We start from the raw sequence: 57,671 nt of genomic DNA, 5'->3' as shown, positions 1-57,671 counted from the left end.
CGGCGTCGGTCTCCAGGTCGAGGTCGAGCGCCAGGTGCACGACGACGTCGACACCGCGCAGCTTCTCCGCGATGGCCGGGTCGCGGACGTCCAGGATGTGCCACTGGGCCCGCGCGCACTCGCCGCGCCGCTCGTCGATGGCCACGACCTGCTTGATCTGCTCGGACGCGGCGAGGCGCTCGGTGAGCTGCGCGCCCACGCCCGCTGCCGCGCCGGTGACGGCGACGACGGGCCCGCGCGGGGCCGCGGGCGACGAGCCGTCGCGCGAGGGCGCCACCGCGGCGGACGGCGGCTCGCCCGCCGGTGCGGAGTCCTGCTCCCGCGCGGAGTCCTGCGCTCGCACGGAGTCCTGCCCTCCGTCGGGGCCGGGCGGGGTCGGGTCGGAAGGGTTTCGCGCTGCGCGAACCTGTGGATCTGGGGAACTCACCGGGCGTCTCCAGCGGTTGTCTTCAGTATGTGCGCGAACTGACGCGTACGTACCAGGTGGCATCCATCCTGCCGCAGCCCCCGAGGCGGCGAAGCACCGAGGCCCGATCCGGCCGGGGTGTCTACGCTGGGTGGTGTTGTCGGGCAATCGCCACCGGATCCAGGATCCGGTGGCCCAACGAGCCGAGGAATCCCGTGAGTGACACCCCATTCGGATTCGGCCTTCCGCCGGAGGAGCCGGAGAACGGCGACGAGGGCAAGAAGAAGGACACCCCCGGAGGGGGACAGGGTTCCGGTGGCCCTGCCAACCCGTTCGGTTTCGGGGCGATGGGCGCCGGAGGCGCCGGTGACAATCCCTTCGCCGCCATGTTCGGGTCGATGAACCCGGGCGACCTGGGCGCCGCCTTCCAGCAGCTCGGCCAGATGCTGTCGTACGAGGGCGGCCCGGTGAACTGGGACATGGCCAAGGACATCGCCCGCCAGACCGTCTCCCAGGGCACGGCGGACGGCACCAAGGACGCGAGCGTCGGCCCCGCCGAGCGCTCCGCCGTCGAGGAGGCCGTACGCCTCGCGGACCTGTGGCTGGACGACGCGACGTCCCTGCCGTCCGGCGCGGGCAGCGCCGTGGCCTGGAGCCGCGCCGAGTGGGTCGAGGCGACCCTGCCCGCGTGGAAGGAGCTCGTCGACCCGGTCGCCGAGCGCGTCGGCCTGGCGATGGGCGACGTCCTGCCCGCGGAGATGCAGGCCATGGCGGGCCCGCTGATCGGCATGATGCGCTCCATGGGCGGCGCGATGTTCGGCCAGCAGATCGGCCAGGCCGTCGGCGTCCTCGCGGGCGAGGTCGTCGGCTCCACGGACATCGGCCTGCCCCTGGGCCCCGCGGGGAAGGCGGCGCTGCTTCCGGTGAACATGACGGCCTTCGGCAAGGACCTGGGCGTCCCCATGGAGGAGGTGCGCCTGTATCTGGCGCTGCGCGAGGCCGCCCACCAGCGGCTCTTCGCCCACGTGCCGTGGCTGCGCTCGCATCTGTTCGGCGCCGTCGAGGGGTACGCGCGCGGGATCAAGGTCGACACCTCCAAGCTGGAGGACGTCGTCGGCCAGTTCGACCCGCAGAACCCCGAGCAGCTCCAGGAGGCGCTCCAGCAGGGCATGTTCCAGCCGGAGGACACGGCCGAGCAGAAGGCCGCCCTCGCCCGCCTGGAGACCGCTCTGGCGCTCGTGGAGGGCTGGGTGGACGCGGTCGTGCACGCGGCGGCGAAGCCCCGTCTGTCGTCCGCCGACGCACTGCGTGAGACGCTGCGCAGGCGCCGTGCCACCGGCGGACCCGCCGAGCAGACCTTCGCCACGCTCATCGGCCTGGAGCTGCGTCCGCGCAGGCTGCGGGACGCCTCGCGCCTGTGGGCCTCGCTCACGGACGCGCGCGGGGTGGACGGCAGGGACGGCCTGTGGGCCCACCCGGACATGCTGCCGACGGCGTCGGACCTGGACGACCCGGACGGCTTCGTGCACCGCGAGCACCTGGACTTCTCCGAGCTGGACAAGATGCTCGGCGAGGCGGCGGACTCCGGCTCCGGTTCCGCGAAGCCGGACCTCACCAAGGGCGACACCCCGGACCTGTCCAAGGGCGACGACGACCGTACGGACGGCGACGGCAAGGGCGACGACGGCAAGTGACCCTGCACGATGACGCGGTCCTCGTACTGAAGGGCTACGAGAACCAGCCCGAGCTGCGCCAGTACTACCTGGACCACCTGTACGCCCACGCCGAGGACGGCCTCTGGAAGGCGTGCACGGCGGGCCATGTGACCGCGAGCGCCCTGGTCGTCGACCCCACGCGCGGACGTGTCCTGCTCACGCTGCACAGGAAGCTGCGGATGTGGCTCCAGATGGGCGGCCACTGCGAGCCGGGCGACACGACGCTGGCCGCGGCGGCGCTGCGGGAGGCCACGGAGGAGTCGGGCGTGCCCGGCCTGACGCTCCTCGCGGGCGGCCCCGTCCGCTTGGACCGGCACCCGATCCCGGGACCGTGCACCCAGCACCTCGACGTGCAGTACGCGGCGCTCGCCCCGGCGGACGCGGTCGAGGCGATCAGCGACGAGTCACTTGACCTGCGCTGGTTCCCGTACGACGAGGTGGCGGCCGTGGCGGACCGGTCGGTCGTACGCCTCGTAGAGGCGACGAGGGCACGCCTGTAACTGGCGTGGGCCCCTGAAAGGGGCGCGGGGAACTGCGCGACCAGCCACAACCGGCCCGCAGTTCCCCGCGACCTGCTCCTGTCCCCGTCCCCGTCCCCGGGAGAAACACTCAGGTCCAGACGTTGCCCTGGTTCTGCCCGCGGGCGCCCTGCTGGCCCATGCCGAACTGGGCACGGGCGCCCTGGCCGACGGTGGCGTGCTGCGGCGGCAGCATCTCGCTGGGCTGGACGAGGGCGTAGCCCTGCCCCATGAAGCTCAGCTCCCAGCCCTCGCCGGTGTTGCCGCGGCGCCGCCACACGCCCGACGAGTGCGTCTGGGCCTGCATCTGCACCCGCAGCCCGTTGGACCAGGCGACGACCGCGTCGGCGTCGGCGTTGACGTACCGGTCCGGGGTGACCTGGAGCATCAGCGGCTGCCCCGACGTCATCAGGGCGACCTTGCCGCGGCCGGTGATGTTGAGCTGGTACTTGCCGGAGCCGGAGATGCCGTACTGGCTGTCCACGGCGATGACCTGGTGGGTCAGGGACGAGTCCATGGCGAGGACGTAGGAGCTGTCCACCGTCAGACCGTCCTGGTCCACGTCCACCAGGTGGATGTACTGCGCGAGGTTCGCGAAGTAGACGGTGCCCTGGCCGTGGCAGCGCATCAGGTCCAGGCCCTCGCCGGTGTACGCGCGGGCGTGCTGCTGGCCCCCGCTCTGGAACTCGGCGTCGAACTCGATGAGCCCCTGGTAGGCGACCATGGCGCCCTTGCGGGCGAGCACGTCGTCATGGCCTTCGAGGGCAACCCGAAGGAGCTGCGGGTTCTGGACGGTGTAGCGCTCCTGGGTCTGTTGCTCGGTGTGCGCGAAAAGCGAGCTCTGCATGGTGTGTTGCTCCCCCTCAGCTCCGGATCCGGAGGCGGTCGGTGCTGTCCTCACTGGGCTGTACGACGACGATGCCCTCTCCGGAGAAGCCCATCTGGTAGGCCTCGCCGCTGCCGCGCCCGATCAGGGAGCCCGCCCTGAAGCTGCGCTTGCCCTTCACCTTCAGGTTCGGCGACCAGGCGATCAGCGCGTCCGGGTCCACGTACGTCTCGTCCTCGCCGCGGCCGCAGTCGACGACGATTGGCGTTCCGCGCGAGGTGAGCGCCACCCAGCCCTGGCCGGAAACCTTGATGTTCCACAGGCCCTGTCCTGCGAATTTGGCGAGGCCCTTGACCCGCTCGACGCCCCACTGGAGGCCCGCGTCGAAAGCGAGCAGGTTGGTGCCGTTCACCGAGAGCGAGTCGCCCGCCAGGTTGATGACGACGACGTCGGCTCCGTAGTCGGCGAGGTAGAGCAGGCCGTCTCCGGAGCACTTCATCAGCGGGGCGCCCTCACCGGTGATCCAGTCACGGGCGATCTGCCGGACGGCGGGCGGGTTCGGCTCGTACTGCACGAAGCCTTCGTAGGCGACCATCGATCCCACGCGCGCGAGGAGGTCGTTCCCCGTCTGCATGGCGACCTTGACCATGTGGTGGCCGTGGTTCTCCATACGAGCGGCGACGGTTGCCGGGGCAAAGCCCGCGAGCTGCTGGTTCATGACGGGCTCCCTCAGACCTCGAACGGCTGGACGACGATGAAATTGCCGGGCGCGCCGCGGAACTGGAGGTTCACGCTCTCCCCCGTGGAGCCCGCGGAGGCGTTGCCGCGCAGCCTGACCTGGCTGGACACGATCGCCTGTGCGGCCGCCGACCAGGCGACCACGGCGTGGCAGTCCGCGAAGGTCGTCGGCGTGACCGGCAGCACGACGGGCATGCCGTGGGTCTTGACCACGACCGTGCCGGTCCCCTGGAACTGCATGACGAACAGCGCGCCACCGGGAATCCCGTGGCCCTCGATGCGGCGCACCTCGTGCTGCAGCGTCTCGTCGAAGGCGAGGACGTTCTCCGCGGAGACACAGATCGCGTCCCCCTGGAGCTCGATGGGGTGCAGGTGCGTGCCCTCTTCCGCGAGGAAGACCTGGCCGCGGCCCGAGCAGCGCATGAGCTGCATCTCCTGGCCCGTCGCGTTGCCGACGACGCGGCCCTGGAAGCCCGCGCCCTTGTAACCGAACTCGACCTTGCCCTGGTACAGGACCATGCTGCCCTGGCGGGCGAGGACCGGGTGGCCGCCGACGCCGAGGTCGACGCGGACCAGCTTCTCGTTCTGCTGCGTCCAGCGCTGTCCGGTCGCCGCCTCGCGGTACTTCTGGAGCGCGGCGGCCACACCGGCCCCCTGCGGTGCGCCCTGCGGGACCCCACCGGCGGCACCCGCGGCGAACGGGGCCTGGCCGGGGATCTGCGCCTGGGGCTGCTGGCCGTAGCCGGGCGGGGCCGGAGCCGCGGGCTGCTGGCCGTAGGGCTGCCCCGGGGCTCCTGGCGGCTGGCCGTAGCCGGGCGGCAGGGGGGCGGACGGCTGCGGTTGGTCGTAGCCGGGCGGGGTCGACGCGGCGGCCTGCTGGCCGTACCCGGGCGGCAGGGGTGCGGACGGCTGCCGGCCGTAGCCGGGGGGCGGCGGGGCCTGGCCGAACGGGGGCTGTTGTCCGGGCCGGCCGTGCGGCTGGCCCTGGGGCTGCGCACCCGGCTGGCCGTACGGCGGCGCCTGCGGGGGCACCGCGGCGCCGCCCTGCTGGTTCAGCGGCGCGACGATGGTCTGCGCGGCGTGCACCGACGGGTCGGGGGCCGGGGCGGGTGGCGGGTTGGCGCCCGCGGGGGGCGCGAAGTGCTGGGCGGGCGCGGGGGTGGGGTCCGGTGCGGGGGCCGGGTTCGGTGTCGCGGGGGCCGCGGGCGCGGCGAACGCGGGCGGGGCCGTGGCACCGGCGGGCGGGGCGAAGCCGGGGGCGGCCTGCGGCGGCGCGGCGGCGGGCTCCTCCTCGGCGACCTCACCGCCGAAGTTCTTGATCAGCGCGTCGAGGCCGCCGTCGAAGCCCTGGCCGATGGCGGCGAAGCGCCACACGTCCTTCAGATAGAAGTCACCGAGCATCAGGGCGCGCTCGGTGGAGAACTCCGATCCGGTGAACGAGTACCGGGCGACTTCCTCGCCGCCGGCCACGAGCCGGATGTACCCGGAGCTGATCTGCGACATCTGCCCGGCGCCGTCGATCGCCGCGGAGAACGACAGCTTCTGGATCCGCGGCGGGATCCGGTCGAGGGTGACGCGGAAGGACTCGGTGTCACCGGCCTGGGCGCCCAGGAGCTGAAGCGACTCCTCCGGAGACTTCGGCTGGTTGAAGAAGATGAAGTAACGGTCGTCCGAGAGCCGCTCGTCCGCGTCGAGACCGAAGCAACTGATGTCGAAGGTCACCCCGGGGGCAGCGATGTGCACGCCTACGTACAGATCGGTCCCCGCGGTGAGGTCACTGATCCTGGCCTTGTGGCCGCGTTGGAATTCCCTGGCCATACGTAACGACCGTCCCCCATCCCGAATGTGAATGCGTCGCGCCAGGCTAACCGCTCCGTCCGACGACGGACGAGGTCGGTACAGAGCCGGTACACAACCCCTTCACCGGGTGGTGTCCGCTCCCCGACACGGGTGGCTTCCACGCCGCGTCACCGGGTGACCGCTACTCCTCCCGGGCGGCGGGCAGATGCGGCAGCCGGTCCGCGGCGGCCACCCCTTCGAGGTAGCCACGGGCCCGCTCGGTACGCGGATACGCCTCGAGGAGGCGCCAGAAACGCGGCCCGTGCCCGGGAACCAGGAGGTGCGCGAGCTCATGGAGCAGGACGTAGTCCACCACGTACTCGGGCATGCCCTGCAGCCGGTGCGAGAGCCGGATGCTGCCTTCCGACGGTGTGCACGAGCCCCATCTGGTGTTCTGGTTCGTGACCCAGCGAACGGACGTCGGCCGCGCCCGGGCCTCGAAGAACTGCTCGGACAGCCGCTCGGCCCGCTCCGCGAGTTCGCTGTCGCCAAGGACCCGTTTGCTTTCCTGTGCCGCGAGCTTGTCAAGCATGACGGACACCCAGCGCTGCTCCTCCGCCTCGGACATGCGGGCGGGGATGAGGACAACGGTCCGGTTGCCCTCCCGATAGGCCGAGACCGTTCTGCGGCGGCGGGCGCTCCTTCGCACCTCGACCGCGCCTGCCGCCGCGCGTGCTGTGGGCGGGCTGGTCGCGCTGCGCTGCGGGCTTCCGGCGCGGTGCAGTGGGTCGGCGGGCACGCCTTGACGTTACCCGCTGGGCGTAGGGGAAGTCCCGCCTACGGGACGGTTCGGTCGCGATCCACTCCCCGTGCGCTTGATTAGTACGACAAGTACTCATCGCCTGTGGACAACCGGACGCACGTCCTGGCCCGGCCGGGCATTCTGGCATTCGAGCGGGACCGAGTGGCATCGATCGAGTCCGAGCGGCTGAGCAGTGCCGTGGGGGCATCGAGCGACACCGAGCAGCACCCAGCGACACCGAGTGCCACCGAGCGACACCGCCCAGCACGGACCGGGACACGAAAACGGGGGACCCACCATGCATCCGATCCTCAAGCCCGCACTGCGTCGCGGCTGGCGCGATCTGAACACCGTGCAGCTCGGCGTGACCCGGACCCACGCCCGGGTCCTCGGCCCGGTGGACACGGCGACGGGCAGTTTCCTCACGCTCCTCGACGGCACCCGCGGGCTGCCCCTCCTTCGCGAGGAGGGACAGCGGATGGGTCTGCCGGACGGCCACGTGGACCGGCTCCTGCACCGCCTCGCCCGGGCCGGACTCCTGGACGACGCGACGGGAGGCGGCCCGGCGGCCGACGCCCTGCGCTCGCGCACCGAAGTGATGGACCGGCTGCGCCCCGACCTCGCCGCGCTGTCGGTCGTCACCCCGGCTCCGAACCAGGGCATCCGCAAGCTGGCCGCACGCCGCGTCACACGAGTGCGTGTGCAGGGCGCGGGCCGGGTGGGGGCGGTCGTCGCCTCGGTCCTGTCCGGTGCGGGCATCGGCCAGGTCGATGTGATGGACGGCGGCTGTGTCGAGCCGTGGGACATCGCTCCGGGCGGACTGCCGCCCGAGTCCGTCGGTCAGCGCAGGGACGCCGCGGCCAGAGCAGTGGTGCGGCAGGCGGCCCCGGGCCGCCCACCGCGTCACCCCGGCGGCCGGGGTGACGGTGAGCGCCCGCTGTCGCTGGTCGTCCTCGCCCCGCGCGACGGCCTGGACGCCTTCGCCCCCGCCCCCGGGGTGGCCGAGCCCCTGATCACCGCGGGCACGCCGCATCTGTACGCGGGTGTGATCGAGGGCACAGGCGTGGTCGGCCCCCTGGTCCTGCCAGGTGTCTCCGCCTGCGCCGGCTGTCTCGCCCTTGCCCGCGCCGACGAGGACGCGGCCTGGCCTCGGATGCTGGCCCAGTGGCGTTCGGGTCATCGCCGCCAGGTGCCCGCCTGTGACCTGGCGCTCGCGACGGCGGTCGCCGGGCTTGCCGCCGCCCATGCCCTGGCCTTTCTGGACGGAGCGGATCCGGCGCCGGCGGGCGTGCGCTGGGAGGCCTCGACGCCCGGTTTCGACTGGCGTCGGCAGCGGACGCGGGCCCACCGGTCGTGCCCCTGTGGGGCAAGTGAGCAAGTTAAGGGGGAGCAGACCTCCGTGGATCGAGAGCCGCACGAGACAATGGCCCGGTAACCGCCTGAACGGGCGCGGCTGTCTGGGTTTTGGAGGGGCGCATGTCTGATCTTCCCCGGAAGGCGGTTACCCGTACCGCCAAACTGGCCGCGCTGCCACTCGGCTTCGCCGGCCGCGCGACCTGGGGGCTCGGCAAACGGATCGGCGGCAAGTCCGCGGAGATCGTCGGTCGTGAACTGCAACAGCGCACGGCGGAGCAGTTGTTCAAGGTGCTCGGCGAGTTGAAGGGCGGCGCCATGAAGTTCGGGCAGGCGCTGTCCGTCTTCGAGTCGGCCCTGCCGGAGGAGGTCGCCGGGCCCTACCGCGCGGCGCTCACGAAACTCCAGGAAGCCGCGCCGCCGATGCCGACGCGCACCGTGCACGGGGTCCTGGAGGAGCACCTTGGCACGGACTGGCGGGAGCAGTTCCTGGAATTCGAGGACAAGCCCGCGGCCGCCGCGTCGATCGGCCAGGTGCACCGGGCGGTGTGGCGGGACGGGCGCGATGTCGCGGTGAAGGTCCAGTATCCGGGCGCGGGCGAGGCACTGCTTTCGGATCTGAGCCAGTTGAGCCGCTTCGCCCGGGTCCTCGGGCCACTGATTCCGGGCATGGACATCAAGCCGCTCATCACCGAGTTGCGCGACCGGGTCTCCGAGGAGCTGGACTACGCCCTGGAGGCGCAGGCCCAGCGGGCCCACGCCGAGGAGTTCGCGGACGACCCGGACGTGGTGGTGCCGGACGTGGTGCATCAGTGCGAGCAGATCCTGGTGACGGAGTGGATCGACGGGGTGCCGCTGTCCGAGGTGATCACGGAGGGGACCCAGGAGCAGCGGGACCGCGCGGGACAGCTCCTGACCCGTTTCCTCTTCTCGGGCCCGGCCCGGACCGGCCTGCTGCACGCCGACCCGCATCCGGGCAACTTCCGTCTGCTGCCCGGCGAGAAGGGCGAATGGCGGCTCGGTGTCCTGGACTTCGGCACGGTGGACCGGTTGCCCGGCGGGTTGCCGTCGACGATCGGCGATTCGTTGCGGATGACCGTCGAGGGTGAGGCGGACGCGGTCTACGACATGTTGTGCGCGGAGGGCTTCGTCAAGGAGACGGTCGATCTGGAGCCGGAGGCCGTCATGGACTATCTGCTGCCGATCATCGAGCCGGCGGTGGCGGAAGAGTTCACCTTCACGCGCGGCTGGATGCGCAGTCAGGCGGCCCGTATCGCCGACCCCCGCTCCCCCGCCCATCAACTGGGCAAGCGGCTGAACCTACCGCCCTCGTACCTCCTGATCCACCGGGTGACGCTCAGCACCATCGGTGTCCTGTGTCAGCTCGGCGCGACGGTGCGGATGCGGGACGAGCTGGAGGAGTGGCTGCCGGGTTTTGTGGCGCAGGAGCCGGAGGAGGCGGCGGCCGAGGCGTGACGGTGGGTGCCCGCGCGAGGGGGCCGGTTCACCACCAACTGGAGTCGAGCCGGCCCTCGATCGAGCGGATGTTGTCGCGGGCGCAGACGTCGCAGAAGTAGTGCCGGACGCCGTTCTCCACGGAGCAGGTCCAGGTCGGGGGCCATCCGTCGGCGACCGCGCCGCAGCGTGAGCACACGGCACTCCCGGTGCCACGAGCGCGGGCGCTGCTCTCGGTGTCACGAGTGCCGGTGCTGCTTTCGGCGTCACGGGGGCGGGCGTTGCTCCCGGCGTCACGAGCGCTGGCGCTGCTCTCGGTGTTGTCACGAGTGCGGGCAGTGCTCTCGGTGTTCTCGGCGTCCGCAGGTTCAGGAGGCTGCTGGTCCACCCGGCGACCTTATCCCTGCCACCGGGGTATCGGTGGCCACAACGCACCGCGGGGGCCGGTCCGTTCGGACCGGCCCCCGCTGACTGTTTCCTGTTACTGCATGACCGCCACGGCGAGTTACTGCATGACCGCCATGGCGAGCGCGCGCCGGGCACGCAGGGACGCGCGCTCCGCGCGGCGCTGCATGCGGCGTGCCGCGATCAGGCGGGCGGCCGGACGGTGCTCGTCGGCCTCACGCAGGCGTTCGTGCATATGCGCACGAGCCAGGGCTTCTGGGATGAGTTGCATTTCGCGGGTCCTGTTCTGGCGTGAGCCGGTCACGCCGGTGGTGAAGAAGTCTGGGGTCGCGGAGCGGCTGGGCTCGCTGGCTGGTGCTTTCATCGTGGCCTGCTTCTTGGGGTCGTGCGTCAGGGGGCGATCGATCGTTCCGGCGGTACTCATGCCACGACCGGGTTCTTCCGCGGGCGGCCACGCGGCCGCTTGCGGGCTACGACCACGCCCTGGACGAACAGCTCGCCGCCCCAGACGCCCCACGGCTCACGCCGCTCCTTGGCGCCGGCCAGGCAGGCCTCCATCAGCGGGCAGGTACGGCAGAGGGACTTCGCGTACTCGACGTCCGCGGGCGACTCGGCGAAGAAGACCTCCGGGTCGTAGGCACGGCAGGGGACGGGTACGCCGAGGTTCTCGATGGCGTCGTCGAGCGCGGTGAGCGCCGTGAGGGGAGTCAAGGTCGGGTCCTCCGTGGGAACGGGCGGCGGGAGAGTGTCTGAAGGCGGTACGGACGGGGCGTGCGCTTCGAGTTGCACGGTGGTGTTTTCCTCGTCTGGTCGTGCCGGCCGGGTCGGCCGGTTGGCGGCTGGTACCGGGTCTTGCTCGGCCCCTTCGCTCCGTCTCCCCGTTTCGGGGAAAACAGAAGGGCCGCGGATCCCGGGTGGGGTTCCGCGGCCCTGAAGGCGCCGGTCTGATCGAGGATCAGACTGGATCACTCCAGGGTTCGAGCCCACGGAAGGCCCACATCGTGTGGTGCTGCGTCGTCTGCTTCCGGAATCCGGCACCGGCTGCCGCGAAGGCATAGACCTGCGCCTGTGCCGTCGCCACTGCTTCCGGTGCCTTGGTCGGTCGCTCATTGCCCTCACGGATCTGGAGACCCGAGACAGGCAGGGAGGCGGACGCCGGGCGCACGGCGGCATTGCCGACAGACAGAGCGGCGTTGCCGAAGGACAGACCGGTGCCCTGGTCCGAGAGGCCGAGCAGGCAGGAAGCGACGACCGAGCGATCGGTCATTTTCACGGTGCTGATGAAGCTCTCGTTGTTGCTGATCACTGGAATCGCCTCCTCTCGGCGTCTAAGGGGGTCGGCCGGGGCCGACCCTGCGGACTGACAAGTACAGCACGGGACCAGGGCTTCGGAGAAGCCGCCGTTCCCGTGCTTAAGAACCTATGGGGATTGCTGGCGCCTGCGCAAACTATTTTTTCGACGAGTTTGAATCAGTTCGCTTGGCCGCCCGTCGCAAGCTCCTGACCTGCACACATGGAGAGGACATCGGCTCCGAACCGGTTCAGCTTGCGCGCGCCGACGCCGGGGATGCGGGCCAGCTCGCCCTCGTCCTCGGGCACGGCTTCCGCGATGGCGATCAAGGTTTTGTCCGTGAAGACGCAGAACGGGGGCTGGCCGAGGGCCCGGGCCTGTTCCGACCGCCACTCGATGAGCCGTTCGTAGAGCCCTTCGTCCATGTCCGACGGGCAGTCCTCGCACCGCATGAGCTTCATCTCACCCGCCTCGGTGAGGGTGCGGCCGCAAACGCGGCACCGGGCCGGGGAGCGGGCGCCGCGGCGGTGGCCACGGGCGGCACCCCGGTCGCTCACGCCGCCGGTGCCCCGCTCGATGCCTCCGGCGCCGCCCTCCGTGCGCGCACCCGCCGCCGTGCCCGAGCCCGGGCGCAGGCCGTCGAGGAAGCGGCTGGCGCGGCGGCCCGCCCTGCCTCCCGGGGACCGGGACAGGGCCCAGGACAGGAAGAGGTGGGCGCGGGCGCGGGTCACACCGACATAGAGGAGCCTGCGCTCCTCCTCGACCTGTTCATCGGTCCTGGCGTACGTGATCGGCATCATGCCCTCGGCCAGACCGACCAGGAAGACGGCGTCCCACTCCAGGCCCTTGGCGGCGTGCAGGGAGGCGAGGGTGACGCCCTGGACGGTGGGCGCGTGCTGGGCGGCGGCGCGCTCGTCCAGCTCGGCCACGAGGTCGGCGAGCGTGGCCTCGGGACTGGCACCGGCGAAGTCCTCGGCGAGGCGCACCAGGGCGGCCAGGGACTCCCAGCGGTCCCGGACCGCGCCGGAGCCCGCGGGCGGCGTGGTCGTCCAGCCCTTGGTGGAGAGGACGGCCCGCACCTGCGAGGGCAGGTCGACCACGTCGTCCAGGAGGGCGTCGTTGCCGCCGAACCGGGCGGCACCGCGCAGGGCGGCGCCCGCCTCGCGGACCTCGGTGCGCTCGAAGAAGCGCTCGGCGCCGCGTAGCTGGTAGGGGATGCCTGCGTCGGCGAGGGCCTGTTCGTAGATCTCCGACTGCGAGTTGGTGCGGAACAGGACCGCCATGTCGCTTGCCGGGACGCCGTCGGACAGGAGGGCGCGGATGCGGCGGGCGGCGCCTTCGGCTTCGGCGGGCTCGTCCGCGTACTCCGTGTACACCGGGTCGGGGCCGGGGTCGCGCTGGGAGACCAGGGCGAGGCGGTGGTCGGCGGCGCGGCCGCGCGCCTGGGCGAGCAGGCCGTTGGCGAGGTGGACGACCTGGGGCGTCGAGCGGTAGTCACGGACGAGCTTCACGACCGTGGCGCCGGGGTGGTGGGTGCGGAAGTTCAGCAGGTGGTCGGGGGTGGCGCCGGTGAAGGAGTAGATGGTCTGGCTGGCGTCGCCCACGACGCACAGGCTGTCGCGGTCGCCGAGCCACAGCTCCAGGAGGCGCTGCTGGAGCGGGCTCACGTCCTGGTACTCGTCGACCACGAAGTGCTGGTACTGCGAGCGGACCTGCTCCGCGATGTCGTGGCGGTCCTGGAGGATGCCGACGGCCAGGAGCAGGACGTCCTCGAAGTCGATGACGGTGCGGTCGCGCTTGATGTCCTCGTACGCCGCGTACAACTGGGAGATCTCGGCGGCGGCGCGGGGGATGTCGCGGCCGGCCTTGGCCGCCGCCGCGGCGTAGTCAGCGGGGACGGTCTGGGTGACCTTGGACCACTCGATCTCGCCGGTGACGTCCCGCAGCTCGTTCCGGTCGAGGCGGATGCGGCAGGCCGCGGCGGCCTCCGCGACCAGTTGGATCTTGCGCTCCACCAGGCGGGGCAGTTGCCCGCCGACGGCCTTGGGCCAGAAGTACTGGAGCTGACGCAGGGCCGCGGAGTGGAACGTGCGTGCCTGGACGCCGGTGGCGCCGAGCTGGCGCAGGCGGCCGCGCATCTCCCCGGCCGCGCGGTTGGTGAAGGTGACGGCGAGCACGCTGGTGGGCTGGAGGATTCCCGCGCGCACCCCATAGGCGATGCGGTGGGTGATGGCGCGGGTCTTGCCCGTACCCGCGCCCGCGAGCACGCACACCGGTCCGTGCAGGGCGGTGGCGACCTCGCGCTGCTCCGGGTCGAGCCCGTCGAGCACCGCGTCGGCGGTGTCCGGGACCCGCGGGAAGAGGGTGGAGTGCGTTGCTGCTGTCACCCCGCCATGCTGCCAGGTCCAGCGGGGCGGGTGAGCCGCGTTGTCCACAGGCGGGCGCCCGCAGTCGTATTAATGCGGGAATGGTGGCGGGGTCCCGTACGTTCTGAGTCAGTGCGACGACGCACCCCCTGAGCCGTAGAGGAGCACGAGAGACATGCCGGGCACTGTGACGATGTACAGCACCACGTGGTGCGGCTACTGCCGTCGGCTGAAGAGCCAGATGGACCGCGAGGGCATCGCGTACGACGAGATCAACATCGAGCACGACCCGGAGTCCGCGGCTTTCGTCGAGAAGGCGAACGGCGGCAACCAGACGGTTCCCACGGTCCGCGTGGTGCCCGCCACGGGCGGCGACGAGGTCGTCATGACGAACCCCAGCCTCGCCCAGGTCAAGCAGGCGCTCGCGGTCTGACGACCCTGGCCGCGGCCCGGTGCGGGCCGCGGCGGGAGCGGGTCAGCCGACGGTGCCGGGCTTCGGCAGGGGCTGCCCGTACCAGAGCTCGATGAGGCGGGCCGCGATCGAGATGCCGTAGGGAGGCAGGATCTCCCCGGACTCGAACGCGGCCCGCAGGTCGTCCCGGGAGAACCAGCGGGCCTCGTGGATCTCCTCGCCGTCGACGTTGATCTGTGACGAGGTGGCGCGGGCCATGAAGCCCAGCATCAGGCTGGACGGGAACGGCCAGGGCTGGCTCGCGACGTACTCCACGTCGCCGACCGTGACGCCCGCCTCCTCCCAGACCTCGCGGCGCACGGACTGCTCGATCGACTCGCCGGGCTCGACGAAGCCCGCGAGGGTCGAGAAGCGGCCCTCGGGCCAGTGGACCTGGCGGCCGAGGAGCGCGCGGTCCTCGTCGTCCGTCACCAGCATGATCACGGCCGGGTCGGTGCGCGGGTAGTGCTCACCGCCGCAGGCCTGGCAGCGGCGGATGTGGCCCGCCGCCGCGATGACGGTGCGCTCGCCGCAGCGCGAGCAGAAGCGGTGCATGCGCTGCCAGTTCTCCAGGGCCACGGCGTGCACCATCAGGCCCGCGTCGCGCGGGGACAGGAGCAGGCCCGCCTCCCGCAGTCCCGCGGCCCGCGCGGAGGCGTCCATGCGGCCGGGCAGCGAGTCCTTCTGGAGCGCGAAATAGCTCACGCCGTCGTCGTCGGTCCCCAGGAAGTAGCGGTGGGCTTCGGTGAGGGGGGCCTCGAACGTCGGCGTCATCACGAGCTCGGTGCGCCCGTCGGGCGTCTCGTCGATGAGCACCTGGCCGCCGGAGACCACGAACACCCGTGTCGAGGGGTGGCTCCACGCGGCCGCGAGCCAGGCCTCGTCGAGGCGGTGGTGGGCCGCGCGGTCGATGCCGCTGGGCACGGTGAGCGAGATGGGACGGTCAGTGGCGCGATCGGTCCAGGTGGTCACTGGTACTTCCAACTCCCCCGGTGGAATGGGTGGTTCAGCGAGCGGGTCCTGTGCTGCGGCGGACGGGGCTGTTCGGTGTGCGTCGGGCGGGCTGCGAGGTGCCTCGGGCGGGTGGCGGGTTTCGACGGGCGAGTGACGGCGGCCGGTGCCGGACTCAGTGCGCGCCGTCCCAGTGCGATGCCAGGTCGCCCCACAGGTAGGCGCTGGTTTCGACGCCCTTGAGGAGCAGGTCGAGCTCGACCTTCTCGTTCGGTGCGTGCCAGCCGTCCGACGGGATGGAGATGCCGAGGAAGAGCACCGGCGCCCCGAGGACGTCCTGGAGGTCGGCCGCAGGACCCGAGCCGCCCTCGCGCGTGAAGCGGATGTCCTGCTCGAAGGCGCGGCCCATGGCGCGGGCCACGGACTGCAGGGCCGGGTGGTCGAGGGGCGTCAGACAGGGCCTTGTGGCCCCGCTGAAGGTGATCGTGTGCCGGATCCCCGCGGGCAGTTGCTCGGCGACCCACGCGCGGACGGCCTTCTCGACCCGGTCCGGGTCCTGCCCTGCGACCAGTCGGAACGACAGCTTCAGGAGTGCGCTCGACGGGATGATCGTCTTGCCGCCCGCGCCCTGGTAGCCGCCGCCGATGCCGTTGACCTCGGCGGTGGGGCGGGCCCAGATGCGCTCGAGGGTGGTGTGCCCGGCTTCTCCGTAGGGGGCGTGCGACTTGGCCGTACGCAGCCACTCGGCCTCGTCGAAGGGCAGCTCGGCGAAGAGCTGCCGCTCACGCTCGGTCAGCTCCACGATGCCTTCGTAGAAGCCCGGCACCGCCACGCGCGCGTGCTCGTCGTGCAGGGCCGCGACGAGGCGGGCCGCCGCGGTCGCCGGGTTGGGCACCGCACCGCCGAAGGAGCCGGAGTGGATGTCCTGGTCCGGACCGAACAGCTCGATCTCGCACTCGGCGAGACCGCGCATGCCCGTGCACACCGTGGGGGTGTCCTTGGACCACATGCCGGTGTCGGAGACGATCACCGCGTCGGCGGCGACGCGCTCCCTGCGCTGCTCGACGAGCGCGCGGAAGTTCGGGGAGCCGGACTCCTCCTCGCCCTCGATGAGCAGCTTCAGGTTCACGGCGGGCGCGGTGCGGCCGGTGGCGGCGAGGTGGGCGCGCACTCCGAGGGTGTGGAAGAAGACCTGGCCCTTGTCGTCGGCGGCCCCGCGCGCGTAGAGGCGGTTCCCGCGGACGACGGGCTCGAAGGGGTCGGTGTCCCAACCGTCCTCCAGGGCGGCAGGCTGCACGTCGTGGTGGCCGTAGACCAGCACGGTGGGCGCGTCCGGGTCCCCGGACGGCCACTCGGCGAAGACCGCGGGGGCGCCCGCGGTCTCCCACACCTCCGCCGTCGGGAAACCGGTCTCCAGGAGGCGCCCGGCGAGCCAGTCGGCGCTGCGGCGCACATCGGCGGCGTGGTCGGGCTGCGCCGACACGGACGGGATGCGCAGCCACTCGGCGAGGTCGTCGAGGAACGCGGCGCGGTGGTCGTCGATGTACGCGCGCACGGCGCCGACGGCACCGGCGCCGTTCACGTCGCCGGCGGCACGAACGGCACGGTCGGCGTTGACGGCACTGTCAGCGCTGGGGACGGGCTTGCTCATGGTCACGAGCCTATCGGCCCGTGGGAGCGGTCCGGCCGGTCGCCCGGCCGGCCTCCTGCCCGCCGGGCGCCACGGGGCCCTTGCTGCCGGGCCCCACGCCGCCGGAGCCCTCGTACGGGTGGTGCTCGTCACGTCCGCCGAGCAGGATCCGCTCGAGCTCCGCACGGCCCGGCAGGTTCGTGGGGCGTACGGTCTCGCCACTGCGTACGTAGAGGAACGTCGCCCGCACCGATTCCGGCGGGATGCCGTGCTGCTCGGCCCAGGCCAGGCGGTAGACGGCGAGCTGGAGGGGGTCGGCGTTCTGGGTGTGGCCCGTCTTCCAGTCGACGATCTCGTACGTGGTGTCGTCGCCGTCGCCGTCCTTGTAGACGGCGTCCATCCGGCCGCGGATGACGCGGCCCGCGATGGCGAGCTGGAAGGGCAGCTCGACGCGGTGGGGCGTGCGGTGGGCGTACTCGGTGCGTTCGAAGGCTTCCTTGAGTGCTTCCAGGTCGCGCTCGTCGGCGATCTCCGCCTCCCCAGGGCCGCCGCCGGGCAGCTCGTCCGGGTCGAGCATGGGCAGCCGCAGCTCCTCGAAACGTGCCTCGATCCAGGCGTGGAAGCGGGTGCCGCGGCGGGCCGCGGGCTGCGGCGGGCGAGGCATGGGGCGCGCGAGGTCCTGGGCGAAACCGTCCGGATCACGGGCCAGGTGCAGGAGCTGCGAGGCGGTGAGCGTGGCGGGCAGCGGAACGTCGTGCACGCTCTCGCGGGCCCGTAGGAGCTCGCCGGTGAGCGCGTCCAGGTCACGGTCCCAGGAGGAGAGGGTGCGGGTCTCCTCCGGAGTCAGGTGCGGGACCTGGTGCGGCACGCGCGCGTGCGGGGCTGTTTTCCGCGGAGGCTCTCGCGGGGGCTCTTCGGAGAGGGCCGATCCGTGTGCGGGGTGGGGCGGTGCGGGGCGCTGTTGCGACCAGGAGTCCCACTCCAGGGGATCGGTGGGGTCCGCGTCCTCCGGGGGCGCAGCGGCTTCCGCGGCCGTCCCGTGGTCCGCGGGCTCGGCCGGGTCGTCGTACGGCGGAGCGTCCGCGGCCGGGTGGGCCTCCTCGTGGGAGCGGGCGCCGTCGGCCGCGGGCCGGTTCAGATGGGCGAGCACGGTGTCCGCGGCGGCCCGGCGGCGGGCCAGTGAGTCGGCGTCGAGCGGGAGCGGCCAGGCGTGGTCGGCCGTCTTCTCGTGCAGCGCCGGGTTCTCCTCGTCCTCCTCCGGCTCGTCCGCCCAGGCCTCGATCTCGCCGTGCCCGGCGGCGCAGTGGTCGTACAGCTTCCGGAGGAAGTCGGACGGGCCGCGGGGCTTCTTCTGGCTGGGGCCCCACCAGTGCCCGGAGCCGAGCAGGAGGCTTCGGGGGCGGGTGAACGTCACGTACCCGAGGCGGAGCTCTTCGGTGTGCTGGTGGTCCTTCATGTCGGCGTGGAAGGCCTTCATGCCCTTGGCGTCCCAGGCGCCGATGTCGGGGAGCGTGTCGGCGTCGCCGCGCAGGGCGTGCGGGACGACCTTGGCCTGGGCCGTCCACTTCTCGCGGCCCTGCGTGCTCGGGAACGTGCCGGTGACCAGGCCCGGCACGGCGACGACGTCCCATTCAAGGCCCTTGGACTTGTGGGCGGTGAGGACCTTGACGGTGTTCTCGCCGCCGGGCAGGGCGTTGTCGAGGCCCTTCTCGTACTGCGCCGCGGTGCGCAGGAAGCCGAGGAAGGCGAGCAGCGAGGCCGAGGGCTCGTTGGCGGCGAAGGACGCGGCGACGTCCAGGAAGTTGGACAGGGTCTCGCGGCGGCGTGCGGCCAGGGCGTGCGGGGACGCGGACAGCTCGACTTCGAGGCCGGTGACGGCGAGCACGCGGTGCAGGACGTCCATCAGCGGGTCGGCCAGGGAGCGGCGCAGGTCGCGCAGCTCGGCGGCGAGGCGCGCGAACCGCACCCGGGCCTCCGGCGAGAACGGCAGACCGTCGTCCTCGGAGGACTCGACCGGCGTCTCCAGGAACGTGTCAAGGGCGTCCGCGAGCGAGGTCACCTCGGCCGGATCGACGCCCTCCACTGCCTCGGCGAGCCGCCGGTCGGCTTCCTCAGGGGTCCCGGGGGCGCCGGGCCCGCTGCGGCTGTGGCGTACGAGCAGGCGGGCGCGGCGGCCCAGGAGGGCGAGGTCGCGGGCGCCGATGCGCCAGCGCGGCCCGGTGAGGAGGCGCACCAGGGAGGCGTTGGCGCCGGGGTCCTGGAGCACCTCGCAGACGGCGACGAGGTCGGCGACCTCGGGGAGGTGCAGAAGTCCGGAGAGGCCGACGACCTCGACCGGGACGTCCCGTGCGACGAGGGCGCCCTGGATCTCGGCGAAGTCGCCTGCGGTGCGGCACAGGACGGCGATCTCTCCGGGGGCCGTGCCGGTGGCGACGAGGTGGGCGAGGGAGTCGGCGATCCACTCGATCTCCTCGCCGTGGGTGCGCAGCAGGGCGCAGCGCACCGTCCCGTCGCGCTCGGCTCCCGGAGCGGGGCGCAGCGCCTCCACGCCCGCGTGCAGGGCCCGCAGCGGCTCCGCGAGGCTGTTGGCGAGGTCCAGGAGGCGGCCGCCGCTGCGGCGGTTCTCGCTCAGGGCGTATCGCGTGGCGGGGCGGCCGTCGGCGTGGGCGAAGTGCTCGGGGAAGTCGTCGAGGTTGGCGACGGAGGCGCCGCGCCAGCCGTAGATCGCCTGGCAGGGGTCGCCGACGGCGGTCACGGGGTGGCCGGTGCCGCCGCCGAAAAGACCGGCGAGGAGGACGCGCTGGGCCACCGAGGTGTCCTGATACTCGTCGAGCAGGACGACGCGGAACTCCTCGCGCAGGATCCGGCCGACGTCCGCGCGGGTGCGGGCGAGGGTCGCGGAGTGGGCGATCTGGTCGCCGAAGTCGAGGAGGTCGCGGGCGCGCTTGGCCGTGCGGTACCGGTCGACGAGTTCGGCGAGCTGGAGCCTGGCGGCGGCCGTCTCGGGGACTCTGCGCAGGTCGGCGTTGGTGAGCTTGGCGCCGGCCAGGGTGCGCAGCAGGCCGGTGTCGTACGCCCGGAGCCGGTCGGGGGCCACCAGGTGCTCGGCGAGCTCGCCGTCGAGGGCGAGGAGGTCGCTGACGAGGTCGGGGAAGGAACGGGTCAGGGCGGGATACGGGCCCGGGGCCTCGCGCAGCACGCGGGCGGCGAGCTGGAAGCGGGTGGCGTCGGCGAGGAGCCGGGACGTGGGCTCCAGGCCGATGCGCAGGCCGTGGTCGGTGAGGAGGCGGCCAGCGAACGCGTGGTACGTGGAGATGACCGGCTCGCCGGGGGCGTCGGCGGGGTCCGCCGCGTCGGGGTCGGTGACGCCCGCCCTGATCAGCGCCTGGCGGACGCGGTCGGCGAGCTCACCCGCCGCCTTGTTCGTGAACGTGAGGCCGAGGACCTGCTCCGGGGCGACCTGGCCGGTGCCGACGAGCCACACCACACGGGCGGCCATCACCGTCGTCTTCCCCGAGCCCGCACCGGCCACGATCACCTGCGGGGCGGGCGGCGCCGTGATGCAGGCCGTCTGCTCCGGGGTGAAGGGGATGCCGAGGAGCTCTTTGAGCTGCCCGGGGTCGGTGAGGCGAGGAGACACGTCAGAGAGGCTAGCGGCGGCCACTGACAACCGGGGCGTGCCCCGTCGTCGGCCCGGGGGGCCGGGGACGGGGCACGCGGGGTGGCCGCGGGGGCGTCAGGAGCGGGCGCCGAGCTTGGCCGGGTCGACGACCTGGTCGGCCGGCGGGGCCTTGACGTCGACCGGCTTGCCGTAGTCGCTGAAGGTCACCGTGCCGGGTCCGTCGCCGCTCTCGTTGTCGACCTTCAGGAAGTACGGCTTGCCCTCCATGGCGACGTAGAAGGTGGTGGTCTCCTTGCCCTTCTTCCTGGTGAGCACGGCGGTCTTCGTGCCGTCGACCTCGGCGTCGTCCTTGCGCTCCAGTTTGTTGAGGTTGTCGTTCTTGAACATGTCCTTCTGGCCGCAGGGGCTGCTGCCCTCGGTCGACTTCACCCAGCGCCCCTTGGCGAGCTCACCGACGCTGGAGGAGCCGGTCTGCGCCTTCCAGAAGTCCTCGCCCGCCTTGATGTAGGTGGCCTTCCCGGAAGCCAGGATCTCGGCCTTGCCCTTGCGGGCCGACGTCATCGAACCCTTGCAGCCCCCGGCGTCGGAGACCGACAGGTCGATGCGGTTCTTTCCGCCCTCTTCCTTGAACTCGCCCACCATCCGGTACGAGCCCGCGCCCTTGGACGCCGCGGAAGCCTTGTCAGCGATCTTGTCGGCGCTCATGCCCTCGAAGGGGTCCTTGTCGCCGTCGTCGCCGCCGCAGCCGGCGATGCCGACGACGGCGGTGCAGGCCACGGCCACTGCCAGGAGCTTCCGGTTGGCTGCCATATACGCGCTTCTCCTCAAAAGGGTGCAAGGACGGGCGCTGCGAGCAGCACCTCGGCTGAAACTCTAGATTGCCTGTGCGGCGGTCAGGGCCGATGGGTCAATCGACGACCTGGCGGCCCTCCGGGCGGGCGCTGCACGAGGCGCGGAAGGCGCAGTGCGTGCAGTGCTGGCCCGTCGCGGGTGTGAAGCGCTCGTCGAGGACCTTGCCCGCGGCCGTGGCGAGGAGACCCCCGATCCAGTCGCCACGGCTGTCCTCCGCGGCGCCCTCCTGGCTCTCCCCCGGGTCGCCCGCGCCGCCGTCCAGCGGCCCCTGGGCCTGCACCTTGGGCAGTGCGTCACCGCCGTCCTTCTTGGCGGCGCCCTGGCGCAGGTGCACCAGTTCCGCGCCGCCCACGTCGGGACGTATGCCTTCGAAGACGTCGTCGGCCGCGCCCTCGCGGACCGCAAGCTGGTAGACGGCCAACTGGGGGTGGCGGGCGACGTCGGCGGCGCTCGGGGTGTGCTTGCCGGTCTTGAAGTCCACTACGTAGGCGCGGCCTTCGCCGTCGCGCTCGACGCGGTCCATGGAGCCTCGTACGCGTACTTCGTAGGCGCCCGCCTCCAGGGTCACGTCGAAGTCGTGCTCACTGGCCATGGGCGTGCGGCCTGCGTGGGCGCCGCTGACGTGCCACTGGAGGAAGCGTTCGAGTGCCTCGCGCGCGTGGCCCTTCTCCTGCTCCGACTTCCAGGGGGCGTCGAAGGCCAGGGCGTCCCACACCGATTCGAGGCGCTCCATGAGCACGTCCAGGTCGGCGGGTGTCCGCCCGGAGGCGACTTCGTCGGCCAGGACGTGCACGACGTTGCCGAAGCCCTGGGCCGCGGTCGCCGGGGCGTCGGCCTTCACCTCGCGGCCCAGGAACCACTGCAGGGCGCAGGTGTTGGCGAGCTGGTCCAGTGCGCTGCCGGACAGCACGACCGGCTTGTCGCGGTCCCTGAGGGGCACCGCGCTCGCCGTCGGGTCGAACATGCCCCACCAGCGGTAGGGGTGCGCGGACGGCACGAGGGGGCGCCCGTCGGCGTCGCTCAGTCCTGCGAGGCGGGCCAGGCGCTGGGCGGCCGCCTCGCGCAGGGCGTCCGAGGCGTGCGGGTCCACGGTGGTGGCGCGCAGTTCCGCGACGAGCGCGGCCACGGACAGGGGGCGGCGCGGGCGCCCTGCCACGTCCTTGGGCTCGACGCCGAGCTCGGTGAGGAACCGGGAGGGCTGGTCACCGTCGTCGGCGGCCGCCTTGACGGCGGTGACGACGAGGCGTTCCCGCGCGCGGGTGGTGGCTACGTAGAACAGCCTGCGCTCTTCGGAGAGGAGTGCTCCCGGGGTCAGGGGCTCCGCGATGCCGTCACGTCCGATGCGGTCGGCCTCCAGGAGGGAGCCGCGGCGGCGCAGGTCGGGCCAGAGGCCTTCCTGGACCCCGGCCACCACGACCAGGTGCCATTCGAGTCCCTTGGAGCGGTGCGCCGTCATCAGGCGTACGGCGTCGGGGCGCACCGTGCGGCGCGTGAGCGTGTCCGCGGCGATGTCCTGGGCCTCGATCTCGTCGAGGAAGTTCAGGGTGCCCCGGCCGCCGGTGCGCTCCTCCGCGCGGGCCGCGGTGGCGAACAGGGCGCAGACCGCGTCGAGGTCGCGGTCGGCGTTGCGGCCCGCCGCGCCGCCGCGTCGGGCCGCGCGCTCCAGGCGGCGCGGCCAGGGCGTGCCGTCCCACAGGTCCCACAGCGCCTGGTCCGCCGTGCCGCCGTCCGCGAGCCGCTTCCTGGCCCGGCTCATGAGCGCGCCGAGGCGCTGGGCGCCCTTCGCGTACGCGGGGTCGTGCGCGGCGAGGCGCTCCGGCTCGGCCAGGGCCCGGGCGAGGAGCTCGTCGGAGGGCGGGGGCAGGTGATTGCCCGCGGCCCGCTCCTCCTCGCGCAGGGCCCGCCCGAGCCGCCGGAGGTCGGCGGTGTCCATGGCTGCCAGCGGGGAGGTGAGCAGCGCGAGGGCCGTCTCGGTGTCGAGCCAGGCGGGGGTCACGGGCGTACGGGACGCTCCCACCTCGCCGGGCTCCGCGACCCCGACGCCAGCACGCGGCTCCTTTTCCGCGTCCGGCTCCCCAGCCTCGGCGCCAGCACCCGGCTCCTCCGGCTCGTCCAACTCCCCGGCCTCGGCGGCGACGCGCGGCTCCTGCGCCGCGTCCGGCTCCCGGGCCCCAGCGCCAGCGCCAGCGCCAGCGCCCGGCGCCTCCAGCTCGTCCAACTCCCCGGCACCGGCGGCAACACGCGGCTCCTTCACCACGTCCGGCTCCCCGGCCCCAGCGCCAGCGCCCGGAGCCTCCGGCTCGTCCGACTCCCCGGCCTCGGCGGCAGCACGCGGCTCCTGCGCCTGGTCCGGCTCCCCGGCCCCAGCGCCAGCACCCGGCGCCTCCGGCTCGTCCGACTCCCCGGCCTCGGCGCCAGCTCCCGGCTCCCGCGCCTGGTCCGGCTGTGCGGGCTCGGAGGCAGCGCTGCGGGCCCGCGGCCCTTCCGGCTCCGTGAGCCCGGAGGCGGCCCTGAGGGTCTCCGGCTCTCCCGGTGCGGCAGGTCCCGGGGCGTCGCCCACGCCCGGCTCCCCCGCCCCGTCCGGCAGGACCCCCTCCCCGGACTCCGCCCGTGCCACCGCCCGTAGGGCCGTCAGCAGGGCCGTCACCGCGGGCTCGTGGCGCAGGGCCATGTCGTCGCCGTCTATGTCCAGGGGCACACCCGCCGCGGTGAGGCTTCGGCGGAAGGAGGGGATGGTGCGGGTGCCCGCGCGGACGAGGACGGCCATCTCGTTCCAGGGGACGCCGTCCTCCAGGTGCGCGCGGCGCAGGATGTCCGCGATGTTGTCGAGCTCCGCCCCGGCCGTGGGGTACGTACGCACGTCGACGCGGCCGCCGTCCCTGACGGCCACGAGCTCGCGGTGGGCCCGCACCTGCCGCGCGGGCAGTCGGCTGAGCGGCATGCGCGCGGTGATCAGGCGGGTCGCCGCCAGCAGCCGCTCCCCCGACCTCCGGGACGTCGTCAGGACCTCCACCGGCGCCGGAGTGCCGTCCGCGCGCGGAAAGTCCTCGGGGAAGCGGAGGATGCCGTTCACATCGGCGCCGCGGAAGGCGTAGATCGACTGGTCGGGGTCTCCGAAGGCGATCAGGTCCCGGCCACCGCCCCCGAGGGCGTGCAGCAACCGGACCTGCGCCGGGTCCGTGTCCTGGTACTCGTCCACGTACACCGCGTCGTACTGCGCGGCGAGCGCCCTCGCGACCTCCGGCCTGCGGGCGAGCAGCACCGCCCGGTGCACCAGCTCGGCGTAGTCGAGCACCCCCTGCATGTCGAGCACGTCCAGGTACTCGGCGAGGAACGCCGCCGCCGCCCGCCAGTCCGGCCGGCCGCCACGCCGGGCGAAGTCGTCAAGGGCGGCCGGGCCGAGGCCGAGCTCCCGGCTGCGCGCGAGCACGGCACGCACCTCGTCGGCGAAGCCGCGCGTGGTCAGGCAGGCGCGCAGCTCGTCCGGCCACCGCACCCGCGCGAGGCCCTCCCGGGCGAGGTCGGACTGGCCGGTGAGGAGTTCTCGTACCGCCACGTCCTGCTCGGGTCCTGAAAGCAGGCGCAGGGGTTCCACGAAGAGGTCGGCGTCCTGGTGGGCGCGGACGAGGGCGTAGCAGAACGAGTGGAACGTGGTCGCCTGCGGGGCGTCGGTGGCACCTATGCGGTGCGCCATGCGGTCGCGCAGCTCGACCGCCGCCCTGCGGCTGAACGTGAGCACAAGGACCCGCTCGGGATCCGTCCCCTTGGCCACCCGCGCGGCCACCGACTCCACCAGGGTGGTGGTCTTGCCGGTGCCCGGACCAGCGAGAACGAGCAGCGGACCGCCCGCGTGGTCAACCACGGCACGCTGTCGTGCGTCCAGGTGAGGGGGGTCCGCGGAAACCGGCGGCGTACGCACCAGGCGGTAGGCACCCGTGGTCCCCTGTCGTACCTGGGGGTGCGACAGGTGCCGGGCGTGCCGAGGGTGCTCGGTGTGCCGGGCGGATGAAGTGGAGCTCACGTGGATCGCCGGTCCTGGTGGGTGTACTGGTCGAGGTGCGGCTGCGTGACAGCCGCGGAGTGAGAGTGCATGCGTGTGGTCGACGCTACGCCAGCGGGCGCGTGGGACGGGCGGCTTCCCCCGGACGGGCCACCTGGCCGCCTCCGGGACGCCGTATGGCGGAAGCTGTCAGCCGTGAGCCTCCGGAGCCACGCCCGTCGCGGTGCCCCCATCTGTCGCGGCGCCCGCATGTGGCGCACCGCTCACACCTGTCGCACCGTTTACATCTGCCGCGCCGTTCACGTCTGTCGCAGCGCCGTCCCAGCGCGCTCTGCGCATGTCGAGGCGCGGCAGGCTCCCCCCGGCCGTACGGTGCGCCTCCCGCAGCGGGGTGCTCTCCGCGCGGTACTCCGCGAGGGCCCGCAGTTCGTGCCCCGGCAGCAGCACGCCGTCCGACCTGACCACTCGCCACCACGGCACCGCGCTTCCGTAGAGGGCCATCACCCGGCCGACCTGACGGGGACCGCCCTCCTCCAGCCACTCGGCGACGTCTCCGTAGGTCATCACCCGCCCCGGAGGGATTCGCTCCGCCACGTCCAGGACCCGTTCCGCGTACTCCGGCAGCTCCGGCGCCGGCCGGCTCTCCTCGCTCATCCTGACCATCCTGCCGCATGGCACCGACACCGCGGCCGCCTCGCGGCGGAGGGTGCGACAGGGTGGACGACACGGGACGAAGCGGCAAATCGTGACCGTATCGCGCCCCCGGAACGCCCCCTGATGCCCCCCGTTGTCAGCGGGGCATGCCACCATCGTGCGGGCGGTGACTGGTGATACGAGATCAAGAAGAAGCTACGGAGCAGCAGGGCGTGCATTCCGACAAGACGGCAGGCACCCCTGCGGACCCGGCGCGCCCCGGCACCGGTGAGCCCCCGCTGAAGCCGGACGACGACCGGCAGCAGCAGTCGGAGACCACCGGAGAACAGCCGGAGCCAGTCGGGTCCCCCGCGGACCCGGACCCGAAGCCGGACCCGGCCCCGAAGGCAGACCCGGAGCCGGAGTCGGACCCGGAGCCGGAGTCGGAGCCGGACACAGCTCACACCGAACCCGACGCCGATCCCACCGCCACTGCCACTGCCACTGCCACCGCCACCGCCACTGCCACCGCCCCCGGCGAAGCCACCCCCACCCCCTGCGGTGACCCCCTCTCCCCCTGCGGTGACGAAGAAGAGGAAGCGCACTCCGAACGCGTGGAGGGCGACGAACCCCTCCTCCCCGCGCGCGTGCACCGCCCCTCCGACCTCATGCGGCTGCTCGTCGGCGTCCTGGCGATCGCCGTGCTGCTGGCGATCTCCGCGTTCGCCCACGGCACCACCTCGGGCCTGGAGCAGGACATCAACGCGGGCACGGGCGAGCCCCCGGACCTGCTGATGAAACTGGCGGGACTCACCGCGAGCATCGGTGTGCTGCTCGTCCCGGTGGCGTTCGCCATCGAGCGCCTGATCAAACGGGACGGCCTGCGCATCGCCGACGGCGTGCTCGCGGCCGTCCTCGCGCACGGCGTGACACTGGCCACCGACCTATGGGTCGCCAAGGCCGCGCCCGGGTCCATCCAGGACGCGCTCACCCAGCCGTCGCCGGGCGACGTCCACTCGCTCACCGACCCGGTGCACGGCTATCTCGCGCCGGTCATCGCGTACATGACCGCGGTGGGCATGTCCCGCAGGCCGCGCTGGCGCGTCGTCCTGCTCGTGGTGCTGCTGCTCGAAGCCTTCACCATGCTGGTCTCGGGCAACACCACACCGTTCTCGATCATTCTGACGGTCCTCATCGGCTGGTCCGTGGCCTACGGCACGCTGTACGCCGTGGGCTCGCCGAATGTGCAGCCCACCGGCCAGACGCTGCTCGCGGGCCTGCGGCACGTCGGCTTCCGGCCGGTGAGCGCGGCCCGCGAGGACACCGGTGAGTCGTCCGACCAGAGCACCGACCGCGGCCGGCGGTACTTCGTGACGCTGGAGGAGGGACCACCCCTCGACGTCACGGTCATCGACCGTGAGCAGCAGGCGCAGGGGTTCTTCTACCGCGTGTGGCGCAGGCTCACGCTGCGCGGCATCACCCAGCGCCGCAGCCTCCAGTCGCTGCGCCAGGCCCTCGAACAGGAGGCCCTGCTCGCGTACGCGGCGATCGCCGCGGGGGCGAACGCCCCGAAGCTGATCGCCACCTCCGAGCTCGGCCCGGACGCCGTGATCCTCGTCTACGAGCACACGGGCGGCCGCTCCCTGGACTCGCTGCCGGACACCGCGCTCACCGACGATCTGCTTCGCGACACCTGGCGACAGGTCAGGGCCCTCCAGTCGCGGCGCATCGCACACCGCAGGCTCGCCGGCGACGCGATCCTGGTGGATCGTTCCGGCACGGTCATCCTGACCGACCTGCGCGGCGGTGAGATCGCGGCCGGCGACCTCGTCCTGCGCATGGACATCGCCCAGCTCCTGACGGCGTTCGGCCTGCGTGTCGGCGCCGAGCGGGCCGTCGCCACCGCGGTGGACGTCCTCGGCCCCGACGCCGTCGCGGACTGTATGCCGATGCTCCAGCCGATCGCCCTGACCCGCTCCACGCGCGGCACGCTGCGCAGGCTGGCCCGTGAGCGCGCCGAGCGGGAGCGCGAGGCGGTCCTGGAGGCCTCCCGGAGCGCGAAACTCGCGCGCGCGGAGGCGGAGGCGGAGACCGACGGTGCCTCCGAAGAGGCGGCCGTGGTCGCCGCCGCACGCAAGGCCGACCGGGCGGAGAAGCAGGCCGAGAAGCAGGCCATGGACGAAGCGCTCGAACAGGCGCGTGAGGAGGATCTGCTCACACAGATCCGCCACCAGGTGCTCCTGATCCGGCCCACGGCACCCGTGGAACCGGCACAGCTCGAGCGGATCAGGCCGCGCACCCTGATCAGCTTCATCGCCGGTGCCTTCGGTGCCTACTTCCTGCTGTCCCAACTGACGCACGTCGAGTTCGGCACCATCTTCGGAGAGGCCGAGTGGGGCTGGGTCGCCGCGGCCGTGGCGTTCTCGGCGCTGAGCTACTTCGCGGCCGCCATGAGCCTGCTCGGCTTCGTACCGGAGCGGGTGCCGTTCCTGCGGGCCGTGTCCGCACAGGTCGCCGGGTCGTTCGTGAAGATCGTGGCACCGGCGGCGGTGGGCGGTGTCGCGCTGAACACCCGCTTCCTCCAGCGCTCCGGCGTGCGCTCCGGGCTCGCGGTGGCGAGCGTCGGCGCCTCCCAGCTCTTCGGCCTCGGTTCGCACATCCTGCTCCTTCTGGTGTTCGGTTACGTCACGGGTACGCAGAAGACGCCGACCCTGACGCCGTCGAGGACGGTCATCGCGGGCCTCCTCACTGTCGCGGTCCTCGTCCTGGTGGTGACCGCCATCCCGTTCCTGCGGAAATTCGTGGCCACGCGCGTGCGGTCGCTGTTCGCCGGTGTCGTGCCGCGCATGCTCGACGTCCTCCAGCGGCCGCAGAAGCTGCTCACCGGCATCGGCGGCATGCTGCTCCTGACGTTCCTGTTCGTGCTGTGCCTCGACGCCTCGGTGCGGGCCTTCGCGAGCGAGGAGATGGGCACGCTGAGCCTGGCCAGCGTCGCCGTGGTCTTCCTCGCGGGCAACGCGCTCGGCTCGGCCGCACCCACACCGGGCGGTGTCGGCGCGGTGGAGGCGACGCTGACGCTCGGCCTGATCGCGGTGGGCGTGCCGAAGGACGTGGCGGCGCCCGCGGTGCTCCTGTACCGGCTCCTCACGTTGTGGCTGCCGGTGCTCCCCGGCTGGCTGTTCTTCAACCACCTCACCCGTAAGGGGCTGTTGTAGGAGCGCCCTGACGGCCCCCGCCGCAGGATGGAGCCATGCCCATGCTCCCGCCGCGCGCCAAGGCCCTGGCCGCCACCGCCGCCCTGCTGACCGCCGCGCTCACGGCCTGCGGAGACTCCGGCTCCGACGGGGGCGCGGACAAGGCGTCGGCGGACCAGAAGCTCCGCTGGCAGGACTGTCCGGCGCCGTCCGCGGCGGAGGGCGGCGGCGACGCCCCGTCTCCGCTGCCCGGCGGCGCCGAGTGGCAGTGCGCCACCATGAAGGCACCGCGCGACTGGGACGAGCCCAAGGGCGACACCCTGGACATCGCGCTGATCCGCGCCCGGGCGAGCGACAAGGACAGGCGCATCGGCTCGCTCGTCTTCAACTTCGGCGGCCCCGGCGGCTCCGGCGTGACCTCGCTGCCCGCGTTCGGCTCGGACTACGCGAAGCTTCGCACCCGCTACGACCTGGTGAGCTTCGATCCGCGCGGGGTGGGCCGCAGCGAGGCCGTGGAGTGCGAGGACGACGAGGAACTCGACGCGTACTACCAGCAGGACGCCACGCCCGACGACGGCGCCGAGCGGACGAAGCTCATCGACAACGTCAAGAAGTTCAACGAGGCGTGCGAGAAGAACTCCAAGAAGGTGCTCCCTCATGTGCGCACCACCGACGCGGCCCGCGACATGGACCTGATGCGGCAGGTGCTCGGCGACGACAAGCTGCACTACTTCGGCATCTCGTACGGCACCGAACTGGGTGGCGTGTATGCCCACTTGTTCCCCAAGAAGGTGGGCCGCGCGGTCTTCGACGCCGTCGTCGACCCGACACAGACACCGGAGCAGGGCTCGCTCGGACAGGCGAGAGGGTTTCAGCGGGCGCTCGACAACTTCGCGAAGGACTGCGCTTCGAAGGAGGAGGACTGCCCCGTCGGCGACAGCGAACAGGACGTGAAGAACCGTATCGCGGGCCTCCTGAAGGACCTCGACAGAAAGCCGCTACCCGGTCTGCCGCCGCGCGAGCTGACCCAGACGGCGGCGACGAACGGCATCGCCCAGGCCCTGTACTCCCAGGACTTCTGGCCCTATCTGGCCCAGGGCCTGGAGGACGCCTACGACGGCGACGGCAAGATCCTCATGGTCCTTTCCGACTCGATGAACGGACGCAACGAGGACGGCGAGTACAGCAACATCCAGGCCGCCAACGTCGCCATCAACTGCGCCGACGACAGACCCCGTTACACGCCCGGCGATGTCGAGGCGAAGCTGCCCGAGTTCCGCGAGGCCTCCCCGCTCTTCGGCGACTACCTCGCGTGGGGCATGGTCAACTGCACCGACTGGCCCGTCGAAGGCGCCGCCGACCGCCCCGACGTGCGGGCCCCCGGGTCGGCGCCCGTCCTCGTCATCGGCAACACCGGCGACCCGGCCACGCCCTACGAGGGCGCGCGCAAGATGGCCGACTCCCTCGGCGAGGGCGTCGGCGTCGAGCTGACGTACAAGGGCCAGGGGCACGGGGCGTACGACAGCAAGAACACGTGCGTACGCGGAGCCGTGGACGGCTATCTGCTGGAGGGCACGGTGCCGAAGAGGGGCACCGTCTGCGCCTGAGCCGCTCCGCCCGCGCAGCGTACGCACTCCGCCCGCCCTTGCGTACGCACTTCGCCCGCGCAGCGTACGCGCTCCGCCCGCCCGAACCGTTGTCAGTGGCCGTGCCTACTATGGGCTGACTGTCTTGCGAGGGGGGAAGCGTCATGCCGCGTTTCGTACGGTCAGCCGCTCTGGCCGCCGCTGGGGTCCTGGTGGCCGGGCTCGCCGTCGGATGCGGGGGCTCGTCGGACGACGACAAGGACGACGCGAAGCGGCCCGGGCCCTCGGGGGCCGATCCGGCGCCGCGGCCCGACCCCTCGTCCACCCTGCCCGCCTCCCTCACGTCGCAGAAGCTCGACTGGGGGCGCTGCAAGGCCTCGGGCGGCGACGCGGCGCCGGGCGACGAGTGGCAGTGCACGACGCTCAAGGTCCCGCTCGACTACGCGAAGCCCGACGGCGAGACGATCGGCATCGCGCTGATCCGTGCCAGGTCCACCGGCAAGGGCGACCGCATCGGTTCGCTCCTGTTCAACTTCGGCGGCCCCGGCGGCTCCGGCGTCTCCATGCTGCCGTCCTTCGGCGACCAGTACACCAAGCTGCGCGAGCGCTACGACCTGGTGAGCTTCGACCCGCGCGGGGTCGCGGCCAGCGAGGGCGTGCGCTGCCGCAGCGACAAGCAGACCCAGGCGGCGGAGAACACCGACCCCACCCCGGACACCCCGGCCGAGGAACGCGCGTATCTCAAGGACGCCACGGACTTCGGCGCCGGCTGCGCCCGGACCGCGAAGAAGCTGCTCCCGCACATCTCGACGGCCGAGGCCGCCCGCGACATGGACGTGCTGCGCCAGGTGCTCGGCGACAGCAAGCTGCACTACTTCGGCATCTCGTACGGCACCGAACTCGGGGGGACGTACGCCCACTTGTTCCCCAAGAAGGTCGGCCGTCTCACGCTCGACGCCGTGGTGGACCCGACATCGGGCGCCGTGGGCCACGCCGAGAACCAGGCCAGGGGCTTCCAGCGCGCCCTGGAGAACTACCTGAAGGCCAACGGCCAGGAACCGAGGGCAGGCTCGAAGAAGATCGTCGACCTGCTGCGCCGCATCGACGCCGAGCCGCTGCGTACGGACACCCCCGGGCGGAAGCTCAGCGAGTCCCTGGCGACGACCGGCATAACGGTCACGCTGTACAGCAAGCAGACCTGGCCCGCCCTGACCAACGCCCTGGAGGAGGCCGAGAAGGGCGACGGCACTGCCCTGCTCGAACTGGCCGACGCGTACAACGAACGGGACGCTTCCGGGCGTTACAGCACCCAGAGCCACTCGCAGCGCGCCATCGCCTGCCGCGACGCCAAGGAGCGGCCGACGCCCGCGCAGGCCAAGGCAGGGCTTGACCGGTTCCGTGAGATATCGCCGGTGTTCGGCGCGTTCATGGGCTGGGACACGGCGGGCTGGTGCCACGACTGGCCGGTCGAAGGGCTCAACGACACCCCGGAGGTGAGCGCCCCCGGCGCCGCCCCGGTCCTCGTCGTCGGCAACACCGGCGACCCGGCCACGCCCTACGAGGGCGCGCGCAAGATGGCGGACGAGCTGGGCAAGGGCGTCGGCGTGCACCTGACCTGGAAGGGCGAGGGCCACGGGGCGTACGGCAACGGCAGCACGTGCGTCGACGACGCGGTGAACGGCTACCTCCTGGACGGCAAGGTCCCCCAGGACAACAAGGTCTGCGAGTCCTGAGCACCGGCCCTGCCGGGAAGGTTGGCCGCGGACCGGCCCCGGGCAGCCGAAGGCCCCGCCCACCGGAAGGTGAGCGGGGCCCGGGGAAGCCTCAAGCTTTGCGGGGAGGCCGCGTGAAGAAGAGGCGGAGCCGCCTTCTAGTAGACCGGCTTCTCTCTAGTAGACCGGCTTCTCCGGCTCGATCTGGTGGACCCAGCCGATCACACCGCCGCCGACGTGCACGGCGTCCGCGAAGCCCGCGGACTTGAGCACGGCGAGGACCTCCGCACTGCGGACACCCGTCTTGCAGTGCAAGACGATCTTCTTGTCCTGCGGAAGCGACTCCAGGGCGGTGCCCATGAGGAACTCGTTCTTCGGGATCAGCCTGGCGCCCGGAATGGAGACGATCTCGTACTCGTTCTGCTCGCGGACGTCGATGATCTCGATCTTCTCGTCGGCGTCGATCCACTCCTTGAGCTGCTTGGGAGTGATCGTCGAACCGGCCGCCGCCTCCTGGGCCTCTTCGGAGACGACGCCGCAGAAGGCCTCGTAGTCGATGAGCTCGGTGACGGTGGGGTTCTCGCCGCAGACCGCGCAGTCCGGGTCCTTGCGGACCTTGACCTGGCGGTACTGCATCTCCAGGGCGTCGTAGATCATCAGGCGGCCGACGAGCGGCTCGCCGATGCCCGCGAGGAGCTTGATGGCCTCGTTGACCTGGATGGAGCCGATGGACGCGCACAGCACGCCGAGCACGCCGCCCTCGGCGCAGGACGGCACCATGCCGGGCGGCGGGGGCTCCGGGTACAGGCAGCGGTAGCACGGCCCGTGCTCGGACCAGAACACCGAGGCCTGGCCGTCGAAGCGGTAGATGGAGCCCCATACGTAGGGCTTGTTGAGCAGCACGCACGCGTCGTTGACCAGGTAACGCGTGGCGAAGTTGTCCGTGCCGTCGACGATCAGGTCGTACTGGCTGAAGATGTCCATCACATTGTCGGCCTCGAGCCGCTCCTGGTGAAGGACCACGTTCACGTACGGGTTGATGCCGAGGACCGAGTCCTTGGCGGACTCGGCCTTGGAACGGCCGATGTCGGCCTGGCTGTGGATGATCTGGCGCTGCAGATTCGACTCGTCGACCTCGTCGAACTCCACGATGCCGAGGGTGCCTACGCCCGCCGCCGCGAGGTACATCAGCGCCGGCGACCCCAGGCCGCCGGCGCCGACACAGAGCACCTTGGCGTTCTTCAGCCGCTTCTGCCCGTCCATCCCGACGTCCGGGATGATCAGGTGGCGGGAGTACCTGCGGACCTCGTCGACGGTGAGCTCAGATGCTGGCTCGACCAGGGGTGGCAGCGACACGGGGACTCCGTTGGTCGAAAGTGCGATCGAAGTCCCCCGGTCCTGGCAGCGCCGGACCGGGGGACGCTTGTTCTCCTGGTAACACTGCCACGGCCTTCTTCATTCCGAGACACCTGGTCCGATGCGCGAGACGATTTCGTCCCAGTAACCGGGCAGGGACTCCCACGGGTCGACCGTGGGGCCGCCGTCGGTGCGGTCTTCGCGGTAGGTGCGGTCGGTGCGGTCGGTGAAGTAGATCGTCGACGCGCCTTGCCAGCGGGCCACGCGCAGGGCCTCGTCGAGATGACCGAGCGGCACTCCGTGGACGAGATGGCAGAAGCGCTCGGGTGGATGGTCGGCGGTCCACTCGGCCGCCTGCGACCAGCGGTACCGGCTCCAGGGGCCGGCGAAGGTCACCAACTGGTCGGCGGTGTCCGCGTATCCGGGGCTCGGGTGGGAGCCGTGGCCGAGGACGATGTGCCCGTGGCCGGGCCCGCCCCCGAGCAGCGCGCGCAGCGTGGTCACCGTGCGCGCGACCTCCGGCAGGTCCGTGCGCCCGGTGGGGCAGCGGCCGAGGAAGAACCCGTCGACGAGGTACCAGTCGAGGTAGCGGTGGGCGTCGGAGACCAGCTCGCCGAAGGAGCGGGCGCCGTACGTCACGTCGAGCCGCCCGAGGACACGGACCCCGGCGTTCCGCAGCTTCCCGGCCGCTTCCAGGCAGTGCGGGTCGGGGCGGCCACCCGGACCGTTGTGCACATTCAGGACAACCCAGTGCAGCGGGGTCCCGGGGCGGGTGAGTTCGGCCCATTCGGTGGTGGCGAGCAGGGGGTGTGCGAAGCCGGGCACGCCGAACCCGACGCGCAGGCCGGTCCGGGCGACGCCCGTGGCCGCGCCGCTCAGATGCGGCATGCCGCCTCCATCCAGATGTCGGCCAGGGACTCTTCCAGGTTGATACGGGGCCGCCAGCCGAGCCGGTCGCGGGCGGTGCGCACGTCGGCCTGCTGCCAGCTTCCGCAGCCGTCCGGGTAGGGGTAGGCGGTCGGGGCCACGTGGTCGGGGTCGGGGCGGGGGTGGCCGATGACGGGCCGGCCCGGGGGCTGGTCGAGTTCGTGCAGGGCACCGCCGTAGCCCGCGACGCGGGCGAGGACGGCCGCCGCGTCCCGCAGCTTCACGGCACGCCCGGAGCCGATGTTGACGACGCCCTGCGCGGCGGACAGGGAGGCCGCGTGCACGGCGCGGGCGATGTCGCGTACGTCGATGAAGTCCCGCTGGACGCCGAGTCCGCCGAGTTTGAGTTCGCCGTCGCCTGCCTGCATGGCGCGCCGCATCGCCTCGGCCAGGCGGCCGAGCGGCGAGCCCGCAGGGGTGCCGGGGCCCGCGGGCGAGAACACCCGCAGGACGACGGCGTCGAGGCCCGAGCCGAGGACGAGTTCGGTGGCGGCGAGCTTGCTGACGCCGTACGGGCCGCCTGGGCGGGGTACGGCGTCCTCGGCCGTGGACGACCCCGGCTGGCTCGGGCCGTACTCGGCGCCGCAGCCGAGCTGCACCAGGCGGGCGCCGCAGCCGCTGCGGCGCAGGGCCTCGCAGATGGTGGCGACGGCGACGGTGTTGTGCCGGGTGAGGTCGCGGGCGCCGCCGCGGGTGGCACCGGCGCAGTTGATGACGACGCCCGGATGTACGGCGTCCAGGAAGCGGGTGAGCGCCCCGGGGCTGCCGCTCGAGAGGTCGAACCGTACGTCCGAGTCGTCGCCCCGTCCGAGGGCGGTGAGCTGTACCGCCGGGTCGGCGAGCAGCCGGTCCGCGACGAACCGGCCGAGGTATCCGTTGGCTCCGATCAGCAGCACCCTCATCGGGCGGCTCCCGGGACACTCGCTCGGAGGCTGGGGGTGGTCATCTGCGTTTCTCCTTCAAGATGTTGCCGTGTTCGAGAAAGGGACGGACGGAGGCGGGAAGGTCCCGGGCCGACTCGGCGGCCGCGCGGGGCGTCACGGCGGGGACCGGGGCGTGACCGTGACGGTGTCTGTGGGCGGCCCGGGCCGACGGAGTGCGGGTAAGGCGCTCACCGCGCACCGCCCGCGGGGGCGTGTGCGGAGGCCCGGCCGAGGACGCGGACGGCGTGCACCAGGAGCGCCGCGGCTCCGGCGGCGCATACGAGGGCCGGGACCGCGCCGGTGCCGCCCGCGGCGAACAGGCGCTCGACCGGCGCGGCGAGGGAGCCGCAGCCCGGCAGGCGGGCGGCGCACACCAGGCCCACCGCCGCGGCCTGGGTCGCCGCGGCCGTCGCGTACACGAGGGCGGGCGCCCGGCGTGCGCCGTGGGCGCGCAGCATCCCGCCGAGCCACAGCAGCGCGGCGAGCGCGCCGGCGCCGACGAGGGAGAGGGGGGCGCCAGGACCCGGCACGCGCAGCGATCCCACGCCGACGAGCAGGGCGCCCACGGCGCACAGGAACAACGCGAACACCGCGATCAGCAAGGGGCGTACGGAGGCCGCGAATTCGTCGAGGCCACGGCTCGCGCCGAGACACCGGCCCGCGCGTACCGCGAAGAGCCGCGCGCACCACATGCCGGGGGCGACGGCGCCCGCGAGGACGAGGGCGACTGCGGCCGAGGGCGGCCGGAGCACGAGAGGCCCGGCGGGTCCGGCGGATTCTGCGGGTCCGGCGGGTCCGGCGGGTCCTGCGGGTCCTCCGGAAACGGCCGCTGCGAGCAGATCGTCGCCGATGAGGGCGTACGCGAGGAGCCAGCCGACCCAGAGGTGCACGGCCCAGGAAGCGCGGCGGGCGGGGCGCAGCGGGCCGTGTCGCAGCGTGAGCCAGGGGGCCGCCGCGAGGGCGGGCGCGCCGCCGGTGGTTGCCGCGGGGCGCGTCCGCTCCTGGTCGGTGCCCGCCCCCGCGACGGCCGGGCCGCGGGCGCCGCAACACCCTCCGCCCCCCGCCCCGGCACAGCCGCCCCGTCCGCCGGGCCTGCCCTCGCCCTGCGCTCCGGAGCGGGCGTACATCTCCTCGGCCTCTCCGGAGCGGGCGTACATCTCCTCGGCCTCTCCGGAGCGGGCGTACATCTCCTCGGCCAGGGTGAACACGTCACGGTGGCGGAACCGCGCGGCCGTCCGGTCGGTGACGCTGTGTGCCTCCAGACCGGCGGCGATCTCCAGCGGGTCCACGGCCCGCGCGCACAGGTCGCGGTGGCGGTGCATGAGCGCCTTCACGGGGTCGGCCGGGCCGCGCCGGGGGGCACCGCCCGCGGGGCCCGGTGCCCGCGGCACGTCCACCGACCGTTCCGCCCACCGCGTCATGACAGCGCCTCCTTCAGGGCAATTCCCGGCCCGCGTACGCCCGCCCACCGCCCCGGCACATACGCCTCCGCGGGGCGCGCGAACGGGACCGGAACGCCCGCCTCGTTCAGGGCCTCCCCGCGCACCGGGCAGTGCGAGACGATCTCCAGGTAAATGCCGTCAAATGCTGCGAGGTTCTGCTCGACGGTGAAGAGTTCGAGCGCGCGGGCCCGCGCCGCCGCCCCCAGGCGCGCACGGCGCCCGGGATCGCGCAGCAGCGCCACGCACGCCTGCGCGAGCGCCCGCGGATTGCGCGGCGGCACCACAAGTCCGGTGCCGCCGATGATCTCCACCACCGCGCCGACGTCCGTGGAGACCGTCGCGCGCCCGCAGAACATCGCCTCGATCAGACTGATCGGGAAGCCCTCGACGACGCTGGACAGGACGACCACCCCGCCCGCCGCGTAGGCGTCCGCGCGTCGGGGGAGCTCCGGGCCGCCGATCTCGTCGAACGACACCGGGTTGGTGCCGACCGCGTGCGCGCCGTCCGCCTCGTCGGGGAACAGGTGCGCGGCGAGCGCCCGGCAGTGCGCGAGGTACGCCGCCGCCTGCGGCCCGTCCGCGAGGGCACCGACGATGCGCAGACGCGCCCCGGGTTCCTCCTTGCGGACCTCGGCGAAGGCGTGGAGCAGCGAGATCAGGTCCTTCGACGGCTCGACGCGGCCGACCCGGACCAGGGTCCGGGGATCTCCGGGTCCCTCCCGTTCGCCGACCTCGCCGAAGCGGCTCGAAGGGAGACCGGGATGGACCGTACGCAGCTTGGCCCGGTCGGCGCCGCACCGTTCCTGCCAGCGGCGCGCGTGCGCGTTGCCCGAGGTGATGACCGCGGCCTGCCGGTACACCTCGGCGGCGAGCCTGCCCTGGAAGGCCGCGAGCAGCGCACGCGCGGGCACCGCGAGCCCCGGCTCACCGCCGGCGCCGGGCTTCGCAGCCCCGGCCAGATGGTGCTCCCGCAACCGCACCCCGTACTCCGTGACCAGCAGCGGTACTCCCGCGAAGTGCTTGGCGAGCAGCCCCGGCAGTGCGGCGGACCCACCCGCCGTGGCGTGGCAGAGGTCGACCGCTCCCAGGTCTTCGTCTCCGTACCAGTCGAGGGACAACGGGCGAAGGGCCCGCTCCAGGTGGTCCGCGACGGCGAGCAGATCGGGCACCCGGGCGGCGCGCGCGGCGCGGAGTGCGCCCGGCGCGCGGCAGGCCTTCTCCAGGGCCCGTACGGCGGTTTCGGACCGCAGCGGGCCGATCAGGCCACCGGTGTCACGGGCCACGTCACGGGCCAATTCGGCGAGCCCGTACAGCGACCTGCCGAAACGGTCCGCCAACTGGCCGGAGCCGTCCGTCCCGCTCCCGCCCGCCCGGTCCGCACCGGCCTCCGGCCCTGTACACAGCACCTGCGCCAGCTCACCGAAGCACTCGGCGAACCTGCGCCGCGCACGCCACCCGAACCCGAACCCGGGGTCGGCTCCGGCGCCGAGCCGGGAGCGGAATCCGAAGCCTGAGCGGCTGCCGGGCCCCCGCACCTTCCGCCGCTCGCTCCGGCTCAGCGCGTACACAACGAACTCGTGCTGCCCGAGCCCGCGCACGAGCCGGTCGCACCAGAGCCCCGGCTCACCGCCCACATACGGATAACCACCCTCCGTAAGCAGTCCTATGCGCACGCGTGCACCCCTGATCTCCCATATGGGGAGCCGCCGTTGGGCCGGCGGCTCGCAGCGGGACGAAGGTATGCGGACATGGCGGTGGCGCGACGGACGGTTGTCCATCGCGCCACCAAAAGGGGTGAAGCGCCGTAACTTCTTCGTGTCGGTAGCGTTCCGTCGCGCTATTGCGGGGTCAGGTCAGGGCGATAGCGGCCGAAAAGCCGCACTTCCGCCCGAGGCGCCGCACCCGTGTGCACGGAACGTCACGCTGCGGCCAGCTCCTTGCCCGCGGCGCCGCCGTCTTCGCGCACCGCGTGCGCACCGGCCGCGCGCGCCGCGCGCCGTTCCGCGGCGACCGCCGGATCCAGGGCGGGCACCGCGGCGAGCAGTTGCCGGGTGTACGGGTCCTGGGGCGAGCCGTACACCTCGTCCACCGTTCCCTGCTCGACGATCCGCCCGTTCCGCATCACCGCGACCCGGTCGCTGACCTGGCGAACCACCGCCAGGTCGTGCGCGACGAAGACCAGGGCGAGCCCGAGCTCCCGTTGCAGCTCGGCGAGGAGGGCCGTGACCTGCGCCTGGGTGGTGACGTCGAGGGCGGATACCGGTTCGTCGCAGACGATGAGCCGCGGGTTCGCGGCGAGCGCGCGGGCGATGCCGACGCGCTGGCGCTGGCCGCCGCTGAACTCGTGCGGGTAGCGGCCGTAGTGGGCGGGGTCAAGGCCGACGCGCGCCATCAGGTCGCGCACCCGGGCCCGGATCGCGTCCTCGTCGCGGTCGCCGCGCGCCCGCAGCGGATCGGCGATCGACTCGCCGACGGAGCGCCGCGGGTTGAGCGAGGAGACGGGGTCCTGGAACACCATCTGCACCCCCGGCACCACGCCCTTGCCGGACTTCTCCGCACCCCCGTGGCGGAGTTTCCCGGACGTCGGCTCCAGGAGGCCCACGAGCATCCGGCCGAGGGTCGTCTTGCCGCTGCCGCTCTCACCGACGACACCGAGCGTCTCGCCCGCGCGCACCGTGAGCGAGACCCCGTCGACGGCGGCGAAGGCCCGCCTGCCGCGCCCGAACACGCGCCGCAGCCCCTCGGCCTCGACGACGACGTCACCCACCGCACCCTCCACGTCACCGGACCCCGAAGGCCCCCCGCGTACCCCGTCCACCCGCGGCACCGCACTCAGCAGCTCCCTGGTGTACGCATCCCGCGGAGCCCCGAGCACCTGGGCCACGCCCCCGCGCTCCACCACGCGCCCGTCCCGCATGACGAGCACGTCGTCCACGCTCTCCGCTGCGACGCCGACGTCGTGGGTGACCAGGAGCAGGCCCATGCCGGTCTCCTCGCGCAGCGCGTGCAGCAGGTCGAGGATCTGCGCCTGCACGGTGACGTCGAGGGCGGTCGTGGGTTCGTCGGCGATGAGGAGGTCGGGCTCGCAGGCGAGGGCCATGGCGATGAGGGCGCGCTGGCGCATGCCGCCGCTGAACTCGTGCGGCCGCGAGCGGGCGCGGCGGGCGGCGTCCGGGATCCCGACCCGGCCGAGCACGTCGACGGCGCGGGCACGGGCCGCCCGCCGTGAGGCGCCGGAGTGCGCGCGGTACACCTCGGCGATCTGGTCGCCCACCGCGAAGTAGGGGTCGAGCGCGGACAGCGGGTCCTGGAAGACCATGGCGGCGACCCCGCCGCGCAGCCGCCGCAGTTCGTCGTCCCCGGCCGCCGCCACGTCCACGCCGCCGACCCGCACGGACCCCGTCACGCGGGCACCGGTGTCCCGGTGCAGTCCGAGCAGCGCGGCGGCGACGGTCGACTTGCCGGATCCCGACTCGCCGACGAGGCCGAGCGCGGCGCCCGGCGCCAGCGTGAAGGAGACCGAGTCCACTGCGCGTACGGCACCGAACCCGACACTCAGGTCCTCGACTCGTACGAGGCTCATGACAGCACCACCCGTCGGTCGGCCACCGCGTACAGAACGTCCGCGACGGCGTTGGCGAGTACCACGAAGAAGCCGGTGACGAGGACCATGCCGACGACCACCGGCAGATCGACGACCCGTACCGCCTGCACGAGTTCGCGCCCCAGACCGGGCAGTCCGAACAGCGTCTCGGTGAGCAGCGCGCCGCCGAACATCGACCCGAAGTCGTTGGCGCTGAGCGCGACGACGGGGGCGAGCGCGCCGCGCAGGGCGTGTCTGCCCACGATGGAGCGCTCGCGGATGCCGTACGCGCGGAAGGTCCGCACATGGTCCTCGGCGAGCGTCTCCAGCATCGACGAGCGTGTCAGACGGGCGTACTTGGCGGCCTCGATGAGCGCGAGCGACACCCAGGGCAGAAGCAGGTTCCACGCCCACTGCTGCGGGTCGTCGGTGAACGGCACGTACTGCGGGAACGGCAGCCATTGCAGTCGGCCGCAGACGAGGATCATCAGGAGCAGGCCAATGACGAAGACGGGCGTGGCCGTGCCCGCGAGGGTCACCGCGGTCAGGACGCGCTCGGTGAGGCGGCCACGGCGCCAGGCGGACAGCACACCGGTGCCGACGCCGAGGATCAGCCACAGCACCATGGCGCCGATCGCGAGCGAGCCCGTGACGGGCACCTTGTTCAGGATCAGCTCGGTGACCTGCTGGTCGGTCCGGTACGACAGGCCGAGGCAGGGCGCGTCGCAGTGCAGCACGCCCGTGCCGGTCGAGTAGTCCTGGCCGACGAGGACGCCCCGCAGGAAGTCCAGGTAGCGCACGTATATCGGGTCGTCCAGCTTGAGCTGCTCGGAGACCTGCTGCACCTGCGCGGGCGAGCAGCGCGGACCGCAGGTGATCTGCGCGACGTCGCCGGGGGCGACGTAGAAGACGGCGTAGATGACGGCGGAGAGGACGAAGAGGGTGACGACGGCGCCGAGGACCCGGCGCAGGACGAAACCGGTGAAGCCGCCGCCGAGCAGGCCGCCGAGCCCGCCGGTGAGCGCACGGTCGAGAGCGCGGGACTTCACCGCGACAGGAGCGGTCGTGGTCATGCGCCGTCCTCCCGCTTGCGGCCGGTGCCGATGCGCAGCCGGGAGGCCGCCCGCGGGTCGAGCGCGGTACGCACGCCGTCGCCGAGGACGGTGAGCGCGAGCACGGTCACGAACAGCGCGGCGGCGGGCAGCAGCAGATACTGCGGTGCCGCCTGGTACCAGACGTCGGCCGATGTGAGCATCTGTCCCCAGGACGCGGTGGGCGGTTTGACGCCGACGCCGAGGAAGGACAGGGCCGCCTCGACGGTGATGTTGCCGGGGACGAGCAGCGCGGCGTACGTGATGACGGGGGCGGCGAGCGCGGGCAGCAGCTCGCGGCGGGCGATCCGGACGCCGCCCCAGCCGCTGAGCCGGGCCGCGGCCACATGGTCGAGCGACTTCAGCGAGATGGCCCTGGCGCGCACCACCTTGGCCACGCCGCCCCAGCCCACGAAGCCGATGACGAGGGCGACGAGCACCGGCCGCGGGAAGCCGCCCGGCACCACGGCGAGCAGCGCGAGCGCGAGGACCATCAGGGGCAGCGCCACCATGACGTCGGTGGCGCGGCTGAGCGACTGGTCGAGCCGGCGGCCGCCGAGCCCGCAGGCGAGCCCCACGGTGACGCCGATCGCGATCTGGAGCAGGGTCGCCGCGAGGGCGACGCCGAGGGAGACGCGGGCGCCGTACACGAGCCGCGCGAAGAGGTCCCGGCCGGTCTGCGGTTCGACGCCGAGCCAGTGCTCGGAGCTGATCCCGCCGAGCGGCCCGACGGGCACTCCGCCGCGCGCGGAGTCCACGAGTCCGGGGTGGTACGAGGTGGGGTCCTGGCCCTCCAGGGCCGTGAACAGGGGCGCGGCGAGCGCCACCAGGACGAGCAGGGCGACGACTGCCGCCGCGACGAGGGCGGCACGCTGCGTGTGCAGCCGCCGCCAGAACTGACGGGCTCCGGAGGCGGGGGCGGGCGCCGCGGTGGCGCCCGCTCCCGGGATCTCCGAGGCCAACAGGGCCTCACTCATGACAGGTTGACCTGGCCGTCCCTACTTGACCGCGACCTGGGAGACGTCGAGGACGCCCGTCCAGTCACTGATCACGACGTTCTTGACGTCCTTGCCGTAGAGGCGCTTGTAGACGGGGTGGAACAGCGGCACGTTGAGGGCCTTGGCGCCGATCTTCTTGTCAAGAGCCCCCCACCTCTTGGCGGCCTCGTCGTGATCGGTCAACTTGTTGATCGAGTCAATCTCCGCATTGACCGACTTGTCATTGTGGAAGCTGGAGTTGAAGTTGTATCCATCATTGACGATCTGTCGGCCGTCGAAGATCGGCGACAGGAACGGGCCGCCGGAGGGCCAGTCCGCGCCCCAGTGGGCTAGGAACAGTCCGGGCTCGTCCTTGGCGTCGTGGACCCTGTCCTCGTAGTCGTTGTCCTCCAGGCCCTGGAGCTTGACGGTGAAACCGGCCTTCTTCAGGGCGTCCTGGAGGGCCGTGGCGACCTCGGGGCCGGTCTCGAAGTTCTTGGCGTTGGAGTGGGTGAGCGTGATGGTCAGGCCGTCCTTGTGGCCCGCGGCCTTCAGGAGCTCCCTGGCCTTCTCCGGGTTGCCGGACGCGCCCGCGGGGAAATGGTCGAACTTCGTGTGTCCGAAGGACTTCTGGTTCGGCAGGAACGTGGTGGCGGGCTCGGCGAGCGAGGAGCCGCCCGCGGCGTTGACGACCGAGGTGCGGTCGACGGCGTGGGCGACGGCCTGGCGGACCTTGGGGTCGTCGAACGGCTTCACCTTCGGGTTGAAGGCGAGGTAGTTGGTGTAGCCGAAGTGGCCGGTGCCGACCTGCGCGGCGAGCTTCTTGTCGCCGCTGACCTTGGCGAGTTCGGCGGGCCCGAGGTTGGTGTCGGTGGTGACGGCGGCGGCGTCGGAGCCCTGGCTCGCGGAGAGCCGCTGGTTGATGACGGACGAGTTGAGGCCGGACCGCACGTCGATCCTGTCCGGGTACGCCTTGCGCTCGGCGTCCGTCGCGGCGGACCAGTGCGGGTTGCGCTCCAGTTGCAGCCGCTCGCCGTCGCTCGTGTTCTTGACGACCTTGTACGGGCCGGTCGAGACCGGGTGCTCCTCGTACTTGGTGCCCTTGTCCTTGGCCTTCGGCACGGGCGCGAAGGACGTCTGCGTGGCCACGTAGTCGAAGTCGCCGACGGGCTTGTTCAGCCGGAAGACGATCGTCCGGTCGTCCGGGGTCTCGACGGAGTCCAGGCCCTTCTTGTCCTTGTAGGGGCCCTGGTACTTGTCGCCGCCGATGAGCCAGTCCCGCAGGAAGGGTGCGCCGCCGGACAGTTCGGCGGCGAAGGAGCGCTCGATGCCGTACTTGATGTCCTTGGTCGTGACCGGCGTGCCGTCCTCGAACTTGAGGCCCTTCTTCAGGGTGTACGTCCACACCGTGGCGTTCTCGCTCGGCTTGCCGAGGCCCTCGGCGAGATCCGGGACGACCTCGGCGCCGGCGGCGCCGTCCTCGCGGTTGCGGGTGGTCAGGGTGCGAAAGACGAGGCTCGGCACGTTGCCGCCGCCGGAGGTGTACAGGCGCGCCGGGTCGAAGTCGCTCTGCGGGGCGCTGTTGAGGACCGTGAGGGTGCCGCCCTTCCGGGGCTTGCCGTCGCCGCCCGCCTCGCTCTTGTCCTCGGGGCCCGCGCAGGCGGCGGCGCCCGCGGCCAGGACGACAAGGGCGGCGGATGCCGCTGCCGCGCGGCGGGACATGACGGACGTGGGACGACGCAGACGGCGCATCGGAGTGCCTCTCGGAAAGCGAAAGAAGGCGAATCGGGACGGGACTCGCCGGAATCAACGGAATGACTCGACTGAATGGCTCGGCTGAATGGCTCGGCTGAATCGCTCGGCAGAATGGATCAGCAGAATGGATCAGCGAGATAGTTCAGCGAAATGGTTCGACGGAACCGGAACCGCCCACCCCGGGGCACGCACACCTGATGCGGTCGCGGACCTGCCGACGGCCGTGCCGAATGCACCGCGCAAGCGGTCAGGGCATACGGCAGGGAGAAATACGGCAGATCAGACGGAAAGCAGCGTACGGAAAAAGAACGCGACGCACTCGCCGGGGCGGGCGTCAGCGACAGTGAATGTCGGCCACGCAGAGCGCGGTCACGCCGAACAGCGCCAGCTCAAGGGCGGCGCTCACGGAGGCGGGACGGCTCGACATGCGGAGAAATATGGTCGATGACGCGTGCGATGTCAACGCGGGATCCGGTTCGTCCCCGTGTTCAGCCTCCGTTCCGGTGGCTCAACTCTTCGGGAAGGACCAGGGATTGGCCTTGCAACGAATGCCGTCGTGGTTCAGGAACTTCGTCTGCTGCTGCATGACGGGCGCCAGCTCGCCGTCACGACGGCAGTCCACATGGCCATAGCCGAGCCGGTGGCCGACCTCGTGGTTGATCAGCATCTGCCGGTACGGGTGGATACGGTCGCCGTAGGTCTTGGCGCCCTGGGCCCACCGGAACGCATTGATCATCACCCGGTCGGTGGCGGCGGAGTCGCACGACACATTCTGTTCCCAGGTGTCGAGACCGGATTTGGCGCACCATTTCGCCGTCGTTCCCGGGCTGGCAAGGGTGATGACGAAATCGGGGTGACCCGATGAGATCCGCTCGAAGGTCCTGGCGCCGCCGTGTGCCCAACTCCGGTCGTCGTTCAGGGTTTTCTGCACGGCCTCCGCGAAGAGTCCACCGTCAAGGGCCATGCCCTTCTCCACGTCGACGCGGTATCGGAACTTCTGCCCCTTGCCCGGCGCCCTGGCGAATCCGCGGACCACGTCGAAGTCGCCGGACGCGGTGAGTTTCGCGTCCAGCGGATACTTCTTGCCCATTTTCTCGTCGTACGTGGCCGGGGCGGCAGGCGCGGGCGTGGGGTCGGAGGGAGCCGGACGGTTGTCCGAGCGGGACGCCTCGGAGTCCTGGCCGTCACGGTTGCCGCCCTGCTCGGCTGCCTGTGTGGGCGATCCGTCGCCCTTGGCGCCGTCGGCGACCTGACCGGCCACGACGACGGCGAGGAGGGTGGTGACGGCTGCGGCGGCGATGCCGGTGACGGTGCGGCCGCGGTTCTTCTCCCGGCCCGACGCGGTGCCGGAGCCGGAGCCGGGGTCGCCGTCTCCAGCGGGTTCCGGATCGCCGTCGCCGCCGTCACCGTCGCCGGTCCCGTCGTGCCCGCCGCCGTCGGAGCCGCCCGAGTCCCAGGTGGTCACGGACGCGTACGGGTCGCGGTGCCGCGGCGGGCGCGCCGCGGTCTTCGTACCGGCGGCGAACACGTCGTCGACGCCGTCGCCGAGGCCGTCGTCGTGGACGTCGTCGTGGACGTCGATCATCTCGTCGGCCCCGAAGGCGTCGACGTAGTCCTGCCTGGGCCCCTGCGCCGAGGTCCCGCGCACCTGCGGCGGCACCCCGTGGCCGACCCCGGCGGCCGCTCCCCCGACCTCGCCCCAGCCGCCCCCGGGCTCACGCTGCTCGGGATGCCCGCCGCGCACCTGGGGGGTGCCGCCGGGAGGCGTGTGCTGGGGCACGCCATGGGGAGGCGTGTGCTGGGGCACGCCATGGGGCGGGGTGTGCTGGGGCACGCCATGGGGCGGGGTGTGCTGGGGCACGCCGTGCGGAGGCGTCGTCGTGCTCGGCGGGGGTACCTGGGGCACCCCGTGCGGGGGCGTGCCGCCGCCCCCGCCGCGCCTGCGGCGGCCGGAACCGGGTGTAGGGCCCTTGGCCTGGGCCTTCGGTGCGCCACTCTGTATACCGGAGGTGCTGGTGGTGTCCGAGGTGTCGGCCGGACCCCGGTGGCGGCTATGACGTCCCACGCGGCGCCTCAGCTCCTCGAACCCGAATCGTGGTGGTCCTTCATCACATCGCCACGATCGCGCACACCACGTGCCTCACTCAACTCAACAGCACCGGTCAACTCACCCGTGTCGGCCAGTAGTTCACGAATGGCCGAAGCGACCGTCTCCGGATACTCCATCATCGCCACGTGCCCGGCGTCGGGCAGCGTGAGGAGCCGCGAGTCGCGGAAGGCCGCCGACGCCCGGCGCGCCATGCGGTACGACACCAGCAGGTCGCGCCCGCCGTACACGAGCAGCGTGGGCGCGAGGACCCGCTCCGCCTGCCGCCAGAGTCCGTGCTGGCCGCCGAGGGTGTACGCGTTCACGATGCCGCGCGCCGAGCGCGCCATGGCGTCCCAGAAGTAGGGCAGTGCGAGACGGCGCTCCATCTCACGGACCGCGGCGCCGAAACCTTCCGGCGTGACCCGCCCGGGGTCGCCGTAACAGAGCCCGAGCACACCGCGCACCCGCTGCTCGGCCGTCCACTCCTTGGTGAGCCGGGTGAACAGGGCGGCGACCCCGGGCAGCGCGAGCAGCCCGGTCGGTACCGCCGAACGCTGCACCCGCAGCTCGGGCAGGGCGGGCGAGATCAGCGTCAGCGTACGCACCAGGTCGGGCCGCACCGCGGCGACGCGCGTCGACACGGCACCGCCCAGCGAATTGGCCACCAGATGTACGGGCCCGCGCCCCCGGGAGTCGAGGAGCCGGATGACCGCGCGTGCGTGCCCGGTCACGGAATAGTCGCCGTCGTCAGGCGGCGGCGAGTCACCGAAGCCCGGCAGGTCCAGGGCCTCGCAGTCCACGACGTCCTCGAGCAGCGGCATCAGCGCCGTCCAGTTCTGCGAGGACCCGCCGAGCCCGTGCACGTACAGCGCGGGCGGCAGGCCGGGGCGCACCGAGGGGCGCGAGCGCACGTTCAGGGTGAGTCCGGGCAGGGCGACCGAGTCGAGTCGCTCGCCCTTCGCGACGGCGACGGCCCCCGGTTTGGGGACCACGGCGGCCAGTGCGCCGGGCAACTCGGTCGAAGACATGCGGGCAATGTTACGAGACGATCACGCGCGGGATCACGTGTTCGGCATCACAGATCCCGTACGGACCGCGTGGCGGCCGAAACGGGTCTTCCCTAGGCTCGGAGGTGATCGGGGCAACCACCGCACCGCCGAGAATTCCGTCGCACACCGGGCGCGGCGCCAGGCATGAGAGCCGATCCCCGGGAAACCCCAGGAGAGCGGGACACAGCAAGCAGACCCAGGGAAGAGAGCCGAGGAGTCCACATGAGCGTCGATCCGACCGACCCCGACACCTTCACGGCCGATGAGCCCTCGGCACAGGAGTCCGGTCCTGAGACTCCGGAGGCGGACTCCGCCGAGCAGCACACCGACCTCACCCCCCAGCGGGACGACCCCCTCCAGTCCCTCAACGACGCGGACCAGAACGCCGCCGACGAGGCCGACCTGGCCGAGCAGGCACGCGTGGTGTCCCTCGACGAGGACGACTACCGCTGACCGCAGTCGGCCGACACGCACACTGCTGCCCGTGTTTGTCCGGCTACGCACGGCGGCGGGAGGTGCCTGTGGCATCCAGTCCGTGAAATTCTGCGCTCGCACCGCACACATCACAGTTACCGAAAAGTACGATGGCGACGCGGCGCACACCGCAGCACAAGGACGACTTCGGGAGGCGGCGTGACAGCCATCGAGCAGACAGAGGCGGCGCGCCCGCGGGGCACACGCCTGCCGCGCCGTGCCCGGCGCAATCAGCTTCTGGGCGCGGCCCAGGAGGTGTTCGTCGCCCAGGGGTACCACGCGGCGGCCATGGACGACATCGCGGAACGGGCGGGCGTCAGCAAGCCGGTGCTCTACCAGCACTTCCCCGGCAAGCTCGACCTCTACCTCGCGCTGCTCGACCAGCACTGCGAGAACCTGCTGCAGGCGGTGCGCGCGGCGCTCGCGTCGACGACCGACAACAAGCTGCGCGTCGCGGCCACGATGGATGCCTATTTCGGGTACGTGGAGGATGACGGCGGCGCGTTCCGGCTCGTCTTCGAGTCGGACCTGACGAACGAGCCCGCGGTCCGTGAGCGCGTGGACAAGGTCACCCTGGAGTGCGCGGAGGCGATCTGCGAGGTGATCGCGGAGGACACCGGCCTCTCCAGGTCCGAGTCGATGCTCCTGGCCTCCGGGCTCGGCGGCCTCGCCCAGGTCGTCGCGCGCTACTGGCTGCACAGCGACGGCGGCGTACCGCGCGAGAAGGCGGTGCAGCTCCTCACCTCGCTGGCGTGGCGCGGCATCGCCGGCTTCCCGCTGCACGGCACGGAAGGTCACTGACCGCGCGTTTGTTCCCACCGCGCACTCCGGCGTTGTTCGCTCCTGGCGTGCACGCCCGGCGCCGATCCTGTCCCCTCACCGGGCTAATCTGTGCTGGGTACGGCGCGGGCGCCCGCGCACATCACTGACCGTCGGAGGGACAAAGCGTGGAGGTCAAGATCGGCGTGCAGCACGCGCCGCGCGAGATCGTTCTGGAGAGCGGTCAGAGCGCCGAGGAGGTCGAGCGCGCGGTGTCCGAGGCCCTTTCGGGCAAGACCCCGCTGCTGAGCCTGGAGGACGACCACGGCCGCAAGGTCCTGGTGCCTGCCGACCGCCTCGCCTACGTGGAGATCGGCGAGCCGACGCAGCGCAAGGTGGGCTTCGGCGCCCTGTAGGACCACGCGCGAGCACAGCAGGACGGCCCGGTGGCAGTTGCCACCGGGCCGTCCTGCTGTGTCTGTCCCCGGCGTGGGCGCGGAATTCGTTTCGACCACGTACGAGTGCGTGCGACGGCGTACGAGTGCGTGCGACTGGGCACCCGGAGCTGGAGGGTTGTATTCCGGCAGCCGGGGGTAAGACCGGCTACGACCGATTTGCACCTGGCCACGAGGGAGGGAACACACCGTGATCCTAGAAGCACTCGGCTCCGCACTCATCGGCCTCGCCCTGGCCTGGGCGACGGCCCGCCGACTGCCGCACCGGCTCCCCGCGCGGGCGCTGGTGCTCTCCACCGGCGTGGGCGGAGCACTCGTCGGCGCCTTCATCACACACATGACGCTCGGCCCGGGCCACCCGCCCGCGATCCTGCTCGGCGCCCTGGCCGTCTCGGCCGCGCTCCTCTCACTGCTCCTACGCCCGACCCACCGCCTGCACCGCCGCCAGGTCCCCGCGTAGGCCTGGCGGCCAAGTCCAGCCGGTCCGGCGTTTGAGGATGAGCCCGCAGGGCGATCGACGGCCACCCCGACAAGCTCAGCCACCCAACCGGCGGGACAAAATCAGCCCGTCCGGCGCTTGAGGACGAGCCCGCAGGGCGATCGACGGCCACCCCGGCAAGCTCAGCCACCCAACCGGCGGGACAAATCCAGCCCGTCCGGCGTTTGAGGACGAGCCCGCAGGGCGATCGACGGCCACCCCGACAGGGGGCGCCCCCGACGGCCGACGGTGACCGTAACGGCGAGGCTAGGCCGCCAGGCCAAGCGCGGCCATCCGCTTGGTGTGCGCCTCAGTGATCCGAGAGAACATCCGCCCGACCTCCGCGAGGTCGAACCCATCGGCGACCCCCCCGACCAGCATGGTCGACAACGCGTCCCGCTCGGCGACAACCCGCTGCGACTGGGAGAGGGCCTCGCCCATCAGCCGCCGCGCCCACAGCGCGAGCCGCCCGCCGACCCGCGGCTCCGCGTCGATCGCGGCCCGCACCTTCTCCACCGCGAAGCTCGCATGGCCGGTGTCGTCGAGCACACCGAGCACCAGGCGGCGGGTGTCGACGTCGAGCCGCGCCGCGACCTCGCGGTAGAAGTCACTGGCGATGGAGTCGCCGACGTACGCCTTGACCAGGCCTTCCAGCCAGTCGGACGGCGCCGTCTGCTTGTGGAACCCGTCGAGCGCCTCGACGAACGGCTCCATGGCCTCAGTGGGCTCCGCGCCGACCGCCGCGAGCCGGTCGCGCAACCGCTCGAAGTGGTGGAACTCGGCGGACGCCATCTTGGCCAGCTCCGCCTTGTCGGCGAGCGTCGGCGCCAGCTTCGCGTCCTCCGCGAGGCGCTCGAACGCCGCGAGCTCGCCGTACGCGAGCGCGCCGAGCAGGTCCACGACGGCGGCGCGGTACTGCGGCTCGGCGGACGCCGTCTTCCAGTCCTGCGCGGCGACCCCGGTGGGGGCGGCGGCGGTTTCGCCGGCGGCTGCGGCGGCTGCGGGGGTTTCGGGTCCTTCGGGGGGCTTCGCGGCGGTGTCAGGCGTCTCCATGAAGCGCACAATAGCCCGCTCGCCGCATGGCGTAAGGGCCTGGTCAACCACTGTGACGACGGCAACGTGAGCAATTCGCCGGACACGCATGCGAGATTCCGGGGTACAGTGGTAATGCGCCCGCCGAATATTCGACGGGCCGTATGAATGAGGATGCCCGGTCGGTGGCCCGATCGGCTCCGACCAGACAGCCCTCCAGGGCGGTGCGCACTGTGCGTACTGCATGCGGAGGGACCCCCTCAGCGGTGTGAGCGCTCGAGCGTCGGCAGTGGTCCCGTACCACCGGCTCGCCGGGTTCGTTCCCCAGGCGGCCGGCAGATCTCCCGGTACGGTCACGACCCCCAGCGTTCGCCTCGCGCCGCGTCTCACAGAAGAGGCATTGCCCTGACTACGACTTTTCGAGAGCTCGGAATTCTTCCCGAGACAGCCGAGGCCCTGGAAGCCGTCGGCATCATCACCCCCTTCCCCATCCAGGAGATGACGCTCCCCGTCGCCCTCTCGGGCAGCGACGTCATCGGCCAGGCGAAGACCGGCACCGGCAAGACGCTCGGCTTCGGCCTTCCGCTCCTTGAGCGCGTCGTCGTTCCCGCGGACGTCGAGGCGGGCCGCGCCGAGTCCGACCGGCTGACCGAGGCGCCCCAGGCCCTCATCGTGGTCCCCACCCGCGAGCTGTGCCAGCAGGTGACCAACGACCTGCTGACCGCGGGCAAGGCGCGCAACGTCCGCGTCCTCGCCATATATGGCGGCCGTGCCTACGAGCCCCAGGTCGAGGCCCTCAAGAAGGGTGTCGACGTGATCGTCGGCACCCCGGGCCGCCTGCTCGACCTGGCAGGACAGCGCAAGCTGAACCTGAAGCACGTCAAGTGCCTCGTCCTCGACGAGGCCGACGAGATGCTCGACCTGGGCTTCCTGCCCGACGTCGAGAAGATCATCAACATGCTTCCGGTGAAGCGCCAGACGATGCTCTTCTCCGCGACCATGCCGGGCGCCGTCATCGGTCTCGCCCGCCGGTACATGTCGCAGCCCACGCACATCCGCGCCACCGCGCCGGACGACGAGGGCCAGACCGTGGCGAACACCGCGCAGTTCGTGTACCGCGCGCACTCCATGGACAAGCCGGAGATGGTCTCCCGCATCCTGCAGGCCGAGGGCCGCGGACTCGCGATGATCTTCTGCCGTACGAAGCGCACGGCCGCCGACATCGCCGAGCAGCTCGAACGCCGCGGTTTCGCCTCCGGCGCGGTCCACGGCGACCTGGGCCAGGGCGCGCGCGAGCAGGCCCTGCGCGCGTTCCGCAACGGCAAGGTCGACGTGCTCGTGTGCACCGACGTCGCCGCGCGCGGCATCGACGTCGAGGGCGTCACACACGTCATCAACTACCAGTCGCCCGAGGACGAGAAGACCTACCTCCACCGCATCGGCCGCACCGGCCGCGCGGGCGCCAAGGGCATCGCGATCACCCTCGTCGACTGGGACGACATTCCTCGTTGGCAGTTGATCAACAAGGCGCTCGACCTGAAGTTCAACGACCCGGTCGAGACGTACTCCAGCTCCCCGCACCTGTACGAGGAGATGAACATCCCCGCCGGTACGAAGGGTGTTCTGCCGCGTACGGAGCGCACCCGCGCCGGGCTCGACGCGGAGGAGGTCGAGGACCTGGGCGAGACCGGTTCCCGCGGTGGCGGTACTCGCGGGGGCTCCGGTGCCCGGGGTGGCGCGCGTCGTGGTGAGCGTGGGGGCTCCGGTGAGCGTGCGGGCGCCGCTGAGCGTGGTGGCGCCGGTGGGCGTCAGCAGGCCGAGGAGAGTGAGCGGACCGCCCGTGCGCCGCGGCAGCGTCGGCGTACGCGTGCCGGTGCGCCCCTCTCCGGCGAGGCCGTGACCGAGGCGGACGCCTCTGCGGCGCCGTCCGCCGGCTCCGACGCTTCCACCGCGCCTGTCTCTCCTGTTGCCGAGGTTGCCGAGGTTGCCGATGTCGCCGAGGAGGCTGCTGCGCCGCGTACGCCTCGGCGGCGGCGGCGGACGCGGGCCGGTGCGGATGCTGCGGCTTCTGCGGCTCCGGCTGCCGCGGGGGCTTCGGCTGTCGCCGAGGACGCTTCGGTTGCTCCGGCTGTGAAGCCGCGGCGGCGGCGGACCCGTAAGTCTGCGGACTCCGCCGACAGCTAGTCTGCGCTCTTTCCACCCGTGCTCGGGGTCTCTCTTGACCCCGGGTGCGGGTGTTTTTCGTTCCCGCCGCTCCGCGGCGGATGCTTCCCACCCACCCGTCACCCCACACCACCGACGTCCCCCGGGGGGAGGACGACACCGCCCCCTCGCTGCGGGCATCCGGTCCGCCAGGGACGAGAGCAGGGACACCACGGTTACCGCCCCCCTCGCTGTGGGCGACTGGTCCGCCAGAGGCGAGAGCAGGCACGCCCTGGTTACCGCCCCCCGCTGTGGGCATCCGGTCCCCCAGGAGCGAGAGCAGGCACGCCCTGGTTACCGCCCCCCCCCCCCCCCCCCCTGTGGGCAACTGGTCCGCCAGGGGCGGAACGGGTGGGCACAGCCCCCGCAGCGGCAACTGGGAGCGGGGGCAGGGGCACCCCCGTGGGCACAGCTCCCACCTGCGGCAACACGGGAGCAGGGGCAGGGGCACCGCCGCGGGCTCAGGCCGTGGCTGCGGTGACCGGGGGCGGGGGTAGGGGCACAACCCTGGTCAAGGCCTGCGGCCAGTAGCCTCGGGGGATGAGCAGGCCCCCAACCTTCACCCCACCCGCGGGCACCCTCGCGTACCCGCTGCGTACGGCCCGCGGCGACTTCGCGGTGCTCGACACCCGCCCGACCGGCGAGGTCAAGGGCACCGCCCTGCTGCTGCCGGGCTACACGGGGAGCAAGGAGGACTTCGTCGCCCTGCTCCACCCCCTCGCCGAGGCCGGCTACCGCACCGTCTCCGTGGACGGCCGCGGCCAGTACGAGTCGACGGGCCCGGACGACGTCTCCGCGTACGCACAACAGGAGCTGGCCGCGGACGTCCTGGCCCAGGCGGCCGCCGTCCACATCCCCGGCCAGGGACCCCCGCACCTGCTCGGCCACTCCCTCGGCGGCCTGGTGGCCCGGGCCGCCGTACTCCTCGCACCCCCGGACACCTTCGCCTCGCTCACCCTCATGGCGTCGGGCCCCGCCCGCGTCTCGCCGTCGCAGCGGACCCGCGCCACGCTCCTGACGGACGCCGTCGCCGCCCACCCCATGGCCGTGGTGTGGGAGGCCATGCAGGCCATGGCGACGCCGGAGGACGCAGCCACCGGGTCCGGGACCGACCCCGCCACCGCCCCGTACGCAGCCGACCACGACGCGCTGCGCGCCCGCTGGCTGCGCAACAACCCGGCCCAGCTCATCGCCACCGGCAAGCAACTGTGCACCGAGCCCGACCGCGTCGACGAGCTGGCCGCCGTACCGCTGCCCAAGCACGTGGTGTCCGGCGAGCGCGACGACACCTGGCCCGTGCCGCTCCTCGACGACATGGCGCGCCGCCTGCGCGCCCACCGCACGGTGGTCGCGGGCGCGGAGCACTCCCCCAACACGGACCGCCCCGAGGCCACCGCCGCCGCGCTCGCGGCCTTCTGGGACAACTGCGCGCGCAGTGGAGACGGCAGCGCTCAGTAGCACTTGTGCAGGTGGTCCCAGAAGCCGTCCCGCAGCACCCGCCGCAGGTCCGACTGGCCCCGCAGGGAGTAGTCGAGCAGCCGCTCGGCCTCGACCAGGAGTTCCTGGTCGACCGATCCCGGCAGATAGGGGTGTCCGGGCAGCAGGCCCACCAGTGCCTCCCGGCCGCGCGCCGAGAGCCACTTCGCGGAGATCTGGGCGCCGACGAAGCGCACGTCGTCCCGCGAGGGCCGCGGCGCCGTGGCCGCGGGCTCGTAGGGCAGGGCGGGGCGGCGCGCGACGAACGGCTTGAAGAAGTCCGCGTCGAACGTGCGCTGACTGTCGACCTCCCACAGGAGCGGCTCCGCCTGATTGCGGCCGTCCGGCGCCTCGACGCCCCAGAGGTGGACGCGTGCGCCGTACCCCTGCGCGGCCTCGACCGCCGAGACCAGGTCCTCGTCGCCGCCGATCAGCGCCGCGTCGCTGATGGCCCGGTGCCGGGCAAGGGACTCCAGGTCGGAGCGGATCAGCGAGTCGACGCCCTTCTGCTGGTTGTTGGCGTTGAGGTTGCCCAGGCGGACCTTGACGTCGGGGAGTTCCGCGATCGACTGCTGCTCCGCCGTGTGGATACGGCGCCGCGCGCCGTCGTACCAGTACACGCGCAGCAGCCTGCTGTCCGCGAAGATCGTGCGTGCCTTGTCGATCAGCGCGTCGATCAACCCTTGGGCGTCGAGTTCGAAGGCCCGCCGGTCCTCGGTGCCCGTCACGAGCCGTCCGGTGGCGGCGTACAGATAACCGGCGTCCACGAAGATCGCGTGCGTGGACGGGGTCTTGGCCACCTCGGCGAGCATGCGCTCCAGGAGTCCGTTGGTGCGCTCCAGTTGAGCGGAGATGCCGTCGCTCTCGACGCCGTCGCTCTCGTCAGTGGTCTCGTACATGTTCATACAGAACGCATTGTTCCGCCCGTCACACGGCGGGCACAACCGGTGACCATGACGGAGCGAACACAACCAGCCGCGTTACGGTCACGAAACGCCATGTTCATTAGCCACTCGAAAATTTTCTTTAGCGTAGGGAATGTTTGAACGGGTCAAGCCGTTGCACCCGTATGTAACAAGCAGTTCTCCTTCAGGAGGATCACCAGACGAAGGGAGAAGCCCATGCGCTTCGAAATCATGCGACTCGACGACGTCGACGGCACGGCCGTGGACACGACCGTCGTGGACGCCGCCTCCGTCAACCGGATCGTGCAGCAAGCCGCCGCCATAGGGCAGCGCCTCTACATCCGTCCGGCCGACGCCTCGGCCTCATAACGACGCCGAACGGCCGCATCACACACTTCAGAGCCCTGGACGCCACCGGAATCGACCGGTGCCGCACAGGGCTCTGTGCGTGGTGTGCGGGCGCACCGACGTGACCCGTGCGGTCATGCGGTCACCCGACCGGCTCAACCGCCGCGGATCACCTGCGTCACACCGTTGATGATCTGCTGCACAGCGATCGCGGACAGCATCATTCCGGCGAGCCGGGTCACGAGCACCACTCCGCCGTCCTTGATGACCCGGATGATCAGCAGCGAGAAGCGCATCGCCAGGAACAGCACCACATGGATGGCGAGGATCGCCGCCCACACCGACACCTGCTCCATGCCGTCGGCGTGCTGCACGGCGAGGATCACCTGCACGATGGCGCCGGGCCCCGCGAGCAGCGGCATGCCGAGCGGTACGAGGGCGACGTTCACGTCCTTGGTCTGCTGCGGCTCGTCGGTCTTGCCGGTGAGCAGGTCGAGCGCGACCAGGAGCAGGAGCAGACCACCGGCGATCATCAGCGCCTGCGTGGAGACATGCAGATAGTCGAGGATCTGCTGGCCGACGATGCCGAAGACGGTGATGACCCCGAGGGCCACGCACACCGCCTGGAAGGCCATCTTCTTCTGCACCTTGGCGGGGCGGCCCGCGGTCAGCGCGAGGAAGATCGGCGTGACCCCAGGGGGGTCCATGATGACGAAAAGGGTGAGAAAGAGGGATCCGAAGACGGCGACGTCGAACACAGTGATGGCCTTGCAGAAGAGAGTCGTACGGAACAGCGGGCGCCGGCGCGTCACGCCGGGGGGCGTGGGCGTGCGGGCGCTCGCGGGGCGCGCGTGAGTCGTGCGTGCGCGGCAGGTCGTGGTCGGGCGGTGCGCGGGGAGCTGTGCGGTGCGCGGTCGACGGCTCGGCGTCTCCCGGTGGCTCCGCTGCTCCCCGCGGCTTGCTACGCGGCGGGGTGTCCGCCCGCGCCCGGCACCGGGAACGCGCCCGTGGCCCGGCGGGTGATCTCCCCGTAGATCTCGGGGTCGGTGGTGAACTCGCCGAGGGAGACGGTCTTGCGGCTGCCGTGGTAGTCGCTGGAGCCGGTGACGAGCAGGCCGAGGTCGGCGGCGAGGGCGCGCAGCCGGGGCCCCGACTCGGGCGCGTACGCCAACTGCTCGGGGTGGTCGACCTCGATGCCGTCGAGACCGGCCGCGGCCAGCTCGGCTATCGCCGACTCGGATACGGTCCTGCCGCGCTGGGCGGCGGCGGGGTGCGCGAGGACGGTGACGCCGCCCGCGGCCTTCACCAGGCGGATCGCCTCGAACGGGTCGAGCTCGTGCTTCTCGGCGTAGGCGCGGCCGCCGTCCGCGAGCCACTGGGGTGTGAAGGCGTCCGAGACGCTCGCCACCACGCCGAGCTCGACCAGGGCCTCCGCGACGTGCGGGCGGCCCACCGAGCCGTCGCCCGCGATGCGCGCGACCTGGTCCCAGGTCACGGGGACGCCGAGCGCCTGGAGCTTGCGCACCATCGTCTGCGCGCGCGGCACCCGGTCGTCGCGTACGAGTTCGCGCTCGCGGGTCAGTTCCGGCTCGTCGGGGTCGAAGAGGTACGCCAGCATGTGCAGTCCCACGCCGTCCAGGCGGCAGGACAGCTCGGCGCCGGTGACGAGGGTGAGGCCCGGGGGGAGGGCGGCGATCGCCTGCGCGTGGCCGCGCGTGGTGTCGTGGTCGGTCAGCGCGATGACGTCCAGGCCCGCGGTGGTCGCGTTGCGGACCAGTTCTGCGGGGGTGTCCGTGCCGTCGGATGCGGTGGAGTGGGTGTGCAGGTCGATGCGCACGCTGCGGCTCCACGCTTCTCGGGACTTGGCGGTTGACCCCCCAAGGGTACCGGCCCACGGACCCGACCCCCGCCCCCGCCTGGGGCTCCCCCCTTATCGTCGCTCCGCGCCTCGTCCTCAAACGCCGGACGGGCTTCTTCCCCCACCCACCCGCCCTTTCCCGCGCTGACGCGTTCGTCGTCGATCGCCGGACGGGCTTCTTCCCCCCGCCCACCCACCCTTCCAACG

At 72.2% G+C, this 57,671-nt stretch carries 47 protein-coding genes (1 of these 47 running past the window's edge); 15 read left to right on the top strand and 32 right to left on the bottom strand.

All coding sequences use genetic code 11. The features are described 5' to 3' along the window. On the bottom strand, positions 1 to 277 hold the beginning of the coding sequence (locus tag IG78_RS0107690; protein WP_030560630.1) for an SDR family oxidoreductase. The gene continues 815 nt to the left of window position 1, outside the view; the window shows 277 of its 1,092 coding nt (coding positions 1-277); the start codon lies at positions 275 to 277; the stop codon falls past the left edge of the window. A 344-nt stretch (positions 278 to 621) separates the two neighbouring features. Here IG78_RS0107690 and IG78_RS0107685 point away from each other — a divergent pair, with 344 nt between their 5' ends. Beyond that, positions 622 to 2,100, top strand: a complete 1,479-nt coding sequence (locus IG78_RS0107685) for a zinc-dependent metalloprotease (protein ID WP_030560629.1) — start codon at positions 622 to 624, stop codon at positions 2,098 to 2,100. After that, positions 2,097 to 2,621 (top strand): NUDIX hydrolase, encoded by a 525-nt coding sequence (locus IG78_RS0107680; protein WP_030560628.1) that lies wholly within the window; start codon positions 2,097 to 2,099, stop codon positions 2,619 to 2,621. Before IG78_RS0107685 ends, IG78_RS0107680 begins: the two co-directional genes overlap by 4 nt. Positions 2,622 to 2,730: 109 nt before the next feature. Here IG78_RS0107680 and IG78_RS0107675 read toward each other — a convergent pair whose 3' ends face one another. The 4 genes from IG78_RS0107675 to IG78_RS0107660 form a co-directional block, all read right to left on the bottom strand. Continuing rightward, positions 2,731 to 3,486: an AIM24 family protein gene (locus tag IG78_RS0107675; RefSeq protein ID WP_030560627.1), complete on the bottom strand. Its 756-nt coding sequence runs from the start codon at positions 3,484 to 3,486 to the stop codon at positions 2,731 to 2,733. 16 nt (positions 3,487 to 3,502) lie between these two features. Further along, positions 3,503 to 4,183, bottom strand: coding sequence for an AIM24 family protein (locus IG78_RS0107670; protein WP_030560626.1), 681 nt, complete (start codon positions 4,181 to 4,183; stop codon positions 3,503 to 3,505). A gap of 11 nt (positions 4,184 to 4,194) precedes the next feature. After that, entirely contained in the window at positions 4,195 to 6,021 is a 1,827-nt protein-coding gene (locus tag IG78_RS0107665) for a TerD family protein (protein ID WP_030560625.1), read from the bottom strand. Between the two features lie 163 nt (positions 6,022 to 6,184). Next, positions 6,185 to 6,781, bottom strand: coding sequence for a M48 metallopeptidase family protein (locus IG78_RS0107660; protein WP_078965670.1), 597 nt, complete (start codon positions 6,779 to 6,781; stop codon positions 6,185 to 6,187). 301 nt (positions 6,782 to 7,082) lie between these two features. On the opposite strand from IG78_RS0107660, the gene IG78_RS0107655 reads away from it, so the two are divergent. Further along, positions 7,083 to 8,219, top strand: coding sequence for a ThiF family adenylyltransferase (locus IG78_RS0107655; protein ID WP_037686592.1), 1,137 nt, complete (start codon positions 7,083 to 7,085; stop codon positions 8,217 to 8,219). A 41-nt stretch (positions 8,220 to 8,260) separates the two neighbouring features. Further along, positions 8,261 to 9,613, top strand: coding sequence for an ABC1 kinase family protein (locus IG78_RS0107650; RefSeq protein ID WP_030560622.1), 1,353 nt, complete (start codon positions 8,261 to 8,263; stop codon positions 9,611 to 9,613). A gap of 28 nt (positions 9,614 to 9,641) precedes the next feature. Here IG78_RS0107650 and IG78_RS41785 read toward each other — a convergent pair whose 3' ends face one another. From IG78_RS41785 to IG78_RS0107625, 5 genes are all read right to left on the bottom strand, one after another. Then, the gene (locus IG78_RS41785; RefSeq protein WP_037686594.1) at positions 9,642 to 9,980 is read right to left on the bottom strand and encodes a hypothetical protein; all 339 of its coding nucleotides are present in this window, start codon (positions 9,978 to 9,980) and stop codon (positions 9,642 to 9,644) included. Positions 9,981 to 10,097: 117 nt separating this feature from the next. After that, positions 10,098 to 10,421, bottom strand: coding sequence for a hypothetical protein (locus IG78_RS0107640; protein ID WP_030560621.1), 324 nt, complete (start codon positions 10,419 to 10,421; stop codon positions 10,098 to 10,100). Next, positions 10,418 to 10,786 carry a WhiB family transcriptional regulator gene (locus tag IG78_RS0107635; RefSeq protein WP_030560620.1) on the bottom strand — a complete coding sequence of 123 codons (369 nt, stop codon included), beginning with the start codon at positions 10,784 to 10,786 and terminating at the stop codon, positions 10,418 to 10,420. The genes IG78_RS0107640 and IG78_RS0107635 overlap by 4 nt, the downstream gene beginning before the upstream one ends. Positions 10,787 to 10,952: 166 nt before the next feature. Next, on the bottom strand, positions 10,953 to 11,303 hold the full coding sequence (locus IG78_RS49075; RefSeq protein WP_030560619.1) for a hypothetical protein: 351 nt from the start codon (positions 11,301 to 11,303) through the stop codon (positions 10,953 to 10,955). Positions 11,304 to 11,467: 164 nt separating this feature from the next. Continuing rightward, complete coding sequence (locus IG78_RS0107625; RefSeq protein ID WP_030560618.1) at positions 11,468 to 13,675, bottom strand: ATP-dependent DNA helicase UvrD2; 2,208 nt, start codon at positions 13,673 to 13,675, stop codon at positions 11,468 to 11,470. Positions 13,676 to 13,829: 154 nt separating this feature from the next. Between IG78_RS0107625 and IG78_RS0107620 the strand changes: the two genes are divergently transcribed. Beyond that, complete coding sequence (locus IG78_RS0107620; protein WP_030560617.1) at positions 13,830 to 14,087, top strand: mycoredoxin; 258 nt, start codon at positions 13,830 to 13,832, stop codon at positions 14,085 to 14,087. A 42-nt stretch (positions 14,088 to 14,129) separates the two neighbouring features. Here IG78_RS0107620 and nudC read toward each other — a convergent pair whose 3' ends face one another. The 6 genes from nudC to IG78_RS0107590 all read right to left on the bottom strand — a co-directional run bounded on the left by nudC (position 14,130) and on the right by IG78_RS0107590 (position 25,814). Beyond that, on the bottom strand, positions 14,130 to 15,077 hold the full coding sequence (nudC, locus tag IG78_RS0107615; RefSeq protein ID WP_030560616.1) for an NAD(+) diphosphatase: 948 nt from the start codon (positions 15,075 to 15,077) through the stop codon (positions 14,130 to 14,132). Between the two features lie 154 nt (positions 15,078 to 15,231). Then, the gene (locus tag IG78_RS0107610; protein ID WP_225882258.1) at positions 15,232 to 16,707 is read right to left on the bottom strand and encodes a dipeptidase; all 1,476 of its coding nucleotides are present in this window, start codon (positions 16,705 to 16,707) and stop codon (positions 15,232 to 15,234) included. A 10-nt stretch (positions 16,708 to 16,717) separates the two neighbouring features. Continuing rightward, the gene (locus IG78_RS0107605) at positions 16,718 to 20,326 is read right to left on the bottom strand and encodes an ATP-dependent helicase (protein ID WP_225882259.1); all 3,609 of its coding nucleotides are present in this window, start codon (positions 20,324 to 20,326) and stop codon (positions 16,718 to 16,720) included. A 96-nt stretch (positions 20,327 to 20,422) separates the two neighbouring features. Further along, complete coding sequence (locus tag IG78_RS0107600; protein ID WP_030560613.1) at positions 20,423 to 21,118, bottom strand: hypothetical protein; 696 nt, start codon at positions 21,116 to 21,118, stop codon at positions 20,423 to 20,425. 97 nt (positions 21,119 to 21,215) lie between these two features. Beyond that, positions 21,216 to 25,181: a UvrD-helicase domain-containing protein gene (locus IG78_RS0107595; protein WP_078965672.1), complete on the bottom strand. Its 3,966-nt coding sequence runs from the start codon at positions 25,179 to 25,181 to the stop codon at positions 21,216 to 21,218. A gap of 168 nt (positions 25,182 to 25,349) precedes the next feature. Continuing rightward, complete coding sequence (locus IG78_RS0107590; RefSeq protein WP_078965673.1) at positions 25,350 to 25,814, bottom strand: MGMT family protein; 465 nt, start codon at positions 25,812 to 25,814, stop codon at positions 25,350 to 25,352. Positions 25,815 to 26,026: 212 nt separating this feature from the next. Here IG78_RS0107590 and IG78_RS0107585 point away from each other — a divergent pair, with 212 nt between their 5' ends. From IG78_RS0107585 to IG78_RS0107575, 3 genes are all read left to right on the top strand, one after another. Continuing rightward, complete coding sequence (locus tag IG78_RS0107585) at positions 26,027 to 29,008, top strand: lysylphosphatidylglycerol synthase transmembrane domain-containing protein (RefSeq protein ID WP_078965674.1); 2,982 nt, start codon at positions 26,027 to 26,029, stop codon at positions 29,006 to 29,008. Between the two features lie 41 nt (positions 29,009 to 29,049). Continuing rightward, entirely contained in the window at positions 29,050 to 30,594 is a 1,545-nt protein-coding gene (locus tag IG78_RS0107580; protein WP_037686611.1) for an alpha/beta hydrolase, read from the top strand. Between the two features lie 143 nt (positions 30,595 to 30,737). Further along, the gene (locus IG78_RS0107575) at positions 30,738 to 32,306 is read left to right on the top strand and encodes an alpha/beta hydrolase (protein WP_030560608.1); all 1,569 of its coding nucleotides are present in this window, start codon (positions 30,738 to 30,740) and stop codon (positions 32,304 to 32,306) included. A 156-nt stretch (positions 32,307 to 32,462) separates the two neighbouring features. On the opposite strand, the gene moeZ is transcribed toward IG78_RS0107575, so the two are convergent. The 12 genes from moeZ to IG78_RS0107520 all read right to left on the bottom strand — a co-directional run bounded on the left by moeZ (position 32,463) and on the right by IG78_RS0107520 (position 47,456). Next, positions 32,463 to 33,641 (bottom strand): adenylyltransferase/sulfurtransferase MoeZ, encoded by a 1,179-nt coding sequence (moeZ, locus tag IG78_RS0107570; RefSeq protein ID WP_030560607.1) that lies wholly within the window; start codon positions 33,639 to 33,641, stop codon positions 32,463 to 32,465. 99 nt (positions 33,642 to 33,740) lie between these two features. Continuing rightward, positions 33,741 to 34,529 carry a spherulation-specific family 4 protein gene (locus IG78_RS0107565; RefSeq protein WP_030560606.1) on the bottom strand — a complete coding sequence of 263 codons (789 nt, stop codon included), beginning with the start codon at positions 34,527 to 34,529 and terminating at the stop codon, positions 33,741 to 33,743. Beyond that, positions 34,517 to 35,470 carry an NAD-dependent epimerase/dehydratase family protein gene (locus tag IG78_RS0107560; RefSeq protein ID WP_030560605.1) on the bottom strand — a complete coding sequence of 318 codons (954 nt, stop codon included), beginning with the start codon at positions 35,468 to 35,470 and terminating at the stop codon, positions 34,517 to 34,519. Before IG78_RS0107560 ends, IG78_RS0107565 begins: the two co-directional genes overlap by 13 nt. Before the next feature lie 209 nt (positions 35,471 to 35,679). After that, positions 35,680 to 36,912, bottom strand: coding sequence for a hypothetical protein (locus tag IG78_RS49070; protein WP_051852431.1), 1,233 nt, complete (start codon positions 36,910 to 36,912; stop codon positions 35,680 to 35,682). Further along, on the bottom strand, positions 36,909 to 38,606 hold the full coding sequence (locus tag IG78_RS0107550; protein ID WP_051852430.1) for a glycosyltransferase: 1,698 nt from the start codon (positions 38,604 to 38,606) through the stop codon (positions 36,909 to 36,911). Before IG78_RS0107550 ends, IG78_RS49070 begins: the two co-directional genes overlap by 4 nt. Before the next feature lie 245 nt (positions 38,607 to 38,851). Beyond that, positions 38,852 to 40,516, bottom strand: coding sequence for a dipeptide ABC transporter ATP-binding protein (locus tag IG78_RS0107545; RefSeq protein WP_051852429.1), 1,665 nt, complete (start codon positions 40,514 to 40,516; stop codon positions 38,852 to 38,854). Then, positions 40,513 to 41,589, bottom strand: a complete 1,077-nt coding sequence (locus tag IG78_RS0107540; RefSeq protein WP_404827774.1) for an ABC transporter permease — start codon at positions 41,587 to 41,589, stop codon at positions 40,513 to 40,515. Before IG78_RS0107540 ends, IG78_RS0107545 begins: the two co-directional genes overlap by 4 nt. Further along, complete coding sequence (locus tag IG78_RS0107535) at positions 41,586 to 42,584, bottom strand: ABC transporter permease (RefSeq protein ID WP_030560600.1); 999 nt, start codon at positions 42,582 to 42,584, stop codon at positions 41,586 to 41,588. The genes IG78_RS0107540 and IG78_RS0107535 overlap by 4 nt, the downstream gene beginning before the upstream one ends. Positions 42,585 to 42,605: 21 nt before the next feature. Continuing rightward, a complete protein-coding gene (locus IG78_RS0107530) occupies positions 42,606 to 44,306 on the bottom strand; it encodes an ABC transporter substrate-binding protein (protein WP_030560599.1) in 1,701 nt (566 codons plus the stop codon). Between the two features lie 367 nt (positions 44,307 to 44,673). After that, complete coding sequence (locus IG78_RS52415; RefSeq protein ID WP_318657888.1) at positions 44,674 to 44,766, bottom strand: Ms4533A family Cys-rich leader peptide; 93 nt, start codon at positions 44,764 to 44,766, stop codon at positions 44,674 to 44,676. 81 nt (positions 44,767 to 44,847) lie between these two features. After that, complete coding sequence (locus IG78_RS0107525) at positions 44,848 to 46,404, bottom strand: DUF3152 domain-containing protein (RefSeq protein WP_030560598.1); 1,557 nt, start codon at positions 46,402 to 46,404, stop codon at positions 44,848 to 44,850. Between the two features lie 8 nt (positions 46,405 to 46,412). After that, complete coding sequence (locus IG78_RS0107520; protein WP_030560597.1) at positions 46,413 to 47,456, bottom strand: alpha/beta fold hydrolase; 1,044 nt, start codon at positions 47,454 to 47,456, stop codon at positions 46,413 to 46,415. Positions 47,457 to 47,699: 243 nt separating this feature from the next. On the opposite strand from IG78_RS0107520, the gene IG78_RS0107515 reads away from it, so the two are divergent. The 4 genes from IG78_RS0107515 (at position 47,700) to IG78_RS0107500 (ending at position 49,625) form a co-directional block, all read left to right on the top strand. Beyond that, positions 47,700 to 47,930, top strand: a complete 231-nt coding sequence (locus IG78_RS0107515) for a hypothetical protein (protein WP_030560596.1) — start codon at positions 47,700 to 47,702, stop codon at positions 47,928 to 47,930. Between the two features lie 180 nt (positions 47,931 to 48,110). Beyond that, positions 48,111 to 48,752, top strand: a complete 642-nt coding sequence (locus tag IG78_RS0107510) for a TetR/AcrR family transcriptional regulator (protein ID WP_030560595.1) — start codon at positions 48,111 to 48,113, stop codon at positions 48,750 to 48,752. 146 nt (positions 48,753 to 48,898) lie between these two features. Further along, a complete protein-coding gene (locus tag IG78_RS0107505) occupies positions 48,899 to 49,126 on the top strand; it encodes a DUF3107 domain-containing protein (RefSeq protein ID WP_030560594.1) in 228 nt (75 codons plus the stop codon). A gap of 229 nt (positions 49,127 to 49,355) precedes the next feature. Then, on the top strand, positions 49,356 to 49,625 hold the full coding sequence (locus IG78_RS0107500; protein WP_030560593.1) for a hypothetical protein: 270 nt from the start codon (positions 49,356 to 49,358) through the stop codon (positions 49,623 to 49,625). A 285-nt stretch (positions 49,626 to 49,910) separates the two neighbouring features. Here IG78_RS0107500 and IG78_RS0107495 read toward each other — a convergent pair whose 3' ends face one another. Next, positions 49,911 to 50,705 carry a ferritin-like fold-containing protein gene (locus IG78_RS0107495; RefSeq protein WP_030560592.1) on the bottom strand — a complete coding sequence of 265 codons (795 nt, stop codon included), beginning with the start codon at positions 50,703 to 50,705 and terminating at the stop codon, positions 49,911 to 49,913. Positions 50,706 to 50,843: 138 nt separating this feature from the next. Between IG78_RS0107495 and IG78_RS0107490 the strand changes: the two genes are divergently transcribed. Together IG78_RS0107490 and IG78_RS0107485 are read left to right on the top strand one after the other, a co-directional pair. Next, positions 50,844 to 52,859 carry a DEAD/DEAH box helicase gene (locus IG78_RS0107490; RefSeq protein WP_404827775.1) on the top strand — a complete coding sequence of 672 codons (2,016 nt, stop codon included), beginning with the start codon at positions 50,844 to 50,846 and terminating at the stop codon, positions 52,857 to 52,859. A gap of 558 nt (positions 52,860 to 53,417) precedes the next feature. Beyond that, a complete protein-coding gene (locus tag IG78_RS0107485) occupies positions 53,418 to 54,335 on the top strand; it encodes an alpha/beta fold hydrolase (RefSeq protein WP_030560590.1) in 918 nt (305 codons plus the stop codon). Here IG78_RS0107485 and IG78_RS0107480 read toward each other — a convergent pair. Further along, positions 54,329 to 55,252 carry an NYN domain-containing protein gene (locus IG78_RS0107480; RefSeq protein WP_051852435.1) on the bottom strand — a complete coding sequence of 308 codons (924 nt, stop codon included), beginning with the start codon at positions 55,250 to 55,252 and terminating at the stop codon, positions 54,329 to 54,331. The genes IG78_RS0107485 and IG78_RS0107480 overlap by 7 nt on opposite strands. Before the next feature lie 222 nt (positions 55,253 to 55,474). On the opposite strand from IG78_RS0107480, the gene IG78_RS50055 reads away from it, so the two are divergent. Further along, positions 55,475 to 55,627: a hypothetical protein gene (locus IG78_RS50055; protein WP_016644538.1), complete on the top strand. Its 153-nt coding sequence runs from the start codon at positions 55,475 to 55,477 to the stop codon at positions 55,625 to 55,627. 134 nt (positions 55,628 to 55,761) lie between these two features. Here the strand turns inward: IG78_RS50055 and IG78_RS0107470 are convergent, their stop codons facing one another. Together IG78_RS0107470 and IG78_RS0107465 are read right to left on the bottom strand one after the other, a co-directional pair. Then, the gene (locus tag IG78_RS0107470) at positions 55,762 to 56,364 is read right to left on the bottom strand and encodes a MarC family protein (protein ID WP_030560588.1); all 603 of its coding nucleotides are present in this window, start codon (positions 56,362 to 56,364) and stop codon (positions 55,762 to 55,764) included. 203 nt (positions 56,365 to 56,567) lie between these two features. Continuing rightward, a complete protein-coding gene (locus tag IG78_RS0107465) occupies positions 56,568 to 57,443 on the bottom strand; it encodes a PHP domain-containing protein (RefSeq protein ID WP_030560587.1) in 876 nt (291 codons plus the stop codon). Positions 57,444 to 57,671: the final 228 nt, after the last annotated feature.

It is taken from the genome of Streptomyces aureocirculatus (assembly GCF_000720475.1).
Taxonomy (GTDB): Bacteria; Actinomycetota; Actinomycetes; order Streptomycetales; family Streptomycetaceae; genus Streptomyces; species Streptomyces aureocirculatus.
This window is presented reverse-complemented; position numbering and strand designations above follow the sequence as displayed.

Coding starts and splice junctions, on each gene's coding strand:
- IG78_RS0107675 (WP_030560627.1), bottom strand. CDS start 3,486: ATGCAGAGCTCGCTTTTCGCGCACACCGAGCAACAGACCCAGGAGCGC.
- IG78_RS0107670 (WP_030560626.1), bottom strand. CDS start 4,183: ATGAACCAGCAGCTCGCGGGCTTTGCCCCGGCAACCGTCGCCGCTCGT.
- IG78_RS0107665 (WP_030560625.1), bottom strand. CDS start 6,021: ATGGCCAGGGAATTCCAACGCGGCCACAAGGCCAGGATCAGTGACCTC.
- IG78_RS0107655 (WP_037686592.1), top strand. CDS start 7,083: ATGCATCCGATCCTCAAGCCCGCACTGCGTCGCGGCTGGCGCGATCTG.
- IG78_RS0107650 (WP_030560622.1), top strand. CDS start 8,261: ATGTCTGATCTTCCCCGGAAGGCGGTTACCCGTACCGCCAAACTGGCC.
- IG78_RS0107640 (WP_030560621.1), bottom strand. CDS start 10,421: ATGAGTACCGCCGGAACGATCGATCGCCCCCTGACGCACGACCCCAAG.
- IG78_RS0107620 (WP_030560617.1), top strand. CDS start 13,830: ATGCCGGGCACTGTGACGATGTACAGCACCACGTGGTGCGGCTACTGC.
- IG78_RS0107610 (WP_225882258.1), bottom strand. CDS start 16,707: ATGAGCAAGCCCGTCCCCAGCGCTGACAGTGCCGTCAACGCCGACCGT.
- IG78_RS0107600 (WP_030560613.1), bottom strand. CDS start 21,118: ATGGCAGCCAACCGGAAGCTCCTGGCAGTGGCCGTGGCCTGCACCGCC.
- IG78_RS0107590 (WP_078965673.1), bottom strand. CDS start 25,814: ATGAGCGAGGAGAGCCGGCCGGCGCCGGAGCTGCCGGAGTACGCGGAA.
- IG78_RS0107580 (WP_037686611.1), top strand. CDS start 29,050: ATGCTCCCGCCGCGCGCCAAGGCCCTGGCCGCCACCGCCGCCCTGCTG.
- IG78_RS0107575 (WP_030560608.1), top strand. CDS start 30,738: ATGCCGCGTTTCGTACGGTCAGCCGCTCTGGCCGCCGCTGGGGTCCTG.
- IG78_RS0107565 (WP_030560606.1), bottom strand. CDS start 34,529: ATGCCGCATCTGAGCGGCGCGGCCACGGGCGTCGCCCGGACCGGCCTG.
- IG78_RS0107560 (WP_030560605.1), bottom strand. CDS start 35,470: ATGAGGGTGCTGCTGATCGGAGCCAACGGATACCTCGGCCGGTTCGTC.
- IG78_RS49070 (WP_051852431.1), bottom strand. CDS start 36,912: ATGACGCGGTGGGCGGAACGGTCGGTGGACGTGCCGCGGGCACCGGGC.
- IG78_RS0107545 (WP_051852429.1), bottom strand. CDS start 40,516: ATGAGCCTCGTACGAGTCGAGGACCTGAGTGTCGGGTTCGGTGCCGTA.
- IG78_RS0107540 (WP_404827774.1), bottom strand. CDS start 41,589: ATGACCACGACCGCTCCTGTCGCGGTGAAGTCCCGCGCTCTCGACCGT.
- IG78_RS0107535 (WP_030560600.1), bottom strand. CDS start 42,584: ATGAGTGAGGCCCTGTTGGCCTCGGAGATCCCGGGAGCGGGCGCCACC.
- IG78_RS0107530 (WP_030560599.1), bottom strand. CDS start 44,306: ATGTCCCGCCGCGCGGCAGCGGCATCCGCCGCCCTTGTCGTCCTGGCC.
- IG78_RS52415 (WP_318657888.1), bottom strand. CDS start 44,766: ATGTCGAGCCGTCCCGCCTCCGTGAGCGCCGCCCTTGAGCTGGCGCTG.
- IG78_RS0107520 (WP_030560597.1), bottom strand. CDS start 47,456: ATGTCTTCGACCGAGTTGCCCGGCGCACTGGCCGCCGTGGTCCCCAAA.
- IG78_RS0107515 (WP_030560596.1), top strand. CDS start 47,700: ATGAGCGTCGATCCGACCGACCCCGACACCTTCACGGCCGATGAGCCC.
- IG78_RS0107490 (WP_404827775.1), top strand. CDS start 50,844: ATGAGGATGCCCGGTCGGTGGCCCGATCGGCTCCGACCAGACAGCCCT.
- IG78_RS0107485 (WP_030560590.1), top strand. CDS start 53,418: ATGAGCAGGCCCCCAACCTTCACCCCACCCGCGGGCACCCTCGCGTAC.
- IG78_RS0107480 (WP_051852435.1), bottom strand. CDS start 55,252: ATGTACGAGACCACTGACGAGAGCGACGGCGTCGAGAGCGACGGCATC.
- IG78_RS50055 (WP_016644538.1), top strand. CDS start 55,475: ATGCGCTTCGAAATCATGCGACTCGACGACGTCGACGGCACGGCCGTG.